Below are 55,520 nucleotides of genomic sequence, written 5' to 3' on the forward strand. Positions count from 1 at the left end.
TGCGCTCTCCCTGGGCCAGGGGATCTGGGCCGTCCCGGACGTGCCCGTCTTCGCCGACGGGATCACCCGGGCGGTCGCGCTCACCGAGCAGGCTAGCGGGCAGGCCGTGACGTTGAACGCCGCCGGACGCAGCGAGCAGGACGCCTCCCGCTTCCAGGCCCTGTTCACCGCGGCCCGCACCGAGGACTGGCAGGAGTTCCTGGCCGACTGCGGCAAGTTCGAGCAGGAGCTGGCCAAGGAGATCCGCACGGCCAAGTTCACCCTGGCCGAGCTGGAGGAAGAGGAGCAGTCGCTGGAGCGGTTGCGGCGCTGGCACCGTGACCTGACCGCCCGGGACGTGTTCGGGGCGCCGGAGGCGGCCGAGGCCGGACGGCGGCTCAAGGAGTGCGCCGCGGCCTGCGAGGACTACGCCGAGCGCGTCTTCGCCGCCCTGCACCAGGCCCCGGAGGACCGGCAGTGAGCACGAAGGCGGCCCCATCCCGGCAGATGTGGCCGCTGTACGCGGCCGGGTTCACCACCGCCTTCGGCGCACACGGCATCGCCGCCAGCCTCGGCAGCGACACGGGCGACGCGGTCACCTCCCTCCTTGTCCTGGGCGGGCTGCTCGCCCTCTACGACGGCGCCGAGGTGCTCCTCAAACCCGTCTTCGGCACCCTCGCCGACCGCATCGGAGCCCGCCCGGTCCTGCTCGGCGGACTGGTGGCCTTCGCCGCCGCGTCGGCGCTGTACGCCGTGGCGGACAGCCCGGGCTGGCTGTGGGCCGCCCGCCTCGGCCAGGGTGCCGCGGCCTCCGCCTTCTCCCCTTCCGCCTCCGCGCTCGTCGCCCGCCTCAACCCGGCCGCCAAGCACGGCCGGGCGTTCGGCACCTACGGCTTCTACAAGTCCATTGGCTACACCCTGGGCCCGCTGCTCGGCGGCGTCCTGGTCTGGGCCGGCGGCCTGCGGCTGCTGTTCACCGTCCTGGCGTTGCTGGGCGCGGCGGTGGCCGTCTGGGCCGTCCTCGCCGTACCTGTCGTGGCCCCGCTGCCCAAGAGCCGGCAGACGGTGCTGGATCTGGCCCGGCGGCTGGTGGATCCGGTCTTCCTCGCCCCGACCGCCGCGCTCGCGGCGGCGACCGCTGCCTTGTCGGTCGGGGTCGGCTTCCTCCCGGTGTCCGGCCGCGTCGCCGGGCTGGGCGCCGTAGCCACCGGGGCAGCGGTGTCCGTGCTCGCCGGCTGTGCGGCTGTCGTCCAGCCCCAGGCCGGACGCGCGCTGGACGCCGGGCGCCTCACTGTCCGTTCGGGCCTGGCCGCGGGGCTGTGCGTCACCGCCGCGGGTCTGGCCTGCGCGATGCTGCCGGGCCTGAGCGGCATCCTGGTCGGCGCCGCCCTGATCGGTGTCGGTACGGGGCTGATCACGCCGCTCGGTTTCGCTGCGCTGGCCGCCTCGACCCCCCAGGAACGCCTCGGCCAGACCATGGGCGCGGCCGAACTCGGCCGGGAACTCGGCGATGCGGGCGGCCCCCTCCTCGTCGCCGCCGTCGCCTCCCTCGCCACGCTCACCTACGGCTTCGGCGTCCTCGCGGCTGTGATCGGGATGGGAGCCGTGGTCGCGGTGGTGCACCGGCGTCCGGCGTCGGAGCTGCCCCAGGCGGAACAAGGAAACGTGAACTGACGGCTGTCCTGCATCAGTTCTGGGCGCGGCGTCGCAGCAGGCGCCGGCCGACGAACGCGGCGACGAGGACTCCCAGGGCGATGAGCGCGTAGAGCTGGTAGCGGGTGACCTGGTCGTAGATGGCCGTGATGTGGGTGCCGGCCTGGTACGCCAGAGTCACCCACAGGCCGACCCAGAGCGCGGCACCGAGGGCGTTGAAGGCCAGGAAGCGGCGCCAGGGCATTCCGCTGGTGCCCGCGATGATGCCATTGACCTGGCGCAGTCCTTCGATGAAGCGGGCGACGGTGACGATCTTGCCGCCGTTGCGGGTGAAGAACTCCTCCGCCGCGTGGAAGCGTTCGGGGGTGAGGAACACATAACGGCCCCAGCGGTGCACGAACGCACGTCCGCCCCTGCGGCCGATCAGGTAGCCGACATTGTCCCCGGCGACGGCCGCGACGAACGCGAGCGCCGCGACAGCGACGACGTTCAGTCGCCCGGCCCCGGCGTAGATCCCGGCCGCGATCAGGATCGTCTCGCCCGGGGCGGGAATGCCGAAGTCCTCGACGAACACCACGGCGGCGACGGCCCAGTAGCCGTAGTGGCCGAGCAGCGGGGCCAACTGGGCCAGCGGGCCCGGGAGAGGAGGGGCCATGTGCCCACCGTACGTCGCCCGAGCGCCGGCCGGATCGGCGCCGGTCAGCAGGGCAGGTCGAGGGTGATGGCGGTCCCGTGCCCGGTGTTGGCGGCGTGTGCGGAGCCGCCGTGGGCGGTGGCCACGGCCTGCACGAAGGCGAGCCCGAGGCCGGAGCCCTCGCCGGTGCGGCTTGCCTCGGCGCGGGCGAAGCGGTCGAAGGCGCGAGGCAGGAACTCCGGCGGGAAGCCGCTCCCCTCATCCGTGACGCACAGACGCATCCTGCCAGCCCGGCGCCACGGGCCCCTCTACATGGCAGGCCACCTCTCCAGCGACCTCACCGCCGGCACCCTCATCGGCGACTACGAACTCGCCATCGGCGGCCACTGACCCTCGACGGCCGCACCGCCAGACCGTGTCACCGGCTGTCGGTGGCCCTGTGCACCGGCCCCGTTCCACACCTGACCAGGTCGTCGCCGAGGAAGTGGTCCAGCACGTGGAGCGCACCACGCGATCGCACGATCCTGATGCGCGTCGAGACGCTCACCGGTCAACCGCCGTGCCCGGTGGACGACTTGAGCTCGGAATCCGTGCCCGGGGTCTCGGGCCCGGTCCTGTGGTGGTCGGTGTCCCGGGCCAAGGAGCTGGGCCACCAGGCTCGGGGTCCGATGTCGATGACCAGGGCGGGCACCAGCAGTGAGCGGACGACGAACGTGTCGAGCAGGACGCCGAAGGCAACGATGAACGCGATCTGTACGAGGAACGCGAGCGGGATCACGGTCAGGGCCGCGAATGTCGCTGCCAGTACGATCCCGGCCGAGGTGATCACACCGCCGGTCGTGGTCAGCCCGCGCAGCACGCCCTGCCGTGTGCCGTGGGTGAGCGACTCCTCCCGTACTCGCGACATCAGGAAGATGTTGTAGTCGACGCCGAGGGCCACCAGGAACACGAATCCGTACAGCGGTACCGAGGCGTCCGTGCCGCTGAAGCCGAGAAGGTGCTGGAAGACGAGTGCCGACACGCCGAGCGTGGCCAGGAAGTTGAGTGCGACGGTGGCCACCAGCAGGACGGGCACCAGAAGCGAGCGCAGCAGCATCATCAGGATGAGAAGGATGATGCCGAGCACGATGGGCACGATGACGGTGCGGTCGCGCGCGGCGGTCCGCTGGGTGTCGTACTGCTGTGCCGTGTACCCGCCGACCAGTGTGTCGGCCCCGGGCACTGTGTGCACGTCGGCCCGTAGCCGGGCGATGGTCTCCTTGGCCGCATCGCTGTCCGCCGCCGCCTTGAGGACGGCGTCGATCCGGACGCGGCCGTCCACGACGAGGGGTTCACCGGCACCTGGCCGTCCCGAGGCGGACACCGTGCCGGCCGATGCCACGCCCTCGGTGCGCAGGGCGGTGGCCGTCACCTGGGCGGCCCGGTCGGCGTCGGTGATGATCACCGCGGGATTGCCGGAGCCGCCGGGGAAGTGCTTGCCGAGTGTCTGCTGCGCAGTGACGGAGTCGGCGTGGCCCACGAAGATCTCGTCGAGGGGAACTCCCTTGGCGGACAAGGTCGGTGAGAAGGCCGCGAAACCGGCCAGGACGAGCGCGGTCACCATCCAGGTCCTTCGCGGTCGCCGGTCCACGACGGCGGCGACCCGTGCCCACACACCGCGCTCCTCGGCTGCGGCCGATGCGTCGGAGGCCTTCGGCCGGGAGGGCCAGTAGGCCGTACGGCCGAGCAGTGCCAGCACGGCCGGCAGGAAGGTCAGTGCGGAGAGCGCGGCGCATGCGATGCCGATGGCGCCGACGGGGCCCAGGGCGCGGTTGTTGGTCAGGTCGCTGGCGAGCAGGGCCAGGAGTCCGAGTGCCACGGTGGCGGCGCTCGCCGTGATCGCACCGAACGAGCGGCGCAGCGCGGTCAGGGCAGCGGCGGTCGGGTTGTCGTGCCGGGCGATCTCTTCCCGGAAGCGGGCGACCAGCAGGAGGGCGTAGTCCGTGGCGGCTCCGATCACGAGGATCGACAGGATGCCCTGGATCTGGCCGTCCACCCTGACGGTGCCCCGGTCCGCGAGCGCGTAGACGACGGCACACGCCAGCCCGAGGGCGAACACGGCCCCGATGATGATCAGGAACGGCAGCAGGACACTCCGGTAGACGAGCAGCAGAATCAGCAGGACGGCGCCGAGTGCCACCCCCAGCAGCAGTCCGTCGATGCCGGCGAACGCGTTCGACAAGTCGGCCTGGCTCGCCGCCGGCCCCGCGATCTGTGCCGTGGCGCCCGGCACGCCCCGGACCGCCTCACGCACCCTGCCGAGGACATCCGGAAGGTCCTTGCCGAGGTCGGGCCTCAGCTGTACGACGGACTGCATGGCCTGTCCGTCGTCGGAGAGGAGAGCGGGCGAGGGGCGACCCACGATCCCGGGCTGTCCGGCGAGCGTGCCCACGGCGCGGGTCGCGGCGGTCTGTTGGGCCTTGCCGACCCGGTTCCCGTGTGCCGTCCAGATCACGATGGCAGGCAGTGTCTCGGACTGGTCGAAGGCCTCCTGGGCCTTGAGCGCCCGGGTCGACTCGGCGCTCTGCGGGAGGAAGGCGGCCTGGTCGTTGGTTGCCACCTCGCCCAGTTTCCCGGCGTAGGGACCAAGAGTTCCGCCCACGCTCAGCCAGACGAGGAGCAGGACGACGGGCACCAGCCACCGGGCCCGGCGCGATGTGGTTGGCATGAACATCCTCAAACGGCGGAGACAGTAAGTCACTCATCAAGAATCTCAATGATTGAGAGAACATATACTGGTGCCATGCCCGTCAACAACACCTCGTCGATCTCTCCCGGAGACGACCCGACGGGACTGCAGAACTTCGCTGTGCTCCTGCGGGCGATGAATGCCGAGTTCAACCGCATCGCCCATGACTTCGCGCAGGCACAGGGGCTGCACCTCACGGATGTGCTGGCACTCATCGCGATCCTGGACGCCGACGCCGAGGACGGACCCATGACGCCGGGCCGGCTGCGCGAGCGGTTGAGCCTCACGTCCGGCGCCGTGACCGCCTGCATAGACCGCCTGGAGAAGGCGGGCCACATCCAGCGTGTCCGGGCCGTCGACGACCGTCGCGTGGTGCACCTGCACTACGCGACGGCGGGCCGACGCGTCGCCGCCGACTACTTCCGGCCGCTGGCCCGGAGCACCGCGGCCGCGTGCGAACGCTTCACCGCCGACGAACTGGCCGTCGTCATCCGCTTCCTCGCTGAGATGAACCGGGAACTCGCGCTGCTGAGCCGCTGAGCCGCTGAGCCGCTGAGCCGCCGAGCGCCGAACGGCTGGGGCCGCGCTCCATCCATCATCCCGATTCCTCTGACGAAACCGTCGGATCGCGCGCCACGCTGACCTGCACCCGACGCCCGTTCAACTGACGTCTACGCAGCGCCTTCTCACCCCACACCACCTGGACCGGGTCGAACGCGTGCACCCGTGGGGGCCGGACGGCCACGTGGACGCGCGCGTCGCCCCGGCGAGGGCTGTCGGCTCCCGTACGTTGTCTCGCGTGCACCTCGGCATCGCGTCTCCGGCCAAGCCGATGCGCCGTGCAGGCCGGGAAGCCGCACCGGCGCTCTCGTGTCCATCCGGGGCGGGCACCGTCGTATCCGAGAACTCTGAGCGGGGCACCGCGCGTTCGGCGTCCGCGGCCGGACCGGAAGTCCTCATGTCGGGCGGCGTCCGCAGCGCAGTGACTCCCCGCCGGGCAGGGGCGGCCACTGTCCTCGGCCGGCGAGGCGGAGCGGCCGACTGTCGCCCCCCGACCGCCCGGGGCATCTCCTCATCTCACGGAGTGATCATGAACGACTGGCACTGGCTGTTCGGCGACCAGCTGGGCCCGCACTTCCTCGCGCCGGAAGAGGGCGGCCCCGCTCGGGCCAGCAAGGTGGTGATGATCGAGGCCCGCTCGGTGTTCCGGCGCCGCACCTTCCACCGGGCCAAGGCTCACCTGGTGCTCTCCGCGATGCGCCACCGTGCCGCGGAACTCGGCGACCGCGTCCGCTACGTCAGCGCCGACACCTACCGAGAGGGGCTGCGCGAGGCGGTCGGGAACGATCCGGTGACCGTTCACCACCCCACCTCGCGCGCTGCCCTGGGCCTGGTGCGTTCCCTGGAACACGTACGGCTGCTCCCCGCGCGGGGCTTTCTGGTTCCCCAGGACGCCTTCCGCGCCTGGGCCGACGAGCACGGCGGAAGCGGGCGGCTGCGGCAGGAGGACTTCTACCACTGGGCACGCCGGGCACTGGGCCTGCTGATGGACGGCGACAGTCCGGCCGGCGGGCGATGGAACCACGATCACGCCAACCGTGAACGCCCCCCTCGTGGTGCGCGCACCCTCGGTGCCCCCGACCCCTACCGACCCCGCGAGGACGACATCGACGCCGAGGTGCGCGCCGATCTGGACCGCTGGGAGCGCGAGGACGGCATCCGTTTCGTCGGCCGCGACGGACCCCGCCTCTTTCCCGCCACCCGGCGGGAGGCTCGTGCGGCGCTCCGCCGGTTCGTCGACCACCGGCTCGCCGGGTTCGGACCCCAAGAGGACGCCATGCTCGCCGCCGACCCGGTGATGAGCCACAGCCTGCTCTCCGCCTCCCTCAACCTCGGCCTCCTCGACCCGTGGGAGACGGTCACCGCCGCGGAGGAGGCCTGGCGTTCCGGCCGGGCCCCCGTCAACAGCGTCGAGGGATTCGTCCGGCAGGTCGCCGGGTGGCGTGAGTACGTGTGGCAGCTGTACTGGTACTTCGGTGAGGACTACCGGCACGAGAACGGACTGGGGCATCACAACGCGCTGCCCGAGTGGTTCCTCGAACTCGACGCCGATGCCGTCGAGGCCCGCTGCCTCGCCACAGTCCTCGCCCAGGTACGGGACACCGGATGGACCCACCACATCCCGCGCCTGATGATCCTCGGCAGCCACGCCCTCCAGCGGGGCTGGGAGCCGCGCCAGGTCACCGACTGGTTCCATCGCTGCTTCGTCGACGGCTACGACTGGGTGATGCTGCCCAACGTCACCGGCATGTCCCAGTACGCCGACGGCGGTCGCATGACGACCAAGCCGTACACATCGGGCGGCGCCTACATCCACCGTATGAGCGACCTCTGCGACGGCTGCGCCTACCGTCCCGGCGACCGCGCGGGAGAGCGGGCCTGTCCTTTCACCACCGGCTACTGGTCCTTCGCCCACCGCCATCGCGACCTGCTCTCCGCCAACCAGCGCACCGCCCGGGCCGTGCAGGGCCTGGACCGGCTCGGCAACCTGGACGAGGTGCTCGACGCCGACCGGCGCTGGGACAACCAGACGCCGTGAACCGGCGACCAGACGCCGTGAACCCGGCGCGGGAACCGGCCGCTTCATCTCAGGTCGGCGGCCACCTCCCGGGCGGCACGCGCCCCCGAGGCGAGCGCACCCTGCACCGAGCCGGTGGCACGGTGGTCGCCACAGACGTACCGTCCGGCGGCCACCCGGGTAAGGCGACTGAGGGGGAGACCCGGTTCCATGGCCGGCAGCGCTCCGGGCACCGTCCGCACGGTGACCAGGTCCCAGTCCGCCGTGTCGGTGCCGTAGCACTCGGCGAGCGCGGTCCGCGTCGTGCGTTCCCGTCCCTCGCTGTCGTCACCGAGTACGGAGGTGGCGATCAGCGCGTACCCGCGCGGTGCGTAGCCCGCGTGGACCTCGCTCAGCACGACGCTGTTGGTGAAGCGCCGTCGCGTGTCCGTGAGGAGGGTCGGTTCGCGCAGCGGTGAGCGGGACGCGAGGTGGTAGTAGGTGGTGACCGTGCGATGCGGAGGTACGGTCAGCCCCGGCTCCAGCCGGGCCGCCGTTGCCGCGTCCGTGGCGACGACCACCGCTCGCGCGGGCACCGTGCGCCCGTCACCGTCGAGCACCCCCTCGTCGGTCAGCGCCGCCACCGGCGATTCCAGAGCGACCGTCCCCGGTGGCAGCGCGGACGCCAGCGACTCGGGTACGGCACCCACGCCCGACTCGGGCAGGCAGAGCGTGCCGCGCGCCATGCTCCGCCACACCAGGTGGAAGAACCGGCTGGAGGTCGCCAGGTCCTCCTCCAGAAACACGCCGGACAGGAACGGCCGGAAGAACCGTTCCACGAACCCCTCGCTGAACCCCGCCGCCGTCAGTGCCCGTCGCGTGGACGTGTCGCGTGGCCGCCGGACCAGAGCTGCCGGAGCCAGTACGTCGAAGCCGGTCAACGCGGCCAGGGCCGCCAGATCGCGCGGCCCGGCCAGCCCGCCGGTCGCACCGCGCCATGCCTGCCGCGGTGCGCGCGTCGGATCGGCGAACCGCAGTCGCCGCCCGCCGTCGTGCACAAGCACCCCGGGGGTGAACGGCCGCAGACGCAGCTCGCGCAACGGCAGACGGGCACGCACCTGCGGATAGGCGGTGTTGAACACCTGGAACCCCCGGTCCACCACGCAGCCCGCCACCCGGTCGGTCCGCATCCGGCCGCCGACACGGTCCCCGGCCTCCAGCACCCGTACCCGCAGCCCTCGCGCACACAGGTCGCGGGCACAGGCCAGACCGGCCAGCCCGCCGCCCACCACGACCGCGTCCCACCGCTGAGATGTCCGCTCACCGGTCACTTGCGGCCTCCCGTCCGGTGCGGCTGCCAGGACAGCGCACCCCTGATCATGTGCACGTACGTCTGTACGTCGCCACCTCTGCCGTACGTCCCTACTTCCGCCAGGCGCGGTGCTGCGGATGCACCTGCCAGTGGCCGGCACCCGCACCACCTACTGCTGGCTCAGAAACTTTCCCTGCGTGGAACTGGGGCGACTCCCCCCTCGGCGGAGCGCGCCGGAGTGACCCAGGTCACGTCGCGCTCGTGCAGCAGAACGGTGGGCTGTGCCGTCGAGGAGGGGTGACAGGAAGGGAGGAGCGTGTGGATCTGGCAGCCAAGTGGGCAGCGGGTACAGGGCGCGGCGGTGCCGAGTGGGTGGAGGGGGACTTCCATGGATTCGTCGCCGCCCGGTCGGCCGCGCTGTTCCGGGGCGCACTCGTCCTGACGGGCAGCCGCGACGCGGCGGAGGATCTGGTCCAGGAGACCCTGGAGCGGGCCTGCCGCAAGTGGCGCACGATCAGCGCCAAGGACGCCCCGGCGCGTACGTACGGCGGATCATGGTCAACCTCGCCAACGACCGTTGGCGAAGATTCCGCCGTACGGCTCAGCACCCGGTCGACGCCGATCCGGCGGCTCCGGGTGACGAGTACGGACGGATCGACAGCAGGGACCAGTTGGTCCGCGCACTTCAGCAACTGCCCATGCGGATGCGGACGGTGGTGGTGCTTCGGTACTTCCACGATCTGTCCGACGCCGAGATAGCGGCCGACCTGAAGATCTCGCCGAGCACCGTCCGTTCCCAACTGGCCCGCAGTATCGACCGGTTGAGAACCCAGTTTCCCGCACTCTCCGCCCCTTCATCGCAGCAGCTCACGGAGGGAACCCGATGAGTACGTACGAACCGCGGCCTTCCGGCTGCACACCTTTCGAAGAGGAACTGATCAACGCCATGAACACCTTCGCGCAGTCCGCCGACGCTCCGGCCTTCGACACGGCCGGCATGGTCCACCGCACCCGCCGCCGACGGGCCACCCTCATCGCCGGGTTCGCCGCGGCCCTGATCGTGGCGGGCGGCGGCACGGCACTGGCCTCCATCAGCGGCAGCAGCGCCGCACAGACGCCGTCGAAGCCGGCTGCCGCCGGCGACCACAGCGAGGCGACCTTCCTGCTGGGCGGCCTCACCAAGGACCCCATCCCGGTCGACCTCACGGGCGTGGACCTGACCACGGCCAAGGGCCAGTTCGACAAGGCCCAGCTCAAGCTCGGCACCATCACCAAGACGACCAGCCCCGGCTGCAAGTCGGCCACGGTCGTCGAACTCACCCCGCACAGCCCGAAGATCGTGGTCAAGGGCGACACGGTGAATGTGAAGCTCTGCGCGGGCTGACCGCGTTGAGCGGTTGAGGACCCAGTCCTGGGCGTGCGCGCGCGAGCCGCTCAGGACCGGCCGAACCGCCGTATCCACGTCACCTGCCACGGCCACCGCCGTCGGCCACTCCTCTCCCGACGGGCCCCGCACGCAGCGCCTAGGATCGACGTCAGGTGCGAGGTCACGCTGCGGTCAGGTGCGGCTGAGGGAGTCAGTGACTCGTGTGCCGGTCAGGCTCTCGGCAAGCGTGTCACGCCTGGCCCGGCTCGGCTCAGGCCGTGGGGTCCGGGTCCTTCTCCTTGGCGTCGAACCTGCGCACCTCGCTGCGTATGCGCGGTCCCCACTTGGTGAGGAGTGCCGTGATCTCCGGTGCGGCCACGTGCCGGTCGAGGGCCTCCTGGGACGCCCACTGTTCGAGCACGGTGACGGTTCCGGTCGCCGTGTCCTCCACGGAGAACGAGATCAGCACGTTTCCGGGATTGGCCGCGGCGAGCGGGTACGACGTCGCTCGTGCCTCGGTGACGAACGCCTCGACGTCGTCGGCGGGTACGAAGACCCGGCCCGCGATGATGACGGCTGTCCTGACATGGACCTGAGGCGTGTTCGGCTTGGTCATCGTTCTTCCTCGTCCTTCGTGTGTGGTCAGGCGGTGTGCTGGTAGGCGGGGTAGGTGAGATAGCCGGCGTCGCCGCCCTGGTAGTAGGTGTCCGGGTCGGCGGGGGCGAGGGGCAGGGCGGTGCGGAGCCGTTCCACCAGGTCGGGGTTGGCGAGGAAGGCGCGGCCGAAGCTGATGAGATCCGCGCCCAGGCCGAGCCAGTGGTCGGCGGCGGCGAGATCGGTCTGCTTGGGGCCCATCGGCACGCTCGGGTTGACGACCAGGCTGCCCGGCCACGCGCGGCGCAGCCCGAGGAGTACCTCTTGCTCGGTGGTGGCCTCCAGGTGCACGTAGGCGAGGTCGAAGCGGGCGAGTTCGGCGAGCAGGGCCGCGTACAGCTTCGGCACCTCTTTCTCCTCTACGCCCCAGAAGGTGCTGCCGGGGGAGAGCCTGATCGCGGTGCGGTCCGCGCCCACGGCGTCGACGGTGGCGGCGACCGCCTCGACGGCGAAGCGGATGCGGTGGGCGACGGGGCCGCCGTAGGCGTCGGTGCGCAGGTTGGCGTTGGACGACAGGAACTGTGAGATCAGGTAGCCGTTCGCGCCGTGCAGTTCGACGCCGTCGAAGCCCGCGTGGACGGCACGCCGGGCGGCCTCGGCGTACGAGCGGGCCTGCTCGGGTACCTCGGAGAGGTCCAGGGCGCGGGGGACTGGTGCGGGCTTGGGGCCGGTCGGGGTGAACACCTCGCCGATGGCGGCGACCGCCGACGGCCCGAGCGGCTGGAGGCCCGTGGTCTCGGGGTGTGAGACCCGGCCGCCGTGCATGATCTGCGCGAAGACCCGTCCGCCGTTGGCGTGTACGGCGTCGGTGACGGGCCGCCAGGAGGCCACCTGCTCGTCGGTGTACAGGCCCGGGGTGCCCGGGTTGGACTGTCCGACCAGGCTGGGCTGCACGCCTTCGGTGACGATCAGTCCGGCGGTGGCTCGCTGGGCGTAGTAGGCAGCCATGGACGGGGTGGCCAGGCCCCCGGCCGCGGCGCGCACCCGGGTCATCGGGGCCATGACGATCCGGTTGGGCAGTTCCAGTGCGCCGAGGCGGTGGCGGTCGAACAGGGTGGTCTTGCCGGTCATGCCGGAACTCCTTCGTGATGACTGGTCGTAGCCCGGGACAGTGGGCCCGACGGGTACGCTAGAACCTGACATTGATGTGAGGGTCAAGTCCTGGGCGGGGGAAACCGCCGGGAGGGTGAGATGCGGATCGGTGAACTCGCGGCCAGGACCGGAGTCAGTGTCCGTTCGCTGCGGTACTACGAGGAGCAGGAACTACTGGTCAGCACCCGTAGTAGCGGCGGGCAGCGGCGCTTCACCGAGCAGGACATCGAGCGGGTGAACTTCATCCAGCGCCTGTACACGGCCGGGCTGTCCAGCCGCACCATCATGGAACTGATGCCGTGTCGCGACGCACCCAGCGACGCGAGCTCCGAATCCGCGCTGGAACGCATGGCCCAGGAGCGCGACCGGCTCTCCACCCACATCGAGGAACTGCTCCACACCCGCGACTCGCTCGACGGCCTGATCTCCGCGGCGCAAGCCGACCGAGACGCCCGCCGGATCGCCGCATGACGAGGCGTCCTACGAAGCGTTCATGAAGGTGGCCGGCCGGGCGGGCTGAGGGGCGCGCCGTGTCCAGGGCCCCGCGCGGCAGGCGCGAACTCCGAGCGTCAGGCGGAGCCGGAGAGTCTTGGGGTCAACCGAGGCGTCCCCGTTCCCGGCCGGCCCTAATCGCTGCTCGTCTGTGCTCTGGAACTGGGTCGCAGTTCGTGGCCGGCCCCGCTGGAGGCCCTGCGTCTGGCACCTGGAGACGGGCCGTCACCTTCACCGCCCGGCCGTCGCGCGAACCGCTCAAGCGGCTGGCAGGTGCTCGGGAGGATGCGGTCGGACGTGTTCCGCGCAGGGCGGCCTCGCGGCGGCAGCCTCACGTCGTGGGCCGTCCGTCCGGCAAGGAGGTGTGGGTTTGCCTTCGGGTGGCCCGACACTCGGGGCGCCCCGGACAGCAACACCATCACCGACCCGTGCCTCTACGGCACGGCAACCACCCGGTCCTGGGACCTGCTCCACCCCACGACCCACCCCGCCGCACGCCACGACATCCAAACGCCCCGCAAGACAGGCACCACAACGGCGCGGAACAAGATGTCGACCACTCCGCGACCACGCCGCAGACGATAAAGATCAAGCTAGGTAGTGACGTTCGGCTCGACGGCACTGACGTCCAACACCGTCACACCCCGCACGACCAACGGCTCCACGGCGACCTCCAGCAGCACCCGCGTCACGAGGGACGAGGAGCCGGACGACGTGGATTCCTCGCCGCCGACCTTCCAGCGGATGCGGCCGGGCACCCACAGTCTGTCGTCGATCTGGTAGGCCCGAGTCAGTCCGAGCCGACTGTCGAAGGTCAGGTGGCCTGTGCTGGGCCGCACCTGCCGGACAACCGGATCCGACTGCGTCAGACGGTTCAAGTCCTGGGCACTCAAAGGCACTTGGGTGCCCCAGCTCTTCAACAGCGTGAGGATGCCGTCCTTCAGGAGACCCAGGAAAAGTGATCTCTCGGTGCCCAGACGCAGTCCCGCCTCTGCACGCAGACCGGGGTGGAGCGCGGAGCCCTCGGCGAAGCCCTGGTTGCCGGAGAGGAACCAGAGCATCCGGTCCCAGGCCTCGAAAGCGTCGAGCAAAGTCAGCCAGACCACGGTGTCCCGGACGGAGCGGTCGGATACTCGGGCCAAGGCCGCCTCCGCGGCACCTTCGGGCGTCGGGAGGATCGCGAACCGCGTGTGCAGAGCTTCACGTCGGTGTTGTACGGCTTCCTCGGACGAACCCTCTGTCGACTGCTGGGCCTCGACGCGGTGGTGAGAGAGGTGTTCCTCCGCCACGGTCTGCGGGATCGCGAGGGTGTGGCCGTGCCGACCGGCCGCCGTATGAAGCATCCTGAACACGGCCCCGTCGGGGAAGCCGGTCAGTTCGAGTTGGTCGATGTCGAGGACGATCAGTGCTCCTCGGTCTGTGTCGGGCAGATGCTGGTTGGTCATGAGGGTGAGTCCTCGGGCTCGGGGGCTCGCTCGGTCTCGTCCGGCGTCCTGGCGGCCAGCCGCTCTGCGGTCCCCCGGAAGGCTGCCCACCCCAGGAACAGGATCTGGACGGCCGCCGTGATGCCTGCCGCCAGGAATTTCCCGGAGCCCGTCGGGCGCTCGCCCAAGAACAGCGGGATCTTCCCGTTGGGGTCCACGGTGACGGTGACCGTCTGGCCGGCCCGCAGCTTCTCCCCGTAGATCGTGCCGGGTACCGGCCGCCCCGACAGATCCTTGAATTCGGCTGCCAACAGGGGCGCGCTCGGCCCTTCGTCGACCCAATAGGTGTCGCTCACCGTCGCCCGTATCTCCTGGCCCCGGTCGTGCAACGCCCGCTGGTCCAGCCCCGAATAGGTCAGGTGCACCACGGCCAGTGCGCTGATCGGCATCACGATCATCGCCAGGACGCCCCATCCCTCGGGCTTGTCCATGCTCGGCACCATCGTCAGGAGGACGCCGAGCGCCAGGATATAGAGCAGCGGATACAGGAGCAGCGCCAGCCAGACGTTCTGCGTCACGTGCAGCAGAGTGCCGACGCCTACCTCGGCGCCCAGACACACCGCTACGGAACCAGCCAGGACCAGTGCGGCCTGGCCCACCCGACGGATCGGTCCGCGTATTCGTTCCTCCACCGTCTTCCCCCTTCGATCGCCGAACGCGTTCCCCAACCGTTAGGAGGAGATGGGTGATCCATACCCTGATCGGGCCCGCGATCGGGATCACTTTCCCTGCTGTTTCCGGGTCCGCACCACTGGTTTTGGCTCCCTGGCCCGGCACCGCGCTGCACTGCACCACGGGTGCCGTCGCCTGCCGGAAGAGCACCCGCATGTCGTGCGCGGATTCACGTCACGACCGGGATCTTGCACGGCAAGCCCAGCTTCTCCGGTGCCGGCCGTGCCAGCCGTGCCGATCGCGCCTTGCGCGCGGGCACCTGGAGCGGCGCCTTGATAGTGCCGGCCGGAATGGCGCCAATCACATTTGAGGGACGCGATGACATCGACTGGGCTTCGCCGAGCATACGTACTGCACGGAAGAGGTAAAACGGGCGACGGTGAGCGATACTCGGCGGGTCGAGGAGGCGCCGAGGTCACCAGTGACGACGACCCGTCCGTGCGCCGGGCCGCGATCCGAGGACGGGCCATGCATGTCCGCGGATCTCAGCAGCTCACGCCGGACGGAGGACCGTTGTGTACCGCGGCATATGGTCACGGACCGGTCCAGGAGCGTCTTTGATCAGGTTCTGCATTCTGACAATGATTGTCCTGCGACAATGACTCGCGGGAGTCGGCGAAGTCCGGTCGCCTGTCGTCAAGGGCACCTGCTGTCACGTCGGCGAAACGGGGGCTGTGACGTGAGGAGGCGGTGTGGCGAGGGATCGGATCGGGCTGGCCGAGGTTCTGGCGGCGGCGGAGAGTGCCGCCCCGGTGTCCTCTCTGGACGTCGTGGCGCACAACCTGCGCGACCGGTTCGGTGCGCGCTATGTGTCGTTCCTCTTCATCGACGTCGTCGGACGGCGGCTGCTGCGGGTCAACGACACGTCGGTCACTGAGCAGGAAGAGCAGACCGAACAGGTCCCTCTGGCCGGCAGCAGTGTCTACGACGAAGTCCTGCGGACCCAGAAGCCGGTGCAGGCGCCACAGGGTGCGGAGGGGCAGCGGGTGCTGGCCCCGGTCACCAACCGCGGCGACGCCATCGGTGTTCTGGAGCTGTTCCTCACCGAGGTCACCGAGGAGGTGCTGGAGCAGGTCGAGGAAGCCGCGCACGCGCTGGCGTACATCATCGTCACCGACCGCCGCTTCACCGACCTCTATCACTGGGGCAACCGCACCACCGCGGTCAGCCTGGCCGCTGAGATCCAGCGCCAGCTCCTGCCCTCGGCTCCCTCCTGCGAAGCTCCCGAATTCACCCTCGCCGGCGCTCTGGTGCCGGCATCGGACATCGCCGGCGACACCTACGACTACAGCCTCGACAGCGACACGCTGCACCTGTCCGTCACCGACGCCATGGGCCACGACGTGGATGCTTCGCTGATGGCGACCCTCCTGGTCAACGCCTCCCGAGGTGCCCGCAGGGCCGGAGAGGATCTTGCCGAACAGGCCCGCCAGACCCACCGCGCACTCCTCGATCACGGCCGACGCACCTTCGCCACCGGCCAGTTGCTGCGCGTCGCCCTGGACGGAAGCGGTGCCCAGCTCGTCAATGCCGGCCACCCTGGCCGCTGCGGCTGCGCGACGGCACGGTCGAGGAACTGCGCCTAGTCGTGAACATGCCCTTCGGTTTCGTGGAGCAGGGCCCCTATGAGGTGCAGGATCTCGATCTTCGCCCCGGTGACCGCCTCTTGCTCTACACCGACGGCATGCATGAACGCCAGGCCGAAAATGTCGACCTTGCTGGCCTCCTCTGCGCCACTGCCGCCGAACATCCGCGTGAGGTCGTACGCAGGATGGTCACCGCCGTCACCGACGCCTATGAGGGCCGACCGCCGAAGGACGATGCCACCGTCCTGTGCCTTGACTGGCACGGCCCCCGCAGTGAAAGCGGCCACGCGAACGCCTGAACCGTCGTCCGCGCCGGAGGCTCAAGCTCCGGTGAGGCGAGCACCTCGGCGCGGGCAGCGGCCGGTCCAGCCAGACGCCGCTGTCGATCTCTTCCTTGCGGAGGACGCGGGAACTCCCTGCGGTGCGGATCAGCCATCACACAGCCGACGACCTCGCGGGTGGCCAGGCGCTCGACACCGCGTGATGCGCCGGGAGCATCCTCGACCTGGTCCGCATTCTCCGATCAGGGGGAAGGTTCAAGAGCCGTGGAGCGAGTGGCGTGCGATCGAGTTGGTCATCCCTCGTCCAGGCATAGGCAGAAGGGGTGTCCGGCCGGGTCGAAGAGCACTTGGACGTTCTCCTGCGGCTGGAACTCCGCCACTGTGGCGCCGAGAGCCACCGCCTCGGCGACCGCCGAATCCAGATCGCCGACCTGGAAGTCGAAGTGCATCATGGGGCGTTGTTCGCCTTCTACCGGAGGCCACACTGGAGCCCGATAGCCGTCCGTCTGCTGGAACACGAAGAACGGTCCTTGCGGGGAGGCGGCGACGATGGCCGTGCCCGGTTCCTCGTGTCCGACGTGCCAATCGAGCAGGTCGGCGTAAAACCTCGCCAGGCCGCCGGGGTCCGGCGCCTCGATGGCAGTTCCCCACCACATATCACCGGTTCGAGATCTCATTCCGACAGCCTGCCTCATGATCCCCGGCACGTCGTGATGATCCCGGGGTTGCCGTGCGTGAAGGACGCCAGGTTGTGGTTCCGGGCTCGCGCTGGACCGTGATGATGTGCCTGTCGGGGTGGGTCAGGGCTGCCCGTCGGGCGGTGTCCTGGAGCCGGTCACCGGCCGCGCTCACCGGGCCGTTCGCGTGCTGGTGCCGTAGGTGTGCGGGTCGACAGGTCGCTCGGCCTTGGGCAGGTGGGCGACGACGAGCCGGTAGGAGTCGGTGACAAGCTCCCTGACGAGTTCCTTGTCGACACCTTCCCCGTACTCCAGGGTGATCCAGTGCCGCTTGTTCATGTGGTAGCCGGGGGTGATGTGGCTGTACTGCTCCCGCAGGGCCTGGGCCTCGCCGGGGTCCGCCTTCAGGATGACGACGGGTATCCCCGGGACTTCGGTCATCAGCATGAACACCTTGCCTCGTACCTTGTAGACCTCCCAGTCGGGGCCGAAAGGGTGCTCCAGCTGGGCCCCGGGAAGTTCCTCCGCACAGTCGGCGGCGGTTGTGTGCAGGGTCGATGCATTCATGGGTGGTGGGCCTTCTCGGGGAGTGACGGACTGCGGCATTGAAGGAGGTGGAGGGGTGCCGCGCGGGCGCGGTGATACGTCCCATCCTTCCGTGGAAGCCGACAGGAAGAGCGGTAGGCTGCGGACATATGGTGGTCGACAAGCGACACTCCGCGTCGAGCGGACAGGCCGGGCCAGCTGCGGTTCCGATCTACGATTTCCAGCCCCCGGTCGGTACTCCCTACGGCCTTGAGGTGAGTACCGTCGAGGACTTCTTCGCCCAGCACGACGACTGGCCGTGGAACCCACCCCGTCCGGGCCGTGCCACCTTCCACTACCTCATCGCCGTCACCGAGGGTGAGCTGCGGCACGACGTCGACCACGTCACGCGGACCGTCGCCCCCGGCCAGTGGCTGTGGGTGCGTCCCGGGCACGCGCAGTGCTGGCATCCGCCCGGCGCGGCCCGCGGCCCGTTCATCCTGTTCGAACCCGGCGTGCTGCGGCCCGACCTCGCCCGCCTCCTGGCCCCGCTCACCGCGCATGACGCTCCCGCCGTGCTGAGCCCGCCCCCCGAGGACGCCGTCTGGCTCCAGCAGACGGCACTCCAGCTCCTGGACGAACACCGCGCACTGGGGCGCCGTCCCCTCGACATCCACCACGCCCTGCGCCGCAGCCTGCTCGAATCGCTGCTGCTGCGCCTGGCCGACTCCCCGGGCGTCGCCCCCGTCGGCACGGCCACGGCCGGCACGGGCCACGCCGACAGGGTCGACAGATACCGGCGCTTCCTGGACGCCCTGGAACTGCACTTTCGCGAACTGCACCAAGCAGCGGACTACGCCGAACTGCTCGGCTGCTCGGTCCGTACCCTCAGCCGTGCCGCCCGTGACGCCACCGGCAAGGGCGTACGCGAACTCATCGACGAGCGGCGCCTGTTGGAAGCGCGGCGCCTGCTGGGAACTGCCCGGTGGGACGCCCGGACGGTGGCAGTCCACCTGGGCTTCACCGACCCCGCGAACTTCGGCCGCTTCTTCCGCGACCGCACCGGCCTCACCCCGGCCGCCTACGCCGCCCGCGCGGCGGGGACCGAGGCGTGACGGAAACGCGGCGGAGGCCCGGCGCCCACCGGAGGCGATGACTCCCGTCGCGATCGGCGTGAAGGCCCGTTAGGAGCGCTGGGGGAGTGTCGGTGTTCGACACCTGAGGTCTTCGCCCGCAGGGCGAGTGCAAGTCGGCGCCCACCTTGCTGCTCCGGTCGATCCGCACGACGGTGCCGGCCCGGATGGCCATGCGGGAACCCGTCCGCACCCGGAAGGGAACTGCATCGATCGCTCCCCGGTGAGCAGCCCACCCTCTCCTCGGAGCCTGCTCACGGTCTGGGCGCTTTCAGGCGGATGCCATCGCCGGGCGCTCTGTCCACCGACCCACGCCATCGAACTCGTGCGGCGGCCGCCGACCTACTGCGGTAATTGACAGGGTACGAACGTACCTCTTAACGTACCCACATTCAGGAGCACCACTGTCGGCTCAATGAGGAGCATCGATGCAGCACCTGTACGAGATAGACGTCCGGGTCCCGATGCGTGACGGCGTGGCCCTCGCCGCAAACGTGTGGCGCCCGGCCGAGGGGACGGCTCCGACGCTGCTCGTGCGCCTGCCGTACGGCAAGGACGCGCTGGGTCTGGGCCACGACGTCATGCCCAGCCTGTTGGCTCTGCTGGAGGCCGGTTACGCGCTGGTCGTGCAGGACTGCCGGGGCACCCACCGCTCGGAAGGCGAGTTCGTTCCGCACATGGCCGATCGGGCCGATGGCGAGGACACGGTCGCCTGGATCGCCGGTCAGCCGTGGTCGGACGGCGCGGTGGGCATGTACGGGCCGTCGTACCTCGGGATGGTGCAGTGGGAGACCGCCGCGACCGGCGCCCCCGCCCTCAGGGCGATCGCACCGGCCTTCACCTCGATCGACAACTACGAGGCGCCCTGGTACGGCCCGGGCGGTGCGCTCTCACTGAGTCTGGTCACGATGTGGAACGCCATGATGTACGCGGCCGACGCGCAACGGTCCCTGGCGGCGGGCGAGGACACCGCGTCCCAGGTGCAGCAGTTCGGTCAGGCGTTCCTGTTCCCGGAGCAGTTGAACGGAGTGCTGCCGACGGCGGAGGTGCCGGTCCTGAAGGCGTACGGGAAGTGGTGGGACGACTGGATGGCCCATCCTTCCCACGACGGGTACTGGGATGCCATGGAGCTCACGTCCGAGCTCAAGAACGTCACCGTTCCGGCGCTCAACATTGGCGGCTGGTACGACCTCTACATCGGGCAGACGGTGCGCACGTACACCACTGCCCGTCAGGAGGCGGGCAGTGCGCAGGCCCGTGAGGGGCAGCGGCTGATCATCGGTCCGTGGGATCACCTCTCCTCGACCGGCGTCTATCCCGACCGCTCCTTCGGTCCGCTGGCCAGTGCGCAGATGCTGGGTCTGACCGGTCTGCACGTGAAGTTCTTCGACCGCTGGCTGCGCGGCGACGCCACCGCTCTGGACGACGTGGCGCCGGTGAAGATCTTCGTGATGGGCATCGATCAGTGGCGCGATGAACAGCAGTGGCCGCTGCCCGACACAAGGTGGACCGACTTCCACCTCACGAGCGCCGGCCACGCCAACACGGCGGGTGGCGACGGCGTGTTGACGACCGAGGCATCGATCGGCGCCGGGCACGACACCTATCTCTACGACCCGCGCCGCCCGGTTCCCACGGCCGGCGGAGCGTCCATGCCGGTGACGCTGGAACTCTGCGGCCCGGTCGACCAGCGGACCGTCGCCGCCCGCGAGGACGTCCTGTGCTTCGCCACACCCGTACTGGAGGAGGCTGTCGAGGTCACAGGCCCGGTCAGTGTGACGCTGTTCGTCTCCTCGTCGGCGGTGGACACCGACTTCACCGCCAAGCTCGTCGACGTCTTCCCCGACGGCAAGGCGATCAACCTGTGCGACGGGATCCTGCGAGCCCGTTACCGGGGCGGTCTGGCCTCGGAGGAACTGATGGAGCCCGGCACGGTCTACGAGATCACCATCGACATGACCGCCACATCCAATGTGTTCCTCCCCGGTCACCGCATTCGCCTGGACGTCTCCAGCAGCAACTTCCCCCGCTACGACCGCAACACCAACACCGGCGGTGTCATCGCCCGTGAGGGCGAGGAGCAGATGATCGCCGCGATCAACCACATCCATCACGGGCCGAACCATCCCAGCCGGCTCGTGCTGCCGGTCATCGACCGCAAGGACCAGTCGTGAGCGCCGCCGACCGGGTCGCCGAACTCACCGCGACCTTCGCGGCTCCCTCCCTCGACGTGGCTGGACTGCTCTGCGACCAACACCCCGCCGACCGCACGGCGTTCACCGTCGTCGACAGCGACGGCAAGGCTTCCAGGCTGACCTTCGGCGAACTGGGCGCCAACTCCCACCGCTGGGCGCGGGCGCTCCAGGGACTCGGTGTCGGTCCGGGTGACAGGGTGGCGACCCTGATGGGCAAGAGCACCGACCTGGTCACCGTCATCCTGGCGATCTGGCGGCTCGGCGCGGTCTACGTCCCGCTGTTCACGGCGTTCGCACCTCAGGCCATCGCCCTGCGCCTGGAAGGCGCGGGAGCGCACATCGTGGTCGTCGACCCGGACCAGCGCCACAAACTCGACCGGGGCCCCGACATGCCGGACGACCCCCGGCGCCGCGTCGTCGTCACCGGAACCGGCGCGCGGCACAGTGACGTGGCCACCGGAACCGGCACACGGCGCAGTGACGTGTCGCTGACCGACCTCGTCGAGGCCGCGTCACCCGAGCCGCTGCCCGCCGTCACCACAAGCGGCGCCGGCCCCTTGGTCCACATGTTCACCTCCGGCACCACCGGCAAGCCCAAGGGCGTCGTCCACCCCGTCTCCTACATCGCGGGCTGGCAGATCTACCTGGAGTACGGCCTGGGCGTCACCCGGGACGGAAGCTACTGGTGCGCCGCCGACCCCGGCTGGGCCTACGGCCTGTACGCGGCCATCGTCGCCCCGATGGCCGCCGGACTCCCGAGCTTGCTGCTGTCCGGCGGGTTCTCCGCCGAGACGACCTGGCGCACCCTCGTCGACCACCAGGTCACCGACTTCACCGCCGCCCCCACGGTGTACCGAGGGCTGCGCTCCTCGTCGGTACCGGTGCCCAGGGGACTACGGCTGAAGCGGGCGTCCAGCGCGGGCGAGCCGCTGACACCTGAGGTCAACGAGTGGGCCGGCGCCGCGCTCGGCCTGGCCGTGCACGACCACTTCGGCCAGACCGAACTCGGCATGCCCCTGGCCAACCACCACCATCCCGAACTCGCCCGTCCGCTCAAGCCGGGATCCATGGGCCGGCCGGTACCCGGCTGGAGTCTCACCGTCCTGGCCGACGACGAGGACGTGCCCGCGGGCCCTGGCGTGCTCGGCCGGGTCGCGATCGACGTCGAGGCGAGCCCGCTGATGACCTTCCGCGACTACCAGATCCCCGGGCAGAGCGGCTCCAAGTTCACGCCCGACGGCCGCTGGTACCTCACCGGTGACGCCGGACGGGTCGACGCCGACGGGGACTTCTTCTTCTCCTCCCGCGACGACGACGTCATCATCATGGCCGGTTACCGGATCGGCCCGTTCGAGATCGAGAGCGTGCTCGCCCAGCATCCCGCCGTCGCCGAGTGCAGCGTCATCGGCGCACCCGACGACGTCCGCGGCGAGGTCATCGAGGCGTACGTCGTCCTGCGCGACGGCGACGACGGCTCACCGGAACTGGCCACCGAGCTCCAGCAGTTGGTCAAGACCCGGTACGCCGCCCACGCCTACCCGCGCACCATCCACTTCATCGACGCCCTGCCCAAGACACCCAGCGGCAAGACCCAGCGCTACCTGCTGCGCAAACGCCGACGCACCGAACTCACCACCCCGGAGCCACGTTGACCGGCACAGAACCCCTGCTCGTGGAGCAACGCGGCCCCGTCCGTTGGCTGTTGCTCAACCGCCCCGAGCGGCGCAACGCTCTCGACGTCACCCTCGTAGAAGCACTGGACAAGCAGATTACGAGTGCCGAGACCGACCCCGACACGGCGGTCATCGCCGTGGCCGGCAAGGGACCGAGCTTCTGCGCCGGCGGAGACTTCCACGAGTTCCTCCAACTGCACGACGCCGGCCACCACCCGGTCGACTTCCTGGCCGACGTGTCTGCCTGCTTCAGCCGCATCGCGGCCAGCCCGAAACCCTGGGTCGCCGTCCTGCACGGTCACGCCGTCGCCGGAGGCCTCGAACTCGCCCTGGCCTGCGATGTCGTCGTCGCCGCCGACACCACGCTCATCGGCGACGGCCACCTCAACCGGCGCCTGGTACCGGCCGGCGGGTCGAGCGTCCGGCTGCCCCACGCGGTCGGACGCGGACTGTCGCGATGGCTTCTGCTCACCGGCGAACTGCTGCCCGCCCCCGCCTTCGAGAACACCGGCTGGATCCACGCCATCGTGCCCGAGGCCGACCTCGAAGCCACCGCCACCCGCATCTGCCAGCAGCTGGCCGAGCGCAGCGGCCCCGCCCAGCAACGGCTCAAGACACTGCTGCACCGGATCGACGGCATGGCCCCCGAGCAGGCCCTGCGGGAGGAACTGGCCACCTTCGCCGACAACTGGCCGGCGAGCGCGGTGGCCGACGCCCTGCGGGACTTCCTCGCTCCCCACACCACGAAAGCGGACATGAAGTGAATCGCTACCAGGGACGCGTCGTCGCCATCACCGGAGCCGCACAAGGCCTCGGCCTCGCCATGGCGACCCGGTTCGCCTCCGAGGGGGCCACGGTCGTGCTGGCCGACGTCAACGAACAGGCCCTCACCCACGCCGCCGGGACCATCACCGACGCCCACGACGCGAAACTCCGCACGGACGTGGTGGACGTGACCGACTCCGGCCAGGTCAATGACTGGATCACCGGCGTCACCGGCGATCTCGGCCGCCTCGACGTGCTGGTCAACAACGCCGGCATCATCCGCGACAACCGCGTCGAGGACATCACCGACGACGACTGGCACGCGGTCATCGACGTCAGCCTCACCGGCGCCTTCCACTGCGCCCGCGCCGCATTCGCCCCCATGAAACGCCAGCGCTACGGACGTATCGTCAGCTTCTCCTCCATGTCCTGGCGCGGGAACTTCGGCCAGACCAACTACGTAGCCGCCAAGGCCGGCATCGTCGGCATGACCCGCACCCTGGCGCTTGAGGGCGCCCGCCACGGCATCACCGCCAACGCCATCGCCCCCGGCCTCATCGAGACCCCCATGCTCGCGTCCATGAACGGCCCGGCCCGCGCCAAACTCACCGACAAGATCCCCATGCGGCACACCGGCCGCCCCGAGGACATCGCCGAAGCCGCCGCCTTCCTCGCCAGCGAAGCCGCCGGCTACATCACCGGCATCGTCCTCGACGTGGACGGCGGGATCTCCATCGGATCCTCGATCCGGTGACCGCGAGCATCGCGAACGACTGGGTCCGCAGGAGGGGGACAGCCGGCCCGGAGGTGGTGACGCCGATGCCGGCACACGGCGGTCAGCTCTGCCTGGCACCGGGTACAGCCACCGATCCAGGGGGAGTGGCGGTGGTTCTCGAGGCTGTCGTCGGGGTGCCGGCTGATGAGGTAGATCGGGTCATCGCCGATGTGTACGGGCGGAACCCCTCAACCTCGACGGGCGCGTCGGCGCGATGGTGCTCAATGTGGACGCGTTGGCGGCCAACCCAACCCGCCCCGCCTCCAGGCCGACCTGGTTGGCGGGTTCCAGGCGGGACACGTGGTGACTCACCGACGGTTGGGAGTGGTGCAGTTCCCTCGCCGCCTCGGTCACCGAGCCGTGGCGGGCCACCGCGGCGAGAACCCTGAGGTGGACGAGGTTGAGCATTCATCAAGCACATCAATGAGTGTCCGGTGAAATTGGCATTAGACCTCGTACGACAGTTCCTCCATGCTGAAGCCATGACCACCACCACTGGCACGGTGACCTGCGACCTCACGCTCTCGATCGACGGCTACGCCGCAGGGCTCAACCAGACCGAGCAGCGCCCGTTCGGCGACGACGGCGGCGACGGCTGGGGCGACCGGCTGCACGCCTGGTACAGCGAGGGCGCCGACGAGCACCCGGCCGAGTTCGCCAGAATGATGACGGCGAAGGCGTTCATCATGGGGCGCAACATGTTCGGCCCGGTGCGTGGTGAGTGGGACCGCCCGTGGACGGGGTGGTGGGGCGACAACCCGCCCTACCACGGCCCGGTCTTCGTGCTCACCCACCACCCGCGCGATCCGCAGCCGATGGTCGGCGGCACCACGTTCTACTTCGTCACGGACGGGATCCAGGCCGCGTTCGACCGTGCACGCGAGGCGGCGGGGGACGGGGGCATCTCCATCCACGGCGGCGCGACCACCGTCAACCAGTACCTCGCCGCCGGCCTGATCGACGAGATCCGGCTGCATGTCGTCCCGCTCATGCTCGGCGCCGGCACGCGACTGTTCGACGGCGTCCCGCCGCTGAAGCTAGAGCAGGTGGAGTCGCGCGCGGCGAAGTCGGTCACACACCTGGTCTACCGCGTCCTGCACTGAACTCTTCGCGGTAGATCGTCATGACACTCGCGGTTGTCCGCCCTGCGGGCAGGCGACTGCCGACTCCGCGGACTCGAGGCGTCCGAGCCTCCCCAGGGGGCATCCCCTGTGGGTACGTTAGGAGGTACGCTGGTACCCATTTGCAAGGGGTCGGCTCTCCGGCCCGGACGACCACTCGCCGTTTCCGGCGGAGATCCTCATGGGAGACTGCCACGGTGACGGCCGAAACTGACTCGCGTGACCGACGCCCGCGCCGAACAGCGCGCAGGCGGGTCGTCGACACACGCCGACGCGACGAACTGCTGCTCCAGGCCGAGGCGATCATCCTGGCCGAAGGCTTCACCGCGGTGACCATGGACGAGCTCGCCCAACGGCTCGAGTGCTCCAAGGCGACGCTGTACAGCCTCGCCTCCACGAAGGAACAGCTGGTACTGAAGGTGACCCGCACCTTCTTCCGGGATGCGACAGCCGAGATCGAACAGGCTGTGCAGGCAGAGCCGGACCCCAGGCAGCGCATCCGCGTCTACCTCACCGGTGTCGGCACGGCCATGCGCCGCCACTCCCACGCCTTCTACGACGACATGGTCGGCTACGAACCGACGGCGCAGATCTACCGCAAGAACTCTGCCGCCGCGGCACACCGGGTCCACGAACTGATCGAAGAGGGCGTGCGGGCCGGCGTCTTCCGCGAGCTCAACGGCCACTTCGCCGCCCACGTCGTAGCGGTCACCATCGACGCGGTCCAGTCGGGGGTCCTTCTGGAGAGGACCGGGCTGACCGCCGGCGACGCATTCTCCGAACTCGGCGATCTCCTGCTGGACGGACTCAGCTCGGGGCAGGGCACATCCGAAACTCCCTCCACCGCTGTCGACTCCCTCGGGGATCAGGTTTCGACACCGAGGTAGAGCCCGGCGGAAGTGATGCACCAGATCCACGGTGGCCTGGTGCAGTGCTGCGCGCCTGTTGGCCACGGCGCAACCCCTACAGGCCGTGCTTGTCAGCGCGCCGGGCATGTCCCGCGTTGGCCATGTCAGAGGTGCGATTGTCAGCAGGTGTAGCTCCGCGCGTGTCCCTCTCAGGTGACCTTCAGCGTGCTCGAGGGAAAAGCTGCTCGACAGCTGTCACCACTGCGGCGCGGCGGGCGGCAGTGGTGGGGTCCGCGGCGAGTGTGGCGGCGGCCTCGCTGAATTCGGGTTGCGACGCCCAGGTCATGGCGATCTGGTTCACCAGAGCAAGGACGTCGGCCGGGTCCCAGGCCCGGTCGAGCTGGCCGGCCTGTTGCACCTCGCGGAGCTGGTCGATTTTGCGGGCGATCACCGCCTGGGTGGGATCGTCGGCGACGGCTGTGGTCCCCGGCAGTTCGAGGCGGCCCCACGCGATCAGGCGATGGTGTTCTGGACGGGCGACAAAGTAGTCGAACAGGCGGCCCGCATAGCCAGGGAGGTCGCGCGGGTCCAACTGGGTGGCCTCGGCGATGACGACGTACTCCCGCGCGGAGACGTCGGCATAGAGGGCGTCTTTGCTGCGGAAGTAGGCGTAGACGCGTTCCTTGCTGGTTCTGGCGAGCTTGGCGATGCGGTCCACGCGGGCGCCGGCGATGCCGTGGCGGGCGAACTCCTCCATGGCAGCGGTGAGGATGCGCTCGCGTGTGGTGTCGCGGGCGACGGGCGCTGCGGTCTGGCCGGAGTCGCGGGACTGGATCACGGTTCCAGGATAGAACACCGAACTGTTTGGTTTGGCGGCTGGGGGATCGTCGCATAGAGTCAAACGGAACAGTTCGGTTTGACCTCTGTGAGGCAACCCGGCGAATCGCCAAGGGAGTGAACTCATGCAGCATCGCAATCTGGGCTCTGAGGGCCTACGCGTATCGGCGCTCGGCCTGGGGACCATGGGCATGTCCATGGCCTACGGCGCCTCGAACGACGACGAGGGCATCGCGACCATCCGCCGCGCCCACGAACTCGGGATCGACTTCTTCGACACGGCCGAGTTGTACGGCGCCGGTACCGGCAGCAACGAGATCCTTCTGGGCGAGGCAGTCAAAGACTTCCGCGACGAGGTGGTCCTGGCCACCAAGTTCGGCTTCGACATGACCGCCCCGGCGACCAGCCCCGCCTTCGACAGCCGCCCGGAGAACATCCGCAAGGTCGCCGAGAACAGCCTGCGCTACCTGAAGAGCGACCACATCGACCTCTTCTACCAGCACATCTCCGACCCCGACATCCCCGTCGAGGAAGTCGCCGGCGCGGTCGGCGAACTGATCACCCAAGGCAAGGTGAAGTACTTCGGCCTGAGCAACGTCGGCCCCCAGTACATCCGTCGCGCCCACGCCGTCACCCCGGTGTCCGTTCTCCAGTACGAGTACTCGCTCTTCGAGCGGGAGGTCGAGGAGAAGATCCTGCCCGTCCTGCGGGAACTCGGCATCGGCCTGGTGCCCTACTCCCCGCTCGGCCGCGGCTTCCTCACCGGCCAGGTCAAGCCCGCGAGCGAGTATGCGGCGGACGACATGCGCAGCTGGGACGAGCGCTGGCAGGGTGAGAACTACACGTACAACCTGCACGCCACGGAACAGCTGAAGGATCTGGCCGACTCCAGGGGCATCACCACCGCCCAACTCGCGCTGGCCTGGCTGCTGGCCCAGGGCGAGGACGTCGTGCCCATCCCCGGCACCCGCAGCACCAAGCGCCTCGAGGAGAACGCCGGCGCCGCCGACATCCAGCTCTCCGCCGCCGACCTGGCCCGCATCACAGAGATCCTTCCCCACGGCTCGGCAGGCAGCCGCCTCCCGGCCGCGGTCCTGTCCAGCTTCACCACGGACTGACCGCGTCGACAAAGGCGTTGAACAGGTCGGGACGCGGTGCCGTGGCCTGGCTGATCCTGGCTCGGCGCGAGTCCGGGTGTCGCCTCTGGGCACGCAGCCGGGCCCAGTGCTTCAGGCGGCGGCCGACCTCGGCCTCGTGGCCGTGCTCGGTGGGACGGTAGTAGTTCTCATGGCCCATGTCCTCGGGGAAGTATCCGGCGCCGAAACCGCGGTAGACGGCGTCGTACTTCGGGGCGGGCCAGGTAGACGATGGCCTGGGCGACGGCGAGTTCCCCCTCGGGCGAGCCGAGCCGCTCGTACATGTCCCAGGCGGCAAGGGCCTGCTGGGAGGCGCGCGGGTCGGCCAACCCACGTCCTCGCCTGCGAAGCGCAGCAGTCGGCGGGCGATGAACAACGGGTCCTCGCCGCCCTCCATCAGTCGCGCCAGCCAGTACAGGGCGGCGTCCGGGTCGCAGCCGCGCATCGCCTTGTCGCGTCCGCGATCTGTTCTCAGTCGTCCAGGACGATGACGTGCTTGCCCGGCGTGGTGCCGGACTCGACGTCGGCCTGGGCGTCACGGACCTGTTCCAGGCCGTGGTAGACCTTCGCGACCGGGACTTTGAGGCGCCCTGCGGCGATGGCCTGGAGCTGGTGGGCGAAGACGTCGGCCGGCAGGTCGGAGGCCTGACCGCCGTAGGACGTCAGCCGCACCCCGCTCGGGATCATGAACGGGCTGAAATCGGGGATCGTCCACTGGCCCGCCAGGGCTCCGGTGAAGCAGACCGTGCCGTGCCGGCGGACGGCGTTGAGGGTGTCGGCAAGGACCGAGCAGCCGACCAGTTCCAGTACGGCGTCGACGCCCTCCGGCATCAGCTCGCGCACCTGGTCGGCGATCGTGCCGCTGTCGACGAGGGGATGGTCGACGCCCGCGGCTCGCAGTTCCCCGGCCCTTTCCGGGCTGCGGGTGGTGGACAGTACAGTTGCTCCGAGGTCCTTCGCGATCGTGGCCGCGCTCAGCCCGACCGTGGAGGTCCCGCCGCGGATCAGCAGCGTCTGCCCGGCCTTGAGGTCCAGGCCGGTGGTCAGCGATCCGTAGGCAGTCTGGAACATCTCCGGAAGCGCGCCGACGACCTCCCACGGCAGATCGGTCTCAAACGGGATGACCTGGGTCGCGGGGACGGTGACGTATTGGGCGTACGCGCCGTCATAGGCGCGACCCATGCCGCCCATCATCGTGGCCACCTGCTGTCCCGGCCGCAGCGAACTGTTCTCGTCGGCCTCATCGACCACGCCGACACCCTCGATGCCGGGAACACGCGGGTAGGTGACCTCCGCGTCCGACTCGCCCTTGCGGGTGGTGACCTCGGACTCGTTGACGCCGAACGCCCTCACCCTGATCCGCACCCAGCCGGGCTTGCGGACGGGCATCGGCACATCCTGGATCTCCAGTGCGTCGAGGCCGCCGGGCCGGGTGACGACAACGGCCCGCATCGTCCCGGGTGCGGTGTCACCGCCTGCCGCTGTCGGTTGGCTCATGTCGAGTTCCTTACTCTGTTCGGCCCGTGGTGCGCTGTGCCGGATTGCCCGCCGATCGTCAGGGGCGGTCGATGCCCTCCCACAGGTCGAGGGCCTGCTGGTAGTGGGTTGTGGCCTCGTAGGGAGGGTTGCCGACGCTCTCCGAGGTGGGCCGGTCCGTGACGGCGGGCCACAGGCGAGTGTGCTCGCCCGTGACGAAGTCGAGGACGATGTCGCGGATACGCGTGTCACGCTCGGCCTGTTCGGGGCTGCGGCCCGGCTGTTCCTGGCCGACCAAGGCGTACATCTCGGTGCCGTGCACGGCGGGCGCACCCTCGGCGGGCCCGATCAGAAGGAGATGAGCGTCGCCGCCCGCGGCGGCATGGGCCAGAGCGCCGCGAGCGGCGGGGAGCCCGAAAATGTAGTCCGTCAGGAGGGCGGCGCGGACCTCGGCAGGGGTGCGCCCGTCCTGGTCGTAGACGTCGACGATCCTCTTGGCGCGGGAGCGGGGAATGCGCCACCCCGCGATCTCGTCGACGATGCGGTCGACGGTGTGCGGGTCGAACCGGTCGAGGTCGTTCGCCACCCACCAGCCCATGTCGTCGCTGGCCATGCTCAGCAGCACGTCGACATCACGGTGTGCGCCCGAGGCGAGTTCGTCCATGGGGTGGGCGTGCAGTACCGCGCCGGGCTGTCCGGTGTCCAGGACGACGCCGAGGCTCTTGCTGTCCATCCCGCCACGGACTCCGAGGTCCGTCGGGGTGACCTTGTGCAGGGCGGCCACGAGGGAGGCCGCATCGAGTTCGATCAGCTTGTCGGGGTTGTCCGCGACACCGAGTTCGGTGACGAACAGGTGGGCGAGTTCCTCGGCCCACCAGGCCGGCTGGAGACGCGAGGGCCCGGCGGAGAACCCGGCCAGCCGACGGTACAGACCGTTGGCGGAGGAGGCCCCGAGCAGCCCGAAGGTGGAGTAGGCTCCGCCGCTGTGGCCGTAGACGGTGACGTTGTCGGGGTCGCCGCCGAAGTGGGCGATGTTCTGCTTGATCCAGGTGAGCGCGGCGATGACGTCCTGAAGGCAGAGGTTGCTCGCCTCTGCGAGTCGCCCGCCGTACTGCGAGAGCGAGACCGCGCCCAGTGCGCCGAGCCGGTAGTTGATGGATACGCCCACCACGCGGCCCGACGCGGCGAGGCCGGAGGCGTTCGAGGTGATCTGTGTGTTGGCGCCGTACTCGAATCCGCCGCCATGGATGTACACGGCCACCGGCAGCGCGTTGCCGGCCGGCTGCTCGGGTGCCCAGACGTTCAGGTTCAGGCAGTCCTCGCCCATCCCGCTGTCCGCTTCGAGCCAGTCACCGCTGTCGGGCTGGACAGAGACGACGCCCTTGCGGTCATAGGGTCGGTCCGGATCGAACTGCGCGATCACGGGGCGGCGATACCGCTCGGCGGTGGCGTACGGGATTCCCCACCAGGACCGCACCCCTGGTGCCATCGGAGCCTTGGGCGTGGTCGCGGTCATGGCGTGAGATTCCTTCCGGTGCGGTTCAGGCTCAGGTTCAGTGTCTGGCCCGGCGTGTTGGCGGCTGATCCTCGCCGCGACGCTTTCCCAGCATTCCCTGGACTTCGGTAGATCGCCTGGCGGATAGCGGTCACCCGATGGTCACCAGGTGACACTTTCCTGATGCTCTTCTTCTCCGCGTGGCCCGTCGCCGCCGGACAGACAAGGGCGACCAGGCCCTGTCGTCAGCGGTTCCCTGGCTCGGCTCGCTGACTTTCCTACGAAAGCCGGTGCAGCACACAGCCCGAGCACGCACGCTGATCACGCGGCCGCAACGGGCGGTGACCTTCCCGGCCTCACCTAGGAACGCGAGCCGGTTGCAGAAGGCGATGCAGCCCCCCCCCAACGCGTCTCGCCACACCCGGTTACCTGACTTGTGCGCGAGGCAGTCGCACGACGGTGGCCCCCGCGGTGTCCGTGCCTGGCCTGCGCCCTGGAATTGCTGCGGAGCCGAAGTCATGGATGGGGTTTCGCTCTGCCCGTCGTTCACTGCGGGCATGGCTCAAGGCCCTCCGGTGTGGAGGGCCCTGGGCCGGTTGAGGAGCCGTGAACGAGCGGCGATTCAGGTGCTAGGCACCTCGTGAACCGCCTCCGAGGGGGCTCCCGCATGGACAGGCGGGACCGTGGGCCTCACGCCGTTTCGAGGAAGGGGTAGTCGGTGTAGCCCTCGGCACCCGGCCCGTAGAACAGTTCCGGCCGCGGCTCGTTCTCCGGGTGGCCGCCCTGCCAGCGCTGGACCAGGTCGGGGTTGGCGATGAGTGCCCGGCCCACCACCACGGCGTCGGCGTGGGCGGCCTCGATGTGCTGGAGCGCCTGCTCGCGGGTGGTCTGGCCCCCGAAGGGGCCGGTGTTGACGATCAGCTTGCCGTCGAAGCGCCGCCGCAACTCCTGTACCAGCTCGCCACCCGGCTCGGCGTGCAGTACGGAGAGGTAGGCCAGGCCCAGCGGGCGCAGTTGGTCCATCAGGGTGCCGTAGGTGGCCAGGACGTCGTCGCGGTTAATCTCGAAGACGTCCCCGAGGTCGACCTCCGGCGAGATCCGCAGCCCGACCCGCTCGGCACCGACGGCCTGGGCGACCGCCGTGACGACCTCGACGACGAAGCGGGCGCGGTTCTGCGGCGAGCCGCCGTATCCATCGGTGCGCTGGTTGGCCGCGGGGGAGAGGAACTCCTGGAGCAGGTAGCCGTTGGCGCCGTGGATTTCCACGCCGTCCGCTCCCGCGTCGATGGCCCGGCGGGCCGCGGCGACGAAGTCCTCCAAGGCTGCCCGGATCTCCGCTGTGGTCATCGCTTCCGGTACGGGGTAAGGCTGCTCGCCCTTCTCGGTGAACGTCTTGTTGTCGATGGCGATCGCACTGGGAGCGAGGACGCGTCGGCCGCCGTTGATGTCGGGGTGGGTGCCGCGGCCGGCGTGCATGATCTGGAGGACGATGCGGCCGCCCTCGGCGTGCACCGCCTCGAACACCCGCTGCCAGCCGGCCGCCTGCTCGTCGGTGGCGATGCCCGGCTCACCGACGTACCCCTGCGACGCGTGGTCGGGGTAGGTGCCCTCGGTGATGATCATTCCGACGCTCGCCCGCTGCCGGTAGTACTCGACCATCAGATCCCCCGGGACGCCGGAGGAACCGGACCGGACCCGGGTCAGGGGTGCCATGACGATGCGGTTGGCGAGCTCGATCTTCCCGAGGGAGATGGGGGAGAAAAGTGATGGAACGGGCGAGGCTTCTGAAATGTTGACAGTCATGGGTTTCTTTCTTTCTGCAATGCGGAGGGAAACGGGATGGTGGGATGACGGGATGAAGGTTTGCGGCGCAGAGGGTGCCCGCTGTTTCGGTGGAGGCACGGATGCGGTGAGAGTTCGCATTCCGTCGTCGGCGTCGGCGTCGATGCCGTTCAAGCACAACTGCCTGAAGGAGTAGGGGCGTTCGCTCCCTGCGCACGATCAGCAGTCAGCCGGGTGACAAGGCCATGGGTGCGACCTCAGCGATCCTGGTCTGCACCGGCGAGGCGCTTCCGGCGGTTGATCGTCGCTCGGACAGCCTGCTTCGCGAACGCGCGAGGCTAGCCGAGCGCTACGTCCGCGACACCCTTGAGGTGGCTGAACGTCTCGAGGGAGTACCGGCCGTGGTACCGGCCCATGCCGCTTTCTCCGACGCCGCCGAAGGGCAGACCGGGCATGAGCAGCTGCATCACCGGCTGGCCCCAGGCGACGCCGCCGGAGGAAGTCTCGTTCACCAGGCGCGACTTGGTGGCCTCGGACGTGGTGAAGGCGTAGAGCGCGAGGGGCTTGTCGCGTTCGTTGATGAAGGCGATGGCGGCATCGAGGTCTTCGACTTCGACGACGGCGAGGATCGGACCGAAGATCTCCTCCTGCATGACCGGGGATGCGGGGTCGACATCGGTGAGTACCGTCGGTGCGATGAACAGGTCGTCACGGTCGTGCTGGCCTCCCACCGCCGCCTGGCCGGAGTCCAGCAGACCGGTGAGGCGGTCGAAGTGCCGTTCGTTGATGATCCGGCCGAAGTCGCCCGCGCTCTGCGGGCTGGAGCCGTACTGGGCTTCGACCGCCGCGCGGAGGGCGGGAACCAGTGCGGCGGCGGTGGCAGGATCGGCCAGAACATAGTCCGGGGCTATGCACTGCTGCCCGGCGTTGCCGAACTTGGCGCCGACCAGTCGCTTCGCGGTTTCGTCCACGTCGGCGTCGGGCGCCACGAAGACCGGCGACTTGCCCCCGAGTTCAAGGGTGACCGGGGTGAGGTGCTTGACCGCCGCCGCCATGACGATCCGGCCGACCGCGCCATTGCCCGTGTAGAAGATATGGTCGAAGCGCTGTGCCAGGAGGGCCGTGGTCTCCTCGGCACCCCCCTCGACCACGGTGAGCACGTCGGCGTCGAAGTACTGTCGCAGAAGGTGTGAAGCCACCGCCGATGTGTGCACCGAGATCTCGCTCGGCTTGGCCACCACCGTGTTTCCGGCGGCCAGTGCGCCGATGATGGGGTCGATGAGAAGGTGCAGCGAGAAGTTCCACGGAGCGATCACCAGGACGACCCCGAGCGGGTCGTACGTGGTGTATGCCGTCGTCGTGGGACCGAGGTAGGCGGGAACCTCCACCGGGCGAGGCTCAAGCCAGCTCTCGAGATTCGCCAGCGTCTCGTCGATGTCCGCGACGGTGAAGTCGATCTCCTGCATCTTCGCCTCAGCGGAGTTCTTCCTCAGATCCGCCCAGAGCGCTTCGAGCAGCTCCTGCTCGTTCTCCACCAGCAGCGCGCGCAGCCGTTGCAGCTGGCTGACGCGCCAGTCCAGTCCGCGGGTGACGCCGGTGTTGAACGTCGCACGAAGGCGGCCGACCACCTCCGCGGCCGTTTCGCTCTGGCGCGTCCTCGATTCGATCCCCTGCGTTGCGGTCATGGGGTGTGCTCCGTTCCTGATGAAAGCCACGCCCCGGCTGCCTTCCAGCCGGGAACGGTTCCCAGCGTGCTGGACCATCCGGCATTCACCCAGGTCACGGCTTTGTGTACATCCGCTGTGCCTACCCCTGGTTGGTGCAGGCTGGTCGGCGTCCGACCGTGGATACTCGAAGGCATGGACGAATACCCCGAACCGGTGCACGAGCCCGCCGACGGCGCTCTGGACCCGCGTGCCGAGCTCAGCGAGTTCCTGCGCACCCGCAGGGCCCGGCTGAAGCCGGAGGACGTGGGCCTGCCGGACTTCGGACGGTACCGGCGGGTGCCGGGGCTCCGCCGCGAGGAGCTGGCGCAGCTGGCCGGGTTGTCGGTGGGGTACTACACGCGCCTGGAGCAGGGCAATGGGCGGCACGTGTCGGCGGAGGTCCTCGATGCCATCGCCCGCGCGCTCAGGCTGAGCGACGCGGAGCACGCCCACCTCACACACCTGGCCAAGCCGACACGGCAGAAGAAGAAGCCGGCCGGCCGCACCCAGCACGTGCGAGGCCCCCTGCGGACGCTACTGGACACCATGGACGGCGGTCCGGCGATCCTGGTGGGGCGGCGCTCGGACATCCTCGCCTGGAACCGGATGGCCGCGGCGGTCTTCGGCGACTGGGCCGAGCTGCCCGCGCACGAGCGGAACTGGGCGCGGCTGGTGTTCCTCAGGCCCGAGTACCGCGACCTGTTCGTGGACTGGGAGCAGAAGGCGAACGACGTCGTCTCCCAGCTGCGCATGGACGCCGGCTCCCATCCCAACGACCCCCGGCTGTCCGCGCTGGTGGGCGAACTCTCCGTGAAGAGCGAGTACTTCCGGCGGCTGTGGGCCGCCCACGACGTCAAGGACAAGTGCCACGGCTCCCAGCGCCTGCACCACCCGCTGGTCGGCGAACTCGACCTCCACGTCGAGTCGTTCCACCTGGCCGACGACCACGAACAGATGCTGCTGACGTACCACGCCGAACCCGGTTCCCCGTCCGCGGAGGCACTACGACTGCTGGCCAGCTGGGGCACCGACGCGACAAGGGCGGGCGCCGGAATGCCGTCGGCACGCACGACCTGACGACCAGCTGATCATGGGTAGTTGGCCGTGCGCCGGGGCCGGCGTCCATGAGCGTGCCGTGGCCTCCGCACCGGGAGCCCGGGTTAGTCAGAGGGTGTTCCAGAACGCGCAGCGGTGGCGAAGCTCCGCCGTGCGGGTAGGGGCGATGCGGTCCGGCGCCAGGGACTGCACCGTCCGCCGGGACCAGTGCGGGGACGACGGGCCGTTGGGACTGCCGGTCCGGGCGAAACGGGTCCAGTAGTCGATCATGGTGTCGGCCAGCCGGTGCTGTGCCGCGGTCAGGTCGCGAGGGCGGCCACCCAGGTCGAACAGGTACGGCAGCTCGCTGGCGTGGGGCGCGCCGAGCGGGAACGGTGGTGTGCCGGGGATGGGCGGTGGGGCCTGCTCGTCGGCGAACTCGTAGCGCCAGGTGGGTACTTGGGCCGCCAGCAGGGTGCGGGTGCGTGCCGTCGGGCAGGCGAAGTCCGCGTCGCCGATGACGGCGCCGAAGACCGGGCCTCCGTCGCTGCCGTGCACCGGATATGCGCGGACGATCGCCTCGGCCTGGCCAGGGGCGGGAAAGAAGGCCGACACGACGTCGGGCCAGGTCTCGGTGGTGACCGGGTTGCCGGCCTGGATGATCCCGGCGGCCCAGCCGTTGCCCTCGTCGTGGTTGTTGCCGATGAGGACGGGGACGTGGTGGTAGCGGCCGGCGGCGATCGCCGCTGCGGGGTCGTCGGGCAGCAGTTGTGTGTCGTAGGCAGGCTGTTGATCGGTGGCCTGGGCCGCGAGCAGGCGCGGGACGGCGACGCGCCGAAGGCAGGGGAGGGCATCGCGGGGAGCGGCGCAGCCGACCTTCGCCGCCAGGTCCTTGCCTGCGGCGCGCGCCGTGGCCAGGGGAGCGGAGGACGGGGCGAACGGGTGATCGGAGGTGCCGGTGCAGGGGCCGCTCTCGATGATCGCGCGGTCGAAAAGGCCCTGGGCGGCGGGGGAGGCGAGCTGGGCGCAGACGCTGTAACCGCCCGCCGACTCACCAGCCAGTGTCACATTGTGCGCGTCGCCGCCGAAGGCCCCGATCTCGGCGCGGACCCAGCGCAGTGCGGCCTGCTGGTCGGCCAGTCCGAACGTACCGGAGCCGGGCAGGCTGTCGTGCGCGAGGAAACCGAGGGCGCCGAGACGGTAGTTGACGGTGACGACCACGACGTCTCCCCGGATCGCCATGCGGTGGGCGTCGTAGGAGCTCCCCGCCCCGGTGGTGAAGCCGCCGCCGTGCAGCCACACGATCACCGGCCGGGGGTGTGCGGATTCCGCGCCGTCGGGTGCGGTGACGTTCAGATGGAGGCAGTCCTCGTCGGTGCTGCCGCCGGGCACCTCTCCGGCCGTTTGCGGGCAGGCACTCGCGGGCCGCGTCGCGTCCCGCACCCCGCGCCAGGGAGCGGCGGGACGGGGCGGCGCCCAGCGCAGGTCACCCTTCGGGGGCGCCGCGTACGGGATGCCCTCGAAGGTGCGATAGCCGTCGCGCGAGTTCCCCCGCACGACCCCGGCATCGGTGCGTACCTCTGTGGCGGGCCTGGGCGTCGGCGTGGTGGTGGTCCAGGCTGTCGCCAGTACGGCGCTCAGGGCGCAGCCCAGGGTGGTCAGGACGCGGTGTGTGCGCATGGTCTTCCACTCCCCGTTCGGTGTTGGGTCAGCCGCCGCCCATGCCGCCCCGGGCGGCGACCATGGTCATCGGCAGCGTTCGTACGGCCTTCTCCAGGCCCGGTGCGAGGGCGGCGAGCGAGCGCGTGCAGGCGTCGATACGGGCCCGGTAGGTCCTGCCGTCCTGACGGGAGACGACCGAGCGGATACCGCCCGCCGCGGCGAGCGCCAGCAACGCGGCGTCAGCCGCCGGGATGTCCCTGACCGGGCCGTCCCCGCACAGCGCCGCGGACACCCGAGCGCGTACCACGGCCGTCACGGCACGGTCAGTCACCGCCAGCCTGCGGGTGCCGAAAGGAGTGCGGCGCGCGTTCGGGGTGAGCAGCCGCGCGGCGACGAGCCGGTTCTCCACCTCCGTCAGGGTCGGCCTGCGGTGGCGGCGCACGAGATGCTTCCAGCTGTGCCCGGCTGCGGCGTCGCGCAGCACACCGTCCAGGACGGGATCGCCGGTCGGTTCCGTGCCGGACACGGTGACCGTCCCGTCGCGCTCCTCCAGCCGGCCGCGCGACGCTAGGTCGATGAGGGCGGCGGCCCGCACCAGGAACCCGGTGCGGGAACGGTCGTAGGGGCCCTCGGACGCGTCGTCGTGGGCGAGCAGGTACATGAGGCAGGGCAGGTCGTCGATCACATCTCGACATTAGGGCGGTACGCCCCGGCGCCGGATCGGCCACAGGAACGGCACCCCGTTGGGAGCGGGGGAGGACCGCGGCCTTGTCTCCTCCTTGAGGAGGAGGTCCCGTCTCAGGGGCGGCGCGGTCGCACGAGGCCGTGGTCGTAGGCGGCGACGACCGCGTGGACACGGTCGCGCAGTTCCAGCTTGCGCAGCACCGCGGTGACGTGGTTCTTGACGGTGGCTTCCGACAGGCGCAGGCGCTCCGCGATCTCCGCGTTCGACAGCGCCTGCCCGATCAGGGTGAGCACCTCCCGCTCACGGCCGGAGAGGTCCCCCAGCGAGGGCGGCGGTGCCTGGTCGGGCGCGGTGCTCAGGAACCGGTCGAGGACGCGGCCGAGCACGGCCGGAGCCAGCAGTGCGTCTCCGCGCGCGGTGACGCGGATCGCGTCGACGAGTTCGCCCGGACGCATGTCCTTCAGCAGGAACCCGCTGGCCCCGGCCCGCAGGGCGGCGACCACGTGCGCGTCGATGTCCCAGGTGGTCAGCACGAGCACTCTCGCGCTGCTCCCGTCCGTCACGATCCGCCGGGTGGCCTCGATGCCGTCCAGCACGGGCATGCGTACGTCCATCAGCACCACGTCGGGTGCCAGCTCCCGGGTCAGCCGCACCGCTTCCCCGCCGTCCGGGGCCTCACCGACCACCTCCAGGTCGTCCCTGGCATCGATGATCATGCGGAATCCGGTACGGACCAGGGCCTGGTCGTCGGCCACCACCACCCGGAGTGTCATCGCGTGCCCTCCACCGGCAGCCGTGCCGCCACCTCGAACCCGCCGCCGGTCAGTGGACCGGCACGCAGGCTGCCTCCCACCAGCCGTACCCGTTCCCGCATCCCCACAAGACCGCGCCCCGCGCCTGCCGAAGCCGAACTCCCTTGTGGTGTACGGCCGTTGTCAGCCACCGTGACCTCCAGGCACTCCCCGTCGACCGTCACGCGCACGCTCACCTCGTCGGCGCCGACCGCGTGGCGCAGCGTATTGGTCAGGGCCTCCTGGACGATTCGGTACGCCGTCAGATCCACCGTCGCCGGCAGCCCTTCGAAGACACCCTCGCGATGCACGCGCACCGTCATCCCGGTCGCGCGCACGCTGTCGGCCAGCTCGTCCAGGCCCGAGAGCGAGGGCCCCGGCTTCCGCCGCTCCCACACCGCGTCGTCCCGTACGTCCTCGGGCCCGAACGCGCTCAGCAGGAGCCGCAGTTCGCCGAGCGCCGAGCGGGCACCGGTCTCGATGGCCCGCAGCGCCTGACGGGCCTGGTCGGGCCGCTGGACGAACACATCGTCCGCGGCACTCGCCTGAATGACCATCACCGACAGCGTGTGCGCCACCACGTCGTGCACCTCGCGCGCGATCCGCGCCCGTTCCTCGACCACGGCCCGGTCCAACTCGGCCGCCACGCGAGCCCGCTGTGCCCGGCGCCACTGCCCCGCGGTCCACGCGAGGACCACCGCCAGCAGATAGACCGTCACCCCGGCGGGGCCTCCGCCCGCCCCGAACGCCAGCGGCACCAACAGGCACATCGCCGCGAGCGCCCACACCGACACCCGGCGCGGCCCGGTGGCCGACAGCACACACAACACGACCTGCGCCGCGAGCAGCGCCCCCGTCAAGGTCACCGCCGGCAGCAGCGCCCACACCCCGATGCCCGTCGCCGCCGTCACGCACAGCACGGCGACCGGAACGCGCGCCTGCCACCTCAGCGCCCCGACCTGCACAAGAACCAGCGCCAAGGCCACGGGCCGTCGCCAACCGTGATCAGCCCCCGCCGCGAACACCGAGGTACCCAGCACGCCGAGCACCAGCCCGGCCGACCCCCACCACAACGACCGCACCGCCCGCACCGACATCCCACTCCGCGCCGCCTCCGCGAACACGACACCCGGCTGCCCACTGCTACGGTCCACCAGCCGACCCTATCCACGAGGACCGCCGGGGACGGGGAGATCCGCCTTCGGGGTCAGCTCCTGGTCCGGAAGGGGCGGGGCCGGAGCGGGTGCGTGGCAGAGGAAGTCGGCCGCCACGCAAGTAACGCCCGGCTGCACACCAGCCTCCCGGTTCTCGCTGGAGACGGCGACTTCCACGGTGGGCACGATTACCCATCCGCTCCTCTGCGACGTGAGAAGTCGAAGTTCGCACGGCGGCCGTTGACCTGTCGGAGCGACGCGAGTCCTCGGGCGACAGCCGCCGGTGCCGGGGAGCCGCCCCATTGCGAGAGCGCGCGGAGTTCACCGCTCCACGTGCCGCGCCTGTGGCGCATCTTCCCGCGGTGGTGCGTGTGTGGAGCCGAGGAGCATCTGGATGTCGTCGGCGATTCCCGCCGTGTTGGTCAGGCCGAAGCCCACGCGCTGAAGCAGGCACCCGTGCAGCAGGGCCATCACCGCCCGCGCTCCACGCTCGGGCTCCACGGCGAGGGGGACGGCGCCGGCGGCCTGGCCGCGGCGAAGCGCGTCGGCGATGCTGGACAGCACTCCTTGGAAGCCCTCGACGGCACGTGCGCGCACCGTCTCGTTGCGCAGCAGTTCCGACCAGCTCTGGACCCCGCAGCGCAGCAGTTCCTCGACCGGCACCTCGCTCCCCGCGGGATCGATGATGGTGTCGGTGCTCAGCGCTTCGAGGGAGGCGGCCACCAGGTCGGCGGGGGTGGCGTGGTCGGCTGTCGCCGCCAGCTGCTGGACCGGGGCGAAGACGAGCCGGAAGGCGTCTTCCGCGATGGTGAGGATGATCTCGTCCTTGTTCGCGAAGTACCGGTAGGCCGCCCCTGCGGACACACCGGCCTCCGCGGCGATGTCGGGCATGGAGGTCTGGTGGAAGCCGTCGCGCGAGAAGCAGCGCCGCGCCGCCCCCACGATCTGTGCGCGCCGGGCCTCGCGACGCTCGGGAGTGATGCGCGGCATGATCCAACCTCCAACGTGAACACTCATTCATCTTGACAGTCCGGGCCGGGCGGCTCCACCCTATAGGTGAATGGTCATTCACGGAAACAGGGGATCTTGTATGAGCACACCACTGCGCATCGCCACCTACGCCTATGAGCACACCGAGGCGCTGCTCGATGGCCGCGTCCCGATCGAGGGGGTGAGCGCCACTTTCGAGTCGGCTCCACTGGTGTCGGACATCTTCCGGCGCACCATCGAGGGGCGCTACGACGTCTCCGAGTACGGACTGACCTACTTCCTGCGCACCTTCGACCTCCAGGACTCGCCGTTCCTCGCACTGCCGATCTTCCCGAACCGGAACTTCCGGCACTCGTCGGTCTTCGTGAACACCTCGGCGGGCATCGAGAAGCCGCAGGACCTCGCGGGCAAGACGATCGGCGAGTTCGCGATGTTCGGACACGACCCTGGCGTGTGGATGAAGGGCATCTTCTCCGACGAGTACGGCCTGACGCCCGATCAGTCCCGCTGGGTCATCGGGGGCACCGACCACCCCATCCCCGCCTTCGACTGGCTGCCGCAGCCGGTGCCGGAAGGCGTGGACGTGCGGCACACCGCCGGCGACGAGACGCTCGGCGCGATGCTCGAATCCGGCGAGATCGACGCGCTCATCTCGGTCGACGTTCCCCAGGCATTGCTGAACGGCTCGACGAAGATCGCCCGGCTGTTCCCCGACTACGAGACCGTGGAGCGCGACTACTTCCGGCGTACCGGGATCTTCCCGCAGATGCACATCGTCGCGGTCCCCAGGGAAATGGCTACGGAGACCGACCTGCTGAAGTCGATCTACCGCGCCTTCTGCAAGGCCAAGGAAGTCGTTCAGCAGAAGTACCGCCAGGGTGCGCTGAAGCAGCACATGGGCGTCGTCACCCCCTGGTTCAGCAAGCACTTCGAGGAGAACCGAACGCTGCTGGGCGAGGACTGGTGGCCCTACGGCCTCGGCGCGAACCGCAAGGCTGTCGACACGTTCCTGCGGTACCACTACGAGCAGGGCCTGTCGAAGCGGTTGCTGACCAGCGAAGACATTTTCGTTCCCGCGCTACTCGACACATGATCATCACGGCAGCCAGGTCGGCAGGATCAGAAGCCTCGTGAGGGCGTACCTGGAGATGGTCGTAGCCGGCCTGCGTGTCGGGACACTCCGAGCGCTCGCGCGGATCAAGTCGACCGCACCTCCATTGATCGCCATGGTGGGCCTCGGCGGCACGCTCAGGCCGGCTCTGCCGAACAGGCCGCCGCCCTGCCGTAGTGCCTGCCTTTCTTCATCATCTCGGCCCGCGCCAGTCGCATCTCACCGTGTATCAGTTCCATCAACTGCTGTGTGGCGCGCTGCACCCATTCCCCGACCGGTTCCTCAGGGGCGCCACCGTGCTTGCTGCTGGTGCCGGGCGATGGCCATCGGGTATCCCGAATAAGTGAAAGCGACATGGGCCGGGCCCAGCCCGGATGCGCAGCCATCCGTTGCGGCGTGTGTGAGGTTTCGGATCACGGGCACTCGCCGTTCAGAGCGAGACGTTGTCGAATTGCACTGAGGGAGCATTTTCATGAGTGGCAGCATCTGGGGCTATCAGCCGGTCGCCGGTCACACCGCAGGCGCCGATCTGCGCGGTTTCAAGGTGGAAGCCACCGACGGCAGCATCGGAAAGGTCGACAAGCACGTCGATGATGTCGACTCCTCGTATCTGGTCGTCGACACCGGGGTCTGGATCTTCGGCAAGCACGTTCTGCTGCCGGCAGGCACCGTGAGCGCGATCGAACAGGCTGAGCGGAAGGTCTACGTCAGCCTCACGAAGGACCAGATCAAGAACTCTCCGGAGTTCGACAAGGACAAGCACGAGGGCGACGCGGCCTACCACGAGCAGGTCGGCGGCTACTACACCGGGCACCGCCCCGTATGACTTCCAACGCCTCGCGGCCCGCACCGACGCAGTCTTTCATCGGTGCGGGTGGCGTGAGACTGACGATACCGATCGTCGGCGTGAGGCCGGCGATACCGACAAAACGATGGTCCGGAGGTTGATGAACATGGTTCCCCTGCTTCTAGTGCTCCTGCTGGCCTTGATTCTCTTCGGTGCGGGATTCGCACTGAAGGCTCTGTGGTTCGTCGCGATCATCGTGTTGGTGGTCTGGCTGGTGGGATTCATCGCCCGGCCCAAGGGTGGAAGCGGCCGCTGGTACCGCTGGTAGCCGCTGCGAAGGAATTCCCTGAAGATGTGGGCCCCGCTCGTGAGAGCGGGGCCCACATCTCTTTTCCTGTTCGGCTCTTTCCACGCTCAGTTCGTGGCGTACCAGCTTTTCTCGAACTGGGCAAAACCCTCGGGTTCCAAGGTGCCGGTGGCGTCGGTGAAGTCCATGCCAACGTACTTGAGTGGAGCGAAATGGGGTGCTTCAGCCGAGCCCTGCACGCGCTCGTGTGCCCCGGCCCTCACGTGCCCTCGCGGCTCAGGAGTCCGGCCCTGGCTTCGGCGACGCCGCTGTAGACCGGGAAGATGACGTTGCCGCCGGTGAGGGTGAGCAGACGGGTGACCTGCGCGGGCGGTGCGGCCAGCGCCAGTTGTCCGCCGGACTCCTCGGCACGGCGGCGTAGGCGCAGAAGCGCGTTGAAGCCCGACGAGTCGCAGAACGTGGTGCCGGTCAGGTCCAAGACCAGGAGGGGGCTGCGCGAGATCGCCTTCAGCGCCTGTCGGTACACGGCGGGGGCGGTCCCTGCGTCCAGGTCTCCGGTCACCGTGGTGACGGCGACGAGACCATCGGGTTCGTCGGTGACATTCTCCTGTGCGACATTGCTGCTCACGATCGGGTGCTCCTGTGCTCAAGGGGTGCGCTTCCGGGGCGTGCCGAATCGGACAGGCGACGAGTGGCCCAAGGATCGTCGATCCCAGCCTTTCAGCGACCTCGTGTCCGTCTTCTTCGGGATTCCCCGTTGACGAGTACCCCGTCTGCTCTTGCGAATGTCCCCCTGCGGCGATCTTCAGGACAGCCCCGCCTGAGGCGCCCGGACGTCGGCGGAGTTCGTCCTGTGGATCTCGCACCGGCACCGCCGGTGTCGAGTCGGTGGTGTCAGTTCCGGGCGAGCTGATCGGCGAGACGGCGGGCCTGGGCCAACATCTCCCCGTGGGTCGCCAGGGCGTCGGGGTCTTCCTGCACGGCGCCGGGCAGTTGCCGGCGGAGTTCGTCGAGACTGTGGCGCAGATTGTCGACTGCCCGGCGCAGAGACTCGTCGGCGCTCCGCTCGGCGGGGGCCGCCGCGAACCTGGTCTGGCCATAGAGCCCGAGCGCATGGCCCGTGTGACGCAGGAAGGCGGCGAAGGGCCCCGTGATCTGTGGGTCGGTACGCACCGCGGTGTCGTCGTCAGCGGCGATCTCCAGCACGGTGCGTGTCACGCCGGCGATGTGCACGGCGGCCTGGTCCAGCACGGTCAACGCGTCGTCGTACCTCTTGCCCGCCCGGGGGATGCCGCCCGCACCGAGCCCGCGATGGTTGCCCCGCATGCTTTCGCGGCTCCAGCCGATCGCGGAGCCGGCCTGACCGACCAGCCGTTCCAGCCGCAATGCCCGCTCGTGCCAGCTCCCTGCCAGCGCGGTGTCCCACCGACCGTCGGCCAGACGGTCGGCCATCCTGTACAGGATCTCCTGAGCCTCATGGGAGACGTCCAGCAGGGCGGACCGGGCGTCTCGCAGATACACCGGGGGTCGGATCAGCGCGTTGACCGCGATGCCGACCGCCGCACCGAACACAGCCTCCCCGATCCGCGCCCCCGACGCAGCCACGCTCACCTGACCGTCGGTCAGGACGAACAGGGCGCCCGTGGCGGCGTAGATGCCCTGACTGCCCAGGCGCCGCCACTGCGCCAGCAACAGCACGGCCGGAAGTACCACGGCCATCGCGATCATCGTGCTGCTCAGCTCCAGCGCGACGGCTGTTGCCACCACCGTGCCCATCGCGATCGCGGCGACCTGTTGCAGACCGTGCGCGAGCGACCGGTACACGGTCGACTCGACCAGTACGACCGCCATCCAGGGAGCGACAAACGCCACCGGCGCCCGCAGCCACCACCCGGCCACCACCCATGCCAGGCAGGCCGCCAGCGCCGCCTTGCCGGCCTGCGCGGCCAAATCGCGTTCACGCCCTGGCTCCGTCCACGCCCGCCGTACGGCCTCTGCCACGGCCCCACTGCGGCGCCGGAGCACGTCGGCGGTCTCACCTGTCCATCCCATGTGTCCCGTGTGCCACGAACGGCACTCGGGATGCATGCCTGCGCCGCGATCACGAGAGGTGGCTTTACCCATGACTGGCGACGTGGTGCACGGGGCCGCGGGCCTGGCCACGGCGCTGCACGAGGGGCGCCTCGCATACCTTCCGCAGGACCGGACCGCTGCTGTCGATGAGCCCCAGACCAACTGCGGCCGGACGCCGGAATGCCGAAAAGCTATGACCCCGCCGAGCGCGGTGTCACTCCGACTCTCCCCGGGGGTTGTAGACAGCCACCTCGCCCGCGTCGAGGGCTTCCCGGTAGGCGCGGAACACGGCCAGCGCCTCATCACGGAGCTGGTCTTGTACGACGTCGATGCCGCGGGTCTCCAACTGTTCGGCCCAGTCCGCGCCGAGCGGGCCCTCGTCGAAGGTGGTGAGGTCCTCCAGTTCCGGGCCCGCTCCGGCGATCACGAGGCGACGCACCCCGGACCACATGGTGGCCCCGTAGCACTGGACGCACGGACGCCAGTTGACGATGAGTTCGTGAGCCGGCAAGCCGTGGGCGCCCAGGTCCCAGCCGCCTACCGCCGTCTGGGCGAGGCTGAGTGCGACGATCTCTGCGTGGGCGGCGGAGACACCGGAGGCGAGGACGACGTTCACGCCCACCGAGATGATCCGGCCGGTGTCCTGCTCGGCGACCAGCGCGGCGAACGGACCGCCGTTCCCCTCGCGCCAGTTGCGGTCTGCCAGCCGGTGCACGAGCCGCATCCGGGCAGCCCGGTCAGGGATGGTGGCGGGCACGGCGGCCAGCTCGTCGTCGAGCCACGCGGGTAGCGAGACGCGGAACTCCCTGGGGATTCCGGGCATGTGAGGACTGACTTTCTGTCGGGAGTGGGCGGGGGCGGGCTTCCACCGGTGATCGATGCGTGCGGTGACGATCCGGGCGGTGGTGCACCCGCCGACGCGTTGAGGCACCGATGGGCAGCGGGACGCTCACGGTCGCGGGGTGGATCTGGCCGGACCAAGCGGGCGACTACGAGCGGTGATCACGCGACCAGTGACTCGCTGCCCTGCCCCTGATTCTTGTCGCGACGGCATCGCGCCGCGTCCGATCTCGCCTCGGCCAGGACACGGTCCGCCGCCGCGATGGCGTCTTGGATGTCCTGTGTCTCGGTGACCGCGCACAAGGTGCGCGCGATCTCTCCCAGTCTGAGTCGTCTGGCGGTCGTGTCGTCTTCAAGGATCCGGGCACACGCCTCCGCGTACCGGGCCAGCAACGCACGAAGAACCTTGGGACGGGCGGTGATCATAGGAAGAGGCTCCCTGTTCTCAAGTGACACGTTCTTCACGTAACGCGCTGTCCGTGTGTCCCGTCACCCACATCTCACGCATGGCCGTATGGCGGTGCGGCCGCACATGACGGATCTCATCGGTGGCGCGAGCGGTGGGGGTGAGCACCAGGCGAATACGGCGACGCTGGACGGCCGTGGTGATCCGGTCGGCCGCTCGGACCGCGTCCGGCATGACCTGCTCCCGGGTCGGTGGCGTGGCCGTCTGCCTGTCCTCGCGTCGTTCAGATCGCGTGCGGCCGTGTCCGCGCCGGGGTGACCGGCGAATGGTCTTCGTCCGCCGGTTCCTCGCACAGGCGGGCGAGACGGGCCAGCATCGGGCGGCTTCGCCACCACTGCGCGGCGTCCAGCAGCGGGTTGTGAAGGGTGGCACCCGCGCCCCGCAGGGGGTGTTCGTCGAGGATGATCAGCGTGTGCCCGCCCCAGGGGCGGAGCTCCATCGCGATCCGGGCGGTTCCCAGCGGGCCGCTGTGTGCCTCCAGTTCGAGGAGGGCGGGCGGTTCGCTGCGGCGTACGACGGTCCGGTTGTGCAGGGTGAGCGGCCCGATCCTCACTTCGTAGCGGAGGGCCGCCCCCAACTCGGGCCAGTGCCCCTCGTCCAACTCGGCCCGTGAGGTACCCACGACCCAGTCGCCGTAGTGATCGACGTCGGACAGGATTTTCCAGACGTCCTCGGGTGAGGCCTCTATCAAACGGTGCCGTACGGCCATGGGGTCCTCCGCCCGTCGAGATCCAGCGTCCGCTGCGGCGAGTTCCCAGCCCGGGCCCTCCTACACTCTCCCGCCCGGAGACCGCGGCGGTGTCGGCGCCGACCCGCTGGGAGGACAGGGCGCTCACGCCCGCGAGCCGTCTCGCTTCATTGCGCCACATGGCCCCACCAGTGTGTCAGCCGTCATGCCGGGGGCACTCGGGGGCGACGGCTGACGACAGGCCGACTGCTTGAGTGCCGATCGCCTCGCGCGCGGCGCCACCTCTGCGACAGATCGGAACCCGATGAGCGAGAAGAAGAACCCCTTGTCGGCCGCAGCCGACAAGGTGGTCGAGAAGGTCCAGGAAGCCGTTCGGTCCGGTAACGAGATCCCTGGCGCACCGGCCCCCGTGCCGCCCTCGGTCGACGAACCGACGGAACCCGCCGGGCCGCTCCCGCCCAAGCCCGACCAGAGCGGACCGGACACCTACAGCCCCACCGGTCAGGAGACCGGGATCCCGCAGAAGCAGGTCGCGCAAGGCGGCGAGCGGCTCACCACCGCACAGGGGGCCCGGCTGTACGACACGGACCATTCCCTCAAGGCAGGACCGCGCGGCCCGGTGCTGCTTCAGGACCACCATCTGCGGGAGAAGATCACTCACTTCGATCACGAGCGCATCCCCGAGCGGGTGGTGCACGCCCGTGGCGCCGCGGCCCACGGTGTGTTCCGTGGATACGGCGCCGCCGCGGGGATCACCAAGGCGGCCTTTCTCGCCGAGGGGATCGAGACACCGGTGTTCGTGCGCTTCTCCACCGTGCTCGGCTCACGCGGCTCGGCCGATACCGTGCGCGACACCCGGGGCTTCGCCACGAAGTTCTACACCGATGAGGGTGTCTTCGACCTGGTCGGCAACAACATGCCGGTGTTCTTCATCCAGGACGCCATCAAGTTCCCCGACATCATCCATGCCGGCAAGCCGCATCCGGACCGGGAGATCCCGCAGGCCCAGAGTGCGCACGACACCTTCTGGGACTTCGTCACGCTCCACACGGAGGCGACCCACCACACGCTGTGGAACATGTCCGACCGTGGCATCCCGCGTTCCTACCGGATGATGGAGGGCTTCGGCGTCCACACCTTCCGGCTGGTCAACGCCGAGGGCGCCACGACGCTGGTGAAGTTCCACTGGAAGCCCAAACTGGGTGTCCACTCGCTGGTCTGGGAGGAGGCGCAGATCACCGCGGGTGTCGACCCCGACTTCCACCGCCGCGACCTCGCCGACGCGATCGAGGCGGGCGCGTTCCCGGAGTGGGAGCTGGGCGTGCAGACCTTCCCCGACACCGAGGACCAGATGTTCGAGGGCATCGATCTTCTTGACCCGACGAAGATCGTCCCCGAGGAACTGGCCCCTGTGCGCCCGATCGGCCTGATGACCCTCAATGCCAACCCGTCGAACTACTTCGCCGAGACCGAACAGGTCGCCTTCCACGTCGGACACCTGGTCCCCGGCATCGACGTCACCAACGACCCGCTGATGCAGGGACGGCTCTTCTCCTACCTCGACACCCAGATCACCCGACTGGGCGGACCCAACTTCGGGCAGCTCCCGATCAACCGGACACACGCCCCCGTCAACGACATGCTGCGCGACGGCATGCACCAGACCGCCGTGCACAGGGGCGTGGCACCGTACCGGCCGAACTCCCTCGACGGCGGCTGCCCCTTCCTCGCCGGCGCCGAAACCGGGGCGTACATCGAGGTTCCCGTCGAGGTCCCCGCCGCCCGCAAGGTGCGGGACGCGGCAGCCTCCTTCGACGACCACTTCAGCCAGCCCCGGCTGTTCTGGCTCAGCATGTCGCCCACCGAGCGCGAGCACATCGTCGCCGCCTACACCTTCGAACTCGGCAAGTGCTGGGAGACGGCCATCAGGGAACGGGCCCTGAAGGTGCTCGCCAACATCGACCCGGACCTGTGCGCGCAGGTTGCCGCCGGCCTGGGCCTTCCGGTCCCCGAGCCGACCGTGCCGCCCGCGGTGGTCCAACCGAGCCCCGCGCTCTCCCAGTTGGGCGGCGACTGGCCGGTCAAGGGCCGGACCGTCGGCATCGTCACCAGCGGCACGGACGACATGGACGGCGTACGCGAAGTACGGCGGGCTGTCCTGGACGCGGGCATGGTTCCACTGGTCGTCGCGCCCACCGGCGGGACGCTGGACGAGGCCGGCGACCCGGTCACGGTGCAGCGCACGTTCGCCACCGCCCGCTCCGTCGAGTTCGACGCGATCGTGCTCGCCGGGGCGCCTACTCCGGCCGGTGACGCCTACGGGGCCCGCGATGCCAAAGCCGACGACGACGCAGCCCTGGCGCTGGCCATCGACCCTCGCCTGGTGTTGATGCTCACCGAGGCCTACCGCCACGGCAAGGCCATCGGAGCCTGGGGTGAGGGAGCAGCGGCCCTGGAGGCAGCCGGATTCCCCGAAGGTTCCGCCGGAGTGGTGTTCAGCGAAGCACCGGCCTCGGTGCTGCCGGCCGTGACCCGTCTCCTCGGGGGACACCGCGCCTGGGGCCGCTTCGCCCCCGCTCTGTAATAGGCGGCACCAGTTCACAGAACAGGGAGACGCAGTCGTGAGCATGAAAATGTGGGGCTACCAGTCGGCGGTCGGCTACACCGGGAGCACCAGTCTGATCGGATACCGGGTCGAGGCGACCGACGGCGATATCGGCAAGGTCGACAAGCACTCCGACGACGTCGGAGCCGCACACCTCGTGGTCGACACCGGGACGTGGATCTTCGGCAGGCACGTCCTGATCCCCGCCGGCCTCGTCACCGACATCGACACGGCGGAGGAGAGGATCTACGTCGACCGCACGAGGGAGGAGATCAAGAACGCTCCCGAGTTCGACGCGGACAAACACACGGGTGACGCGCAGTACCAGGAGCAGCTGGTCGGCTACTACGGCGGTCACCGTGCGTGAGACCTGAGCCGGGTCACGCCGGGTGGGCCGGAGCAGCCGCTCCGGCCCACCTTTCTCGTGACGCCGCGATCCCGCGCACCCACCCGCTGAGCCGCCGCCCGGCCGTCAGCTGGACGACCAATATGCGCAGCACTGGATCGACCTGGTTGGTCCGCCGGGCAATCCCCTTGTGAGGAACTTCGGCGGGCGGTGCCTTCCTTCCTCGCACCGGCGACATGCTGATGAGTACGCAGCATGAGGGAGTACACCGCCGACCAGCGGGGTTGACGCGTCCAGATGGTCTTCTACGGCCCGAAGTCTTCCGGCGGATTCGGCCGATGCGCCCCGTCAGTACGCGCAAACGCGCCAATGCACTGCACTGACGCCGTTGTAACATGTCATCTAATCGATGACAGGTGCGCTGTCATCGGCACGATGACAACCTGAGGGGGGTACCCGTGGCCGCAGCCGAACAGTCGATCCCAGCCAGGACCGACGCTCGCAGCCCTGCCTCCTTCCTTGCCGCGGCAGCTGCTCTTGCCGCCATAGAGGATGCGCTGCACGACGCACAGCACGAGACCCCCGAGGCTGACATGCCCCGTCCCGAGCAGGCGCTGGCCTCCTTGACACTGTTGCGTCAGGTACGCGAGCAACTCGCCGGCTGGGAGACCAGCCTGATCGAAACAGCCCGCGATGCCGGCGCCAGCTGGGCCGACCTCGCCGGACCCCTCGGCGTTGCCAGCCGACAGGCAGCGGAACGCCGATACCTGCGCGGCCGCCCCGGTATGGCCGGCACCACCGGCGAGGAGCGCGTTACGGCCACCCGTCAGGCCAGGGCTGCCGAACGCGCCACCGCTACCTGGGCCCGCGCCAACGCCGCCGACCTGCGTCGCCTCGCCGGAAGGATCAGCGCCCTCGACCATCTCGGCCCCCAGGCGCGCGCGGTTCAGGCCGCCCTGCATACCGCTCTCGGCGCCGCCGATGCCGCCGAACTCGTGGAGCCCCTGGCCCGCATGCGTCCCTACCTCGATGCCCGCGACACCGGCCTCGTCGCAGGACTGGATGCCCTCGAAGGGAGGCGCACGGCGGCAATCACCGACGATGACTGACTCCTGCCGTGCACAGTCGCATCACGCGGGTGCGGTCCGGCCCGCCGTGAGCCAAGCCGATGGCCCGCAAGGGTACGGCTCGGCTCAAATCCAAGTTCAAGTTCAAGTCCAAGTCCGTTCATGACGTTCCCACAGGAAGAGACCCACATGGGCAGCAGTACCGAGACGTTGGAATTCCAGGCTGAGACCCGCCAGTTGCTCCGACTGGTGATTCACTCGATCTACTCGAACAAGGACATCTTCCTGCGCGAGCTGATCTCGAATGCCTCCGACGCCTTGGACAAGCTGAGGCTGGAATCGCTGACGGACTCCGGCCTCGCCGACATCGACACCACCGACCTGCACATCGCGTTGGAGATCGACAAGGACGCCCGTACCCTGACCGTCCGTGACAACGGCATCGGCATGACCCGGGACGAACTCGTGGAGCTGATCGGCACCATCGCCAAGTCCGGCACCGCGGGCCTGCTGGAGAAGATCAAGGAGTCCAGGGAGGCCGCCACCGCCGAGAGCCTGATCGGGCAATTCGGCGTCGGCTTCTACTCCGCGTTCATGGTCGCCGACAAGGTCACCTTGCGTACCCGACGGAGCGGCACCGACTCCGGCACCCAGTGGGAGTCCGACGGCGAGGGCACCTACACCATCGAAACGGTCGACGGCCTTCCCACGGGCACCTCAGTCACCCTGCACCTCAAGCCCTCCGACAGCGAGGACGGACTCGCTGACTACCTGTCCGAGTCGAAAATCCGTCAGATCGTCAAGCGCTACTCGGACTTCATCCGCTGGCCCATCAAGATGGCTGCCGAGCGTACCGGCACCGAGGGCGAAGCCACCCCCGACGTCGACACGCTCAACTCGATGAAGGCCCTGTGGGCCCGGCCGCGCGCCGAGGTGACCGCGGACGAGTACAACGAGTTCTACCAGCAGATCAGCCATGACTGGCTTCCTCCTGCCGAGACGATCCATATGCGGGCCGAGGGCACCTTCGAGTACGAGGCGTTGCTGTTCATCCCCTCGCAGGCACCCTTCGACCTGTTCTCCCGCGAGACCAAGCCCGGCGTGCAGCTGTACGTCAAGCGGGTGTTCATCATGGACGACTGCGAAGCGCTCATGCCCCAGTACTTGCGCTTCGTCAAGGGTGTCGTGGACGCCCACGACCTGTCGTTGAACGTCTCCCGGGAGATCCTCCAACACGACCGACAGATCCGCGGCGTACGCAGGCGCCTGGTCAAGAAGGTCCTCGGTGCCCTCAAGGACATGCAGTCCAAGGACGTCGAGAGCTACACGAAGGTGTGGGATCAGTTCGGCCGGGCGTTGAAGGAGGGCCTGGTCGAGGACATGGACAACAGTGAGGCGCTGCTGGAGCTCATCTCGGCCGAGTCCACGCACGACCCCGAGAAGACCACCACGCTGCGCGAGTACGTCGAGCGAATGAAGGACGGCCAGGACGCCATCTACTACCTGACCGGCGAGAGCCGGTCGATGGTGGAGAACTCCCCGCACATGGAAGCCTTCGCCGCCAAGGGGTACGAGGTTCTGATCCTCACCGATCCCATCGACGAGGTGTGGACCGACCGGGTACCGGCATTCGACGGCCATCCTCTGCGGTCCATCGCCAAGGGCCAGGTCGACCTCGACGAGTCCGCCGACGGCGACCAGGACACCGACGCTGAGAAGGCTCAGCGTGAGCAGGACTTCGCCGCCCTGCTGACGTGGCTGACCTCTACCTTGTCCAGCCAGGTCAAGGAGGTACGTCTGTCGTCCCGCCTGACCACCTCGGCAGCCTGCATCGTCGGCGACGCCCACGACGTGACGCCGACCCTGGAGAAGATGTACCGGGCCATGGGACAGCAGATCCCCCCGGTCAAACGGATCCTGGAACTCAACCCTGCGCACCCCTTGATCGTCGCCCTGCGCGCGGCACATGACGCAGGCGCCGAGGAACCCGCACTGGCGGAGACCGCCGAACTGATCTACGGCAGTGCGCTGCTAGCCGAGGGGGGCGACCTGCCCGACCCGGCCCGCTTCACCCGCCTGCTCACCGACCGCCTGTCCCGCAGCGTGTAACCACAGTGCGGCCAGAGGACGGCCGGCCGGATCAACTCCGGTCGGCCGTCCGTCACTTGTGCGCGGGACCAGGAGTGGTGCGGCGGGTGGACGTCGCACCTGAAGTCACCGGGCCGCACCGGGCTTGCGCGGGCGTTGCGCATGTGGGTGAGGGGGTACGCGCAAAGGTCAGGCAACGCCCTCCAGGCACAAGGTCAGGCAATGCTCCAGGCACGCAGTTGACGACCGACCAGGCCAACCCCTGACGTACCGGAAGCGGCGTCCCGCACCAGGGCGACTGCCTCCTTCGGCGGATACTCCAGAAGGCACCCGTTCAGCACGAGGTAAGCCTCTGTGCAGTGCCATGCGAACGCCTCGTTGGAGTGCTCCAGGCAAGGCAGCCGCACCAGTGTCTGCAAAAGCGCCGCGGCCTTGAGGAACAAGGACCCGTAGACATCACGCTCCAGGGCCCTGGCATTGACGCGGGCGACGGCCGCGTACAGAGGTCCGTAGTCGTCCACCTGCGGATCTCCGGGCAGCAGTTCGGCGGCGTGCAGCAGGAAGGTCACGTCGAGCGGGTGGAGCGGGTCGTGCTGGGTCACGCCGCGTTACCCCGCTCCTGCTGCTCCTCAAGATCATGCCGCGCGGCGAGCTCGGCCGTACGACGCTCCCTGTCGGGATCGGCCGCGTCGGCCGCTTCGGCGAAGGCGTCGCCGCTCCGTGCCATCGACTTGCTGAAGGCATCGAGGAAGTGCGTCTCTACCGCGGTGGCGCGGGCGTAGGCAGCGGAGAGGATGTACTCCTGCAGGCTGACGCCCTCCTGCCGTGCTGCGGCCTCGATCGCGGCGCGCTGGGCCGGATCGGGAAAACGTAGGTTCATCGCTTTGGGCTGAGACATGGTACCGATGGTATCGCTGGTACCAGCAAGGCGGCCACCCCCGGAATGGGGGGACCGAACCGGTGGACCGGGGTCACCGGCGTACCGGAGTCACCGGCCCCCGGTCAGCGCCCCCTTCGGCCCGGGGGAGCGGGTGCGGGCCGATGACTGTGGCGAGCGCTGTGGTCAGCCGGGAAGTGCGACGCGTCAGCCGGGCAGCTGCGGCGGATGCCTTGCCCGGAGGACCGGTACGACCGGATCGCCAGGTGAGCCGGACCCCCTGAACGTGCTGAAGGGTGCGGGCGCTGCCGGGCGGAGACGGGAGCAGAGACCGAACGCCGAAGCCGAGGCGCGCAACATCGCCGTTCCGGCCGAACCGCGCGTGGTTTGTCGCCATATGCCGACGTCTCAGCTGCCCGTCCTGCACGCGCTCGCTACATCTGGACGAGGTGCATTCGGAGAAGGGGGCTCTCATGGTGCTGTCGATCAATGTGGCCGTGCTCCTGGCGGTCATCATCGTGCTGAGACTTCGGCGCCGCACTGAGGCGCGTAAGCGCACCGACGAGCAGCTGACCGTGCTCATCGTGTTGGTGTTCGGAGTGCTGGTCGCCCCGACCGCCTTCGGGCAGGGAATCCTGAACGTGGTGGGCCAACTCGCCGACGGCATCACCCAGTCGGGCCACTGACGCTTCCCACCTCCGGCGGTGCTCGACTCCGAGGTGGGGGAATGCTGACACCTTCGCAGCGGTTCCACGGCCGAACTGCCCCTTCACCAGGGCGATTTACGCGACCGTCTGACCCTGTCCGGGGAGCACGTACCGTCGGTGGACGCACATCCCGGGCAGACATCCGCGCATTCGGGACCTGCTCGGCTGCGCCACTTCACGGGAGGCGATCACACCGGGAGGCCTGCGAGGCGAGTCGGGTTGGGTTGGGTTGGGTCCGCGGTCCTCCACGCATCTGGCGGGAGCGAGCTGAGCAGACGTGTGGCCTCCGATCGGGTCAAGCACAACGCCTCCCGCGGGCTCGGCGACACGCCAGGGGTTCGCATCGAACGCGCAGGTCAAAGAGGTGGGGCCGTTCTCGGGTGGGTGAACGGCTCGGCCGATGGAGGCGGCCGGGGGAGTAGGCCGAGCGTGCGCTCCGAGTGGTGGGCGAGGCGGATCGAAGTGACGGTAGATCACGTCGAACCGGATTCACCTGTGCTGACAAGAGGTCAGCTGCCGGTCCTGACGGAAGGACTCCGACGATGCGATCTGCCCGCATGCTCCTTGCTGCCGCGACGGCCACCGCCGCTCTCGCGATCGCCGCACC

General features: G+C 69.4%; 55 protein-coding genes and 3 pseudogenes (2 of these 58 running past the window's edge). 27 read left to right on the top strand and 31 right to left on the bottom strand.

What is annotated here, in order from left to right; all coding sequences use genetic code 11:
• A protein-coding gene (locus ACIRB1_RS36945) for a Chromate resistance protein ChrB (RefSeq protein ID WP_403468591.1) crosses the window boundary here: on the top strand, positions 1–460 show its 3' portion. The gene continues 107 nt to the left of window position 1, outside the view; the window shows 460 of its 567 coding nt (coding positions 108–567); its start codon lies beyond the left edge, outside the window; the stop codon is at positions 458–460.
• A 26-nt stretch (positions 461–486) separates the two neighbouring features.
• Positions 487–1,653 carry an MFS transporter gene (locus ACIRB1_RS36950; RefSeq protein WP_403468663.1) on the top strand — a complete coding sequence of 389 codons (1,167 nt, stop codon included), beginning with the start codon at positions 487–489 and terminating at the stop codon, positions 1,651–1,653.
• Between the two features lie 13 nt (positions 1,654–1,666).
• Here the strand turns inward: ACIRB1_RS36950 and ACIRB1_RS36955 are convergent, their stop codons facing one another.
• Positions 1,667–2,287 (bottom strand): DedA family protein, encoded by a 621-nt coding sequence (locus ACIRB1_RS36955; RefSeq protein ID WP_403468592.1) that lies wholly within the window; start codon positions 2,285–2,287, stop codon positions 1,667–1,669.
• Between the two features lie 44 nt (positions 2,288–2,331).
• Entirely contained in the window at positions 2,332–2,547 is a 216-nt protein-coding gene (locus ACIRB1_RS36960) for a sensor histidine kinase (RefSeq protein ID WP_403468593.1), read from the bottom strand.
• Between ACIRB1_RS36960 and ACIRB1_RS36965 the strand changes: the two genes are divergently transcribed.
• Positions 2,531–2,656, top strand: coding sequence for a hypothetical protein (locus ACIRB1_RS36965; protein WP_403468594.1), 126 nt, complete (start codon positions 2,531–2,533; stop codon positions 2,654–2,656). The two genes, ACIRB1_RS36960 and ACIRB1_RS36965, sit on opposite strands and share 17 nt — an antisense overlap.
• 160 nt (positions 2,657–2,816) lie before the next feature.
• On the opposite strand, the gene ACIRB1_RS36970 is transcribed toward ACIRB1_RS36965, so the two are convergent.
• Positions 2,817–4,973: an MMPL family transporter gene (locus tag ACIRB1_RS36970; protein WP_403468595.1), complete on the bottom strand. Its 2,157-nt coding sequence runs from the start codon at positions 4,971–4,973 to the stop codon at positions 2,817–2,819.
• Positions 4,974–5,048: 75 nt separating this feature from the next.
• Here ACIRB1_RS36970 and ACIRB1_RS36975 point away from each other — a divergent pair, with 75 nt between their 5' ends.
• Both ACIRB1_RS36975 and ACIRB1_RS36980 read left to right on the top strand, forming a co-directional pair.
• Entirely contained in the window at positions 5,049–5,534 is a 486-nt protein-coding gene (locus tag ACIRB1_RS36975; protein ID WP_352182814.1) for a MarR family transcriptional regulator, read from the top strand.
• A gap of 550 nt (positions 5,535–6,084) precedes the next feature.
• Complete coding sequence (locus ACIRB1_RS36980; protein ID WP_403468596.1) at positions 6,085–7,593, top strand: cryptochrome/photolyase family protein; 1,509 nt, start codon at positions 6,085–6,087, stop codon at positions 7,591–7,593.
• 44 nt (positions 7,594–7,637) lie between these two features.
• On the opposite strand, the gene ACIRB1_RS36985 is transcribed toward ACIRB1_RS36980, so the two are convergent.
• Positions 7,638–8,882: an NAD(P)/FAD-dependent oxidoreductase gene (locus ACIRB1_RS36985; protein WP_403468597.1), complete on the bottom strand. Its 1,245-nt coding sequence runs from the start codon at positions 8,880–8,882 to the stop codon at positions 7,638–7,640.
• A 299-nt stretch (positions 8,883–9,181) separates the two neighbouring features.
• Between ACIRB1_RS36985 and ACIRB1_RS36990 the strand changes: the two are divergent.
• Positions 9,182–9,750 (top strand): annotated as a pseudogene (locus ACIRB1_RS36990) (SigE family RNA polymerase sigma factor).
• A complete protein-coding gene (locus ACIRB1_RS36995; RefSeq protein WP_403468598.1) occupies positions 9,747–10,247 on the top strand; it encodes a hypothetical protein in 501 nt (166 codons plus the stop codon). Before ACIRB1_RS36990 ends, ACIRB1_RS36995 begins: the two are co-directional and overlap by 4 nt.
• 253 nt (positions 10,248–10,500) lie before the next feature.
• On the opposite strand, the gene ACIRB1_RS37000 is transcribed toward ACIRB1_RS36995, so the two are convergent.
• Both ACIRB1_RS37000 and ACIRB1_RS37005 read right to left on the bottom strand, forming a co-directional pair.
• Positions 10,501–10,845 carry a putative quinol monooxygenase gene (locus tag ACIRB1_RS37000; protein ID WP_403468599.1) on the bottom strand — a complete coding sequence of 115 codons (345 nt, stop codon included), beginning with the start codon at positions 10,843–10,845 and terminating at the stop codon, positions 10,501–10,503.
• A 26-nt stretch (positions 10,846–10,871) separates the two neighbouring features.
• Positions 10,872–11,954, bottom strand: coding sequence for an alkene reductase (locus tag ACIRB1_RS37005; protein WP_403468600.1), 1,083 nt, complete (start codon positions 11,952–11,954; stop codon positions 10,872–10,874).
• Between the two features lie 120 nt (positions 11,955–12,074).
• On the opposite strand from ACIRB1_RS37005, the gene ACIRB1_RS37010 reads away from it, so the two are divergent.
• Positions 12,075–12,446, top strand: a complete 372-nt coding sequence (locus ACIRB1_RS37010; RefSeq protein ID WP_352182821.1) for a MerR family transcriptional regulator — start codon at positions 12,075–12,077, stop codon at positions 12,444–12,446.
• A 614-nt stretch (positions 12,447–13,060) separates the two neighbouring features.
• Here the strand turns inward: ACIRB1_RS37010 and ACIRB1_RS37015 are convergent.
• Together ACIRB1_RS37015 and ACIRB1_RS37020 are read right to left on the bottom strand one after the other, a co-directional pair.
• Entirely contained in the window at positions 13,061–13,912 is an 852-nt protein-coding gene (locus ACIRB1_RS37015) for a hypothetical protein (RefSeq protein WP_403468601.1), read from the bottom strand.
• A complete protein-coding gene (locus tag ACIRB1_RS37020) occupies positions 13,909–14,583 on the bottom strand; it encodes a hypothetical protein (RefSeq protein ID WP_403468602.1) in 675 nt (224 codons plus the stop codon). Before ACIRB1_RS37020 ends, ACIRB1_RS37015 begins: the two co-directional genes overlap by 4 nt.
• 732 nt (positions 14,584–15,315) lie before the next feature.
• Between ACIRB1_RS37020 and ACIRB1_RS37025 the strand changes: the two are divergent.
• Positions 15,316–16,508, top strand: a pseudogene (locus ACIRB1_RS37025) (PP2C family protein-serine/threonine phosphatase).
• A 275-nt stretch (positions 16,509–16,783) separates the two neighbouring features.
• Here ACIRB1_RS37025 and ACIRB1_RS37030 read toward each other — a convergent pair.
• Both ACIRB1_RS37030 and ACIRB1_RS37035 read right to left on the bottom strand, forming a co-directional pair.
• Positions 16,784–17,167, bottom strand: coding sequence for a VOC family protein (locus ACIRB1_RS37030; protein WP_403468603.1), 384 nt, complete (start codon positions 17,165–17,167; stop codon positions 16,784–16,786).
• Positions 17,168–17,338: 171 nt separating this feature from the next.
• Positions 17,339–17,734 (bottom strand): MmcQ/YjbR family DNA-binding protein, encoded by a 396-nt coding sequence (locus tag ACIRB1_RS37035; RefSeq protein WP_403468604.1) that lies wholly within the window; start codon positions 17,732–17,734, stop codon positions 17,339–17,341.
• A 128-nt stretch (positions 17,735–17,862) separates the two neighbouring features.
• On the opposite strand from ACIRB1_RS37035, the gene ACIRB1_RS37040 reads away from it, so the two are divergent.
• The 5 genes from ACIRB1_RS37040 (at position 17,863) to ACIRB1_RS37060 (ending at position 24,212) form a co-directional block, all read left to right on the top strand.
• Positions 17,863–18,807: a helix-turn-helix domain-containing protein gene (locus ACIRB1_RS37040; protein WP_403468605.1), complete on the top strand. Its 945-nt coding sequence runs from the start codon at positions 17,863–17,865 to the stop codon at positions 18,805–18,807.
• Positions 18,808–19,253: 446 nt separating this feature from the next.
• Positions 19,254–20,999 carry a CocE/NonD family hydrolase gene (locus tag ACIRB1_RS37045; protein ID WP_403468606.1) on the top strand — a complete coding sequence of 582 codons (1,746 nt, stop codon included), beginning with the start codon at positions 19,254–19,256 and terminating at the stop codon, positions 20,997–20,999.
• A complete protein-coding gene (locus tag ACIRB1_RS37050) occupies positions 20,996–22,672 on the top strand; it encodes an AMP-binding protein (RefSeq protein ID WP_403468607.1) in 1,677 nt (558 codons plus the stop codon). The genes ACIRB1_RS37045 and ACIRB1_RS37050 overlap by 4 nt, the downstream gene beginning before the upstream one ends.
• Positions 22,669–23,457 (top strand): enoyl-CoA hydratase/isomerase family protein, encoded by a 789-nt coding sequence (locus ACIRB1_RS37055; protein WP_403468608.1) that lies wholly within the window; start codon positions 22,669–22,671, stop codon positions 23,455–23,457. The genes ACIRB1_RS37050 and ACIRB1_RS37055 overlap by 4 nt, the downstream gene beginning before the upstream one ends.
• Positions 23,454–24,212, top strand: coding sequence for an SDR family oxidoreductase (locus ACIRB1_RS37060; protein ID WP_403468609.1), 759 nt, complete (start codon positions 23,454–23,456; stop codon positions 24,210–24,212). The genes ACIRB1_RS37055 and ACIRB1_RS37060 overlap by 4 nt, the downstream gene beginning before the upstream one ends.
• A 180-nt stretch (positions 24,213–24,392) precedes the next feature.
• Here ACIRB1_RS37060 and ACIRB1_RS37065 read toward each other — a convergent pair whose 3' ends face one another.
• Positions 24,393–24,641 carry a LysR family transcriptional regulator gene (locus ACIRB1_RS37065; protein WP_403468610.1) on the bottom strand — a complete coding sequence of 83 codons (249 nt, stop codon included), beginning with the start codon at positions 24,639–24,641 and terminating at the stop codon, positions 24,393–24,395.
• 74 nt (positions 24,642–24,715) lie between these two features.
• Between ACIRB1_RS37065 and ACIRB1_RS37070 the strand changes: the two genes are divergently transcribed.
• Positions 24,716–25,336, top strand: a complete 621-nt coding sequence (locus tag ACIRB1_RS37070; protein ID WP_403468611.1) for a dihydrofolate reductase family protein — start codon at positions 24,716–24,718, stop codon at positions 25,334–25,336.
• Between the two features lie 215 nt (positions 25,337–25,551).
• Complete coding sequence (locus ACIRB1_RS37075) at positions 25,552–26,241, top strand: TetR/AcrR family transcriptional regulator (RefSeq protein WP_403468612.1); 690 nt, start codon at positions 25,552–25,554, stop codon at positions 26,239–26,241.
• A gap of 181 nt (positions 26,242–26,422) precedes the next feature.
• Here the strand turns inward: ACIRB1_RS37075 and ACIRB1_RS37080 are convergent, their stop codons facing one another.
• Entirely contained in the window at positions 26,423–27,040 is a 618-nt protein-coding gene (locus ACIRB1_RS37080; RefSeq protein WP_403468613.1) for a TetR family transcriptional regulator, read from the bottom strand.
• Between the two features lie 124 nt (positions 27,041–27,164).
• Between ACIRB1_RS37080 and ACIRB1_RS37085 the strand changes: the two genes are divergently transcribed.
• Positions 27,165–28,157 (top strand): aldo/keto reductase, encoded by a 993-nt coding sequence (locus tag ACIRB1_RS37085; protein WP_403468614.1) that lies wholly within the window; start codon positions 27,165–27,167, stop codon positions 28,155–28,157.
• Here the strand turns inward: ACIRB1_RS37085 and ACIRB1_RS37090 are convergent.
• The 6 genes and pseudogenes from ACIRB1_RS37090 to ACIRB1_RS37115 all read right to left on the bottom strand — a co-directional run bounded on the left by ACIRB1_RS37090 (position 28,144) and on the right by ACIRB1_RS37115 (position 34,613).
• Entirely contained in the window at positions 28,144–28,335 is a 192-nt protein-coding gene (locus ACIRB1_RS37090) for a hypothetical protein (RefSeq protein ID WP_403468615.1), read from the bottom strand. The genes ACIRB1_RS37085 and ACIRB1_RS37090 overlap by 14 nt on opposite strands.
• Positions 28,325–28,620 (bottom strand): annotated as a pseudogene (locus tag ACIRB1_RS37095) (hypothetical protein). The gene ACIRB1_RS37090 and the pseudogene ACIRB1_RS37095 overlap by 11 nt, the downstream one beginning before the upstream one ends.
• Positions 28,621–28,646: 26 nt before the next feature.
• The gene (locus tag ACIRB1_RS37100; protein WP_403468616.1) at positions 28,647–29,672 is read right to left on the bottom strand and encodes an alcohol dehydrogenase catalytic domain-containing protein; all 1,026 of its coding nucleotides are present in this window, start codon (positions 29,670–29,672) and stop codon (positions 28,647–28,649) included.
• A 58-nt stretch (positions 29,673–29,730) separates the two neighbouring features.
• Positions 29,731–31,167 carry a carboxylesterase family protein gene (locus tag ACIRB1_RS37105; RefSeq protein ID WP_403468617.1) on the bottom strand — a complete coding sequence of 479 codons (1,437 nt, stop codon included), beginning with the start codon at positions 31,165–31,167 and terminating at the stop codon, positions 29,731–29,733.
• A gap of 669 nt (positions 31,168–31,836) precedes the next feature.
• Entirely contained in the window at positions 31,837–32,949 is a 1,113-nt protein-coding gene (locus ACIRB1_RS37110; RefSeq protein ID WP_403468618.1) for an alkene reductase, read from the bottom strand.
• 317 nt (positions 32,950–33,266) lie between these two features.
• Entirely contained in the window at positions 33,267–34,613 is a 1,347-nt protein-coding gene (locus ACIRB1_RS37115; RefSeq protein WP_403468619.1) for an aldehyde dehydrogenase family protein, read from the bottom strand.
• Between the two features lie 174 nt (positions 34,614–34,787).
• Between ACIRB1_RS37115 and ACIRB1_RS37120 the strand changes: the two genes are divergently transcribed.
• Complete coding sequence (locus ACIRB1_RS37120; RefSeq protein WP_403468620.1) at positions 34,788–35,711, top strand: helix-turn-helix domain-containing protein; 924 nt, start codon at positions 34,788–34,790, stop codon at positions 35,709–35,711.
• An 87-nt stretch (positions 35,712–35,798) separates the two neighbouring features.
• On the opposite strand, the gene ACIRB1_RS37125 is transcribed toward ACIRB1_RS37120, so the two are convergent.
• The 5 genes from ACIRB1_RS37125 to ACIRB1_RS37145 form a co-directional block, all read right to left on the bottom strand.
• Positions 35,799–37,349, bottom strand: coding sequence for a carboxylesterase/lipase family protein (locus tag ACIRB1_RS37125; protein ID WP_403468621.1), 1,551 nt, complete (start codon positions 37,347–37,349; stop codon positions 35,799–35,801).
• A 28-nt stretch (positions 37,350–37,377) separates the two neighbouring features.
• Positions 37,378–38,016 carry a GPP34 family phosphoprotein gene (locus ACIRB1_RS37130; protein WP_352182842.1) on the bottom strand — a complete coding sequence of 213 codons (639 nt, stop codon included), beginning with the start codon at positions 38,014–38,016 and terminating at the stop codon, positions 37,378–37,380.
• A 113-nt stretch (positions 38,017–38,129) separates the two neighbouring features.
• Positions 38,130–38,789, bottom strand: a complete 660-nt coding sequence (locus ACIRB1_RS37135; protein ID WP_352182843.1) for a response regulator transcription factor — start codon at positions 38,787–38,789, stop codon at positions 38,130–38,132.
• The gene (locus tag ACIRB1_RS37140; protein WP_352182844.1) at positions 38,786–39,961 is read right to left on the bottom strand and encodes a histidine kinase; all 1,176 of its coding nucleotides are present in this window, start codon (positions 39,959–39,961) and stop codon (positions 38,786–38,788) included. The genes ACIRB1_RS37135 and ACIRB1_RS37140 overlap by 4 nt, the downstream gene beginning before the upstream one ends.
• 321 nt (positions 39,962–40,282) lie before the next feature.
• Positions 40,283–40,951, bottom strand: a complete 669-nt coding sequence (locus ACIRB1_RS37145; RefSeq protein ID WP_352182845.1) for a helix-turn-helix domain-containing protein — start codon at positions 40,949–40,951, stop codon at positions 40,283–40,285.
• A gap of 100 nt (positions 40,952–41,051) precedes the next feature.
• On the opposite strand from ACIRB1_RS37145, the gene ACIRB1_RS37150 reads away from it, so the two are divergent.
• The 3 genes from ACIRB1_RS37150 to ACIRB1_RS37160 all read left to right on the top strand — a co-directional run bounded on the left by ACIRB1_RS37150 (position 41,052) and on the right by ACIRB1_RS37160 (position 43,177).
• Entirely contained in the window at positions 41,052–42,044 is a 993-nt protein-coding gene (locus tag ACIRB1_RS37150) for a 4,5-dihydroxyphthalate decarboxylase (protein WP_403468622.1), read from the top strand.
• A 490-nt stretch (positions 42,045–42,534) separates the two neighbouring features.
• Positions 42,535–42,888 (top strand): PRC-barrel domain-containing protein, encoded by a 354-nt coding sequence (locus ACIRB1_RS37155; RefSeq protein WP_352182848.1) that lies wholly within the window; start codon positions 42,535–42,537, stop codon positions 42,886–42,888.
• A 127-nt stretch (positions 42,889–43,015) separates the two neighbouring features.
• Positions 43,016–43,177 (top strand): hydrophobic protein, encoded by a 162-nt coding sequence (locus tag ACIRB1_RS37160; RefSeq protein WP_403468664.1) that lies wholly within the window; start codon positions 43,016–43,018, stop codon positions 43,175–43,177.
• 238 nt (positions 43,178–43,415) lie between these two features.
• On the opposite strand, the gene ACIRB1_RS37165 is transcribed toward ACIRB1_RS37160, so the two are convergent.
• The 6 genes from ACIRB1_RS37165 to ACIRB1_RS37190 form a co-directional block, all read right to left on the bottom strand.
• The gene (locus ACIRB1_RS37165; protein ID WP_352182850.1) at positions 43,416–43,784 is read right to left on the bottom strand and encodes an STAS domain-containing protein; all 369 of its coding nucleotides are present in this window, start codon (positions 43,782–43,784) and stop codon (positions 43,416–43,418) included.
• A gap of 266 nt (positions 43,785–44,050) precedes the next feature.
• Positions 44,051–45,208 (bottom strand): aromatic acid exporter family protein, encoded by a 1,158-nt coding sequence (locus tag ACIRB1_RS37170; protein ID WP_403468623.1) that lies wholly within the window; start codon positions 45,206–45,208, stop codon positions 44,051–44,053.
• Between the two features lie 235 nt (positions 45,209–45,443).
• A complete protein-coding gene (locus ACIRB1_RS37175; RefSeq protein ID WP_403468624.1) occupies positions 45,444–46,052 on the bottom strand; it encodes a nucleoside deaminase in 609 nt (202 codons plus the stop codon).
• Positions 46,053–46,231: 179 nt separating this feature from the next.
• A complete protein-coding gene (locus ACIRB1_RS37180) occupies positions 46,232–46,495 on the bottom strand; it encodes a DUF5133 domain-containing protein (RefSeq protein ID WP_403468625.1) in 264 nt (87 codons plus the stop codon).
• A 19-nt stretch (positions 46,496–46,514) separates the two neighbouring features.
• Positions 46,515–46,709, bottom strand: coding sequence for a hypothetical protein (locus ACIRB1_RS37185; RefSeq protein WP_403468626.1), 195 nt, complete (start codon positions 46,707–46,709; stop codon positions 46,515–46,517).
• Between the two features lie 49 nt (positions 46,710–46,758).
• Positions 46,759–47,244 (bottom strand): SRPBCC family protein, encoded by a 486-nt coding sequence (locus tag ACIRB1_RS37190; RefSeq protein WP_403468627.1) that lies wholly within the window; start codon positions 47,242–47,244, stop codon positions 46,759–46,761.
• 283 nt (positions 47,245–47,527) lie between these two features.
• Between ACIRB1_RS37190 and ACIRB1_RS37195 the strand changes: the two genes are divergently transcribed.
• The 4 genes from ACIRB1_RS37195 (at position 47,528) to htpG (ending at position 53,350) form a co-directional block, all read left to right on the top strand.
• Positions 47,528–49,807: a catalase gene (locus ACIRB1_RS37195; RefSeq protein ID WP_403468628.1), complete on the top strand. Its 2,280-nt coding sequence runs from the start codon at positions 47,528–47,530 to the stop codon at positions 49,805–49,807.
• Between the two features lie 37 nt (positions 49,808–49,844).
• Entirely contained in the window at positions 49,845–50,195 is a 351-nt protein-coding gene (locus ACIRB1_RS37200) for a PRC-barrel domain-containing protein (protein WP_403468629.1), read from the top strand.
• Positions 50,196–50,632: 437 nt separating this feature from the next.
• Entirely contained in the window at positions 50,633–51,283 is a 651-nt protein-coding gene (locus ACIRB1_RS37205; protein WP_403468630.1) for a type III effector protein, read from the top strand.
• Positions 51,284–51,430: 147 nt separating this feature from the next.
• Positions 51,431–53,350, top strand: a complete 1,920-nt coding sequence (htpG, locus tag ACIRB1_RS37210; RefSeq protein WP_403468631.1) for a molecular chaperone HtpG — start codon at positions 51,431–51,433, stop codon at positions 53,348–53,350.
• 194 nt (positions 53,351–53,544) lie between these two features.
• Here the strand turns inward: htpG and ACIRB1_RS37215 are convergent, their stop codons facing one another.
• Positions 53,545–53,931 (bottom strand): fic family toxin-antitoxin system, toxin component, encoded by a 387-nt coding sequence (locus ACIRB1_RS37215; RefSeq protein WP_403468632.1) that lies wholly within the window; start codon positions 53,929–53,931, stop codon positions 53,545–53,547.
• Entirely contained in the window at positions 53,928–54,227 is a 300-nt protein-coding gene (locus ACIRB1_RS37220) for a DUF1778 domain-containing protein (RefSeq protein ID WP_403468633.1), read from the bottom strand. The genes ACIRB1_RS37215 and ACIRB1_RS37220 overlap by 4 nt, the downstream gene beginning before the upstream one ends.
• 452 nt (positions 54,228–54,679) lie before the next feature.
• On the opposite strand from ACIRB1_RS37220, the gene ACIRB1_RS37225 reads away from it, so the two are divergent.
• Both ACIRB1_RS37225 and ACIRB1_RS37230 read left to right on the top strand, forming a co-directional pair.
• Positions 54,680–54,892 (top strand): hypothetical protein, encoded by a 213-nt coding sequence (locus ACIRB1_RS37225; RefSeq protein WP_352182860.1) that lies wholly within the window; start codon positions 54,680–54,682, stop codon positions 54,890–54,892.
• 563 nt (positions 54,893–55,455) lie between these two features.
• A protein-coding gene (locus ACIRB1_RS37230; RefSeq protein WP_403468634.1) for a hypothetical protein crosses the window boundary here: on the top strand, positions 55,456–55,520 show its start. 568 nt of this gene lie beyond the right edge of the window; the window shows 65 of its 633 coding nt (coding positions 1–65); its start codon is at positions 55,456–55,458; the stop codon falls past the right edge of the window.

It is taken from the genome of Streptomyces sp. NPDC096013 (assembly GCF_044763565.1).
Classification (GTDB): Bacteria; Actinomycetota; Actinomycetes; order Streptomycetales; family Streptomycetaceae; genus Streptomyces.

Bases quoted from the DNA above. Each gene is read 5' to 3' on its own strand.
- ACIRB1_RS36950 (WP_403468663.1), top strand. From the start codon at position 487: ATGTGGCCGCTGTACGCGGCCGGGTTCACCACCGCCTTCGGCGCACAC.
- ACIRB1_RS36955 (WP_403468592.1), bottom strand. From the start codon at position 2,287: ATGGCCCCTCCTCTCCCGGGCCCGCTGGCCCAGTTGGCCCCGCTGCTC.
- ACIRB1_RS36960 (WP_403468593.1), bottom strand. From the start codon at position 2,547: ATGCGTCTGTGCGTCACGGATGAGGGGAGCGGCTTCCCGCCGGAGTTC.
- ACIRB1_RS36970 (WP_403468595.1), bottom strand. From the start codon at position 4,973: ATGCCAACCACATCGCGCCGGGCCCGGTGGCTGGTGCCCGTCGTCCTG.
- ACIRB1_RS36975 (WP_352182814.1), top strand. From the start codon at position 5,049: ATGCCCGTCAACAACACCTCGTCGATCTCTCCCGGAGACGACCCGACG.
- ACIRB1_RS36980 (WP_403468596.1), top strand. From the start codon at position 6,085: ATGAACGACTGGCACTGGCTGTTCGGCGACCAGCTGGGCCCGCACTTC.
- ACIRB1_RS36995 (WP_403468598.1), top strand. From the start codon at position 9,747: ATGAGTACGTACGAACCGCGGCCTTCCGGCTGCACACCTTTCGAAGAG.
- ACIRB1_RS37000 (WP_403468599.1), bottom strand. From the start codon at position 10,845: ATGACCAAGCCGAACACGCCTCAGGTCCATGTCAGGACAGCCGTCATC.
- ACIRB1_RS37005 (WP_403468600.1), bottom strand. From the start codon at position 11,954: ATGACCGGCAAGACCACCCTGTTCGACCGCCACCGCCTCGGCGCACTG.
- ACIRB1_RS37010 (WP_352182821.1), top strand. From the start codon at position 12,075: ATGCGGATCGGTGAACTCGCGGCCAGGACCGGAGTCAGTGTCCGTTCG.
- ACIRB1_RS37015 (WP_403468601.1), bottom strand. From the start codon at position 13,912: ATGACCAACCAGCATCTGCCCGACACAGACCGAGGAGCACTGATCGTC.
- ACIRB1_RS37030 (WP_403468603.1), bottom strand. From the start codon at position 17,167: ATGAGATCTCGAACCGGTGATATGTGGTGGGGAACTGCCATCGAGGCG.
- ACIRB1_RS37035 (WP_403468604.1), bottom strand. From the start codon at position 17,734: ATGAATGCATCGACCCTGCACACAACCGCCGCCGACTGTGCGGAGGAA.
- ACIRB1_RS37040 (WP_403468605.1), top strand. From the start codon at position 17,863: ATGGTGGTCGACAAGCGACACTCCGCGTCGAGCGGACAGGCCGGGCCA.
- ACIRB1_RS37045 (WP_403468606.1), top strand. From the start codon at position 19,254: ATGCAGCACCTGTACGAGATAGACGTCCGGGTCCCGATGCGTGACGGC.
- ACIRB1_RS37065 (WP_403468610.1), bottom strand. From the start codon at position 24,641: ATGCTCAACCTCGTCCACCTCAGGGTTCTCGCCGCGGTGGCCCGCCAC.
- ACIRB1_RS37070 (WP_403468611.1), top strand. From the start codon at position 24,716: ATGACCACCACCACTGGCACGGTGACCTGCGACCTCACGCTCTCGATC.
- ACIRB1_RS37085 (WP_403468614.1), top strand. From the start codon at position 27,165: ATGCAGCATCGCAATCTGGGCTCTGAGGGCCTACGCGTATCGGCGCTC.
- ACIRB1_RS37090 (WP_403468615.1), bottom strand. From the start codon at position 28,335: ATGGGCCATGAGAACTACTACCGTCCCACCGAGCACGGCCACGAGGCC.
- ACIRB1_RS37100 (WP_403468616.1), bottom strand. From the start codon at position 29,672: ATGAGCCAACCGACAGCGGCAGGCGGTGACACCGCACCCGGGACGATG.
- ACIRB1_RS37105 (WP_403468617.1), bottom strand. From the start codon at position 31,167: ATGACCGCGACCACGCCCAAGGCTCCGATGGCACCAGGGGTGCGGTCC.
- ACIRB1_RS37110 (WP_403468618.1), bottom strand. From the start codon at position 32,949: ATGACTGTCAACATTTCAGAAGCCTCGCCCGTTCCATCACTTTTCTCC.
- ACIRB1_RS37115 (WP_403468619.1), bottom strand. From the start codon at position 34,613: ATGACCGCAACGCAGGGGATCGAATCGAGGACGCGCCAGAGCGAAACG.
- ACIRB1_RS37120 (WP_403468620.1), top strand. From the start codon at position 34,788: ATGGACGAATACCCCGAACCGGTGCACGAGCCCGCCGACGGCGCTCTG.
- ACIRB1_RS37125 (WP_403468621.1), bottom strand. From the start codon at position 37,349: ATGCGCACACACCGCGTCCTGACCACCCTGGGCTGCGCCCTGAGCGCC.
- ACIRB1_RS37135 (WP_352182843.1), bottom strand. From the start codon at position 38,789: ATGACACTCCGGGTGGTGGTGGCCGACGACCAGGCCCTGGTCCGTACC.
- ACIRB1_RS37145 (WP_352182845.1), bottom strand. From the start codon at position 40,951: ATGCCGCGCATCACTCCCGAGCGTCGCGAGGCCCGGCGCGCACAGATC.
- ACIRB1_RS37150 (WP_403468622.1), top strand. From the start codon at position 41,052: ATGAGCACACCACTGCGCATCGCCACCTACGCCTATGAGCACACCGAG.
- ACIRB1_RS37155 (WP_352182848.1), top strand. From the start codon at position 42,535: ATGAGTGGCAGCATCTGGGGCTATCAGCCGGTCGCCGGTCACACCGCA.
- ACIRB1_RS37160 (WP_403468664.1), top strand. From the start codon at position 43,016: ATGGTTCCCCTGCTTCTAGTGCTCCTGCTGGCCTTGATTCTCTTCGGT.
- ACIRB1_RS37170 (WP_403468623.1), bottom strand. From the start codon at position 45,208: ATGGGATGGACAGGTGAGACCGCCGACGTGCTCCGGCGCCGCAGTGGG.
- ACIRB1_RS37175 (WP_403468624.1), bottom strand. From the start codon at position 46,052: ATGCCCGGAATCCCCAGGGAGTTCCGCGTCTCGCTACCCGCGTGGCTC.
- ACIRB1_RS37180 (WP_403468625.1), bottom strand. From the start codon at position 46,495: ATGATCACCGCCCGTCCCAAGGTTCTTCGTGCGTTGCTGGCCCGGTAC.
- ACIRB1_RS37185 (WP_403468626.1), bottom strand. From the start codon at position 46,709: ATGCCGGACGCGGTCCGAGCGGCCGACCGGATCACCACGGCCGTCCAG.
- ACIRB1_RS37190 (WP_403468627.1), bottom strand. From the start codon at position 47,244: ATGGCCGTACGGCACCGTTTGATAGAGGCCTCACCCGAGGACGTCTGG.
- ACIRB1_RS37195 (WP_403468628.1), top strand. From the start codon at position 47,528: ATGAGCGAGAAGAAGAACCCCTTGTCGGCCGCAGCCGACAAGGTGGTC.
- htpG (WP_403468631.1), top strand. From the start codon at position 51,431: ATGGGCAGCAGTACCGAGACGTTGGAATTCCAGGCTGAGACCCGCCAG.
- ACIRB1_RS37220 (WP_403468633.1), bottom strand. From the start codon at position 54,227: ATGTCTCAGCCCAAAGCGATGAACCTACGTTTTCCCGATCCGGCCCAG.
- ACIRB1_RS37225 (WP_352182860.1), top strand. From the start codon at position 54,680: ATGGTGCTGTCGATCAATGTGGCCGTGCTCCTGGCGGTCATCATCGTG.